This window comes from Micromonospora sp. DT228 (assembly GCF_049841595.1).
Classification (GTDB): domain Bacteria; phylum Actinomycetota; class Actinomycetes; order Mycobacteriales; family Micromonosporaceae; genus Micromonospora.
This window is the reverse complement of record NZ_JBNCKO010000002.1, coordinates 154,821-212,491: the sequence shown is the minus strand read 5'-3', so window position 1 is coordinate 212,491 and position 57,671 is coordinate 154,821. Positions and strand designations below refer to the sequence as shown.

Annotated in this window: 47 protein-coding genes and 1 pseudogene (1 of these 48 only partly in view); 24 read left to right on the top strand and 24 right to left on the bottom strand. The window is 70.9% G+C overall.

Annotation, left to right across the window (positions count from 1 at the left end; all coding sequences use genetic code 11):
- Positions 1-241: 241 nt before the first annotated feature.
- The 7 genes from ACLQ29_RS04205 (at position 242) to ACLQ29_RS04175 (ending at position 11,187) form a co-directional block, all read left to right on the top strand.
- Complete coding sequence (locus ACLQ29_RS04205) at positions 242-1,675, top strand: FAD-binding oxidoreductase (protein WP_425770287.1); 1,434 nt, start codon at positions 242-244, stop codon at positions 1,673-1,675.
- Between the two features lie 79 nt (positions 1,676-1,754).
- On the top strand, positions 1,755-3,281 hold the full coding sequence (locus ACLQ29_RS04200; RefSeq protein ID WP_425770286.1) for a DNA-3-methyladenine glycosylase 2 family protein: 1,527 nt from the start codon (positions 1,755-1,757) through the stop codon (positions 3,279-3,281).
- Positions 3,278-3,787 (top strand): methylated-DNA--[protein]-cysteine S-methyltransferase, encoded by a 510-nt coding sequence (locus ACLQ29_RS04195; protein WP_425770285.1) that lies wholly within the window; start codon positions 3,278-3,280, stop codon positions 3,785-3,787. The genes ACLQ29_RS04200 and ACLQ29_RS04195 overlap by 4 nt, the downstream gene beginning before the upstream one ends.
- Positions 3,788-3,823: 36 nt before the next feature.
- A complete protein-coding gene (locus ACLQ29_RS04190) occupies positions 3,824-5,680 on the top strand; it encodes an ABC transporter ATP-binding protein (RefSeq protein WP_425770284.1) in 1,857 nt (618 codons plus the stop codon).
- Positions 5,677-7,557: an ABC transporter ATP-binding protein gene (locus tag ACLQ29_RS04185; protein ID WP_425770283.1), complete on the top strand. Its 1,881-nt coding sequence runs from the start codon at positions 5,677-5,679 to the stop codon at positions 7,555-7,557. Before ACLQ29_RS04190 ends, ACLQ29_RS04185 begins: the two co-directional genes overlap by 4 nt.
- Before the next feature lie 56 nt (positions 7,558-7,613).
- Positions 7,614-10,178, top strand: coding sequence for a valine--tRNA ligase (gene valS, locus ACLQ29_RS04180; RefSeq protein ID WP_425770282.1), 2,565 nt, complete (start codon positions 7,614-7,616; stop codon positions 10,176-10,178).
- 79 nt (positions 10,179-10,257) lie between these two features.
- Positions 10,258-11,187 carry an endonuclease/exonuclease/phosphatase family protein gene (locus ACLQ29_RS04175; protein ID WP_425770281.1) on the top strand — a complete coding sequence of 310 codons (930 nt, stop codon included), beginning with the start codon at positions 10,258-10,260 and terminating at the stop codon, positions 11,185-11,187.
- 53 nt (positions 11,188-11,240) lie between these two features.
- Here the strand turns inward: ACLQ29_RS04175 and ACLQ29_RS04170 are convergent, their stop codons facing one another.
- The 5 genes from ACLQ29_RS04170 to ACLQ29_RS04150 form a co-directional block, all read right to left on the bottom strand.
- The gene (locus ACLQ29_RS04170) at positions 11,241-11,885 is read right to left on the bottom strand and encodes a hypothetical protein (protein WP_393372280.1); all 645 of its coding nucleotides are present in this window, start codon (positions 11,883-11,885) and stop codon (positions 11,241-11,243) included.
- A gap of 93 nt (positions 11,886-11,978) precedes the next feature.
- Positions 11,979-12,689 carry an ABC transporter permease subunit gene (locus ACLQ29_RS04165; RefSeq protein ID WP_393372283.1) on the bottom strand — a complete coding sequence of 237 codons (711 nt, stop codon included), beginning with the start codon at positions 12,687-12,689 and terminating at the stop codon, positions 11,979-11,981.
- A 1-nt stretch (position 12,690) separates the two neighbouring features.
- Positions 12,691-13,602: an ABC transporter ATP-binding protein gene (locus ACLQ29_RS04160; protein ID WP_393372285.1), complete on the bottom strand. Its 912-nt coding sequence runs from the start codon at positions 13,600-13,602 to the stop codon at positions 12,691-12,693.
- Positions 13,602-14,507: an ABC transporter permease gene (locus tag ACLQ29_RS04155; protein ID WP_425770280.1), complete on the bottom strand. Its 906-nt coding sequence runs from the start codon at positions 14,505-14,507 to the stop codon at positions 13,602-13,604. The genes ACLQ29_RS04160 and ACLQ29_RS04155 overlap by 1 nt, the downstream gene beginning before the upstream one ends.
- Positions 14,500-15,414 carry an ABC transporter ATP-binding protein gene (locus ACLQ29_RS04150; RefSeq protein WP_393372290.1) on the bottom strand — a complete coding sequence of 305 codons (915 nt, stop codon included), beginning with the start codon at positions 15,412-15,414 and terminating at the stop codon, positions 14,500-14,502. The genes ACLQ29_RS04155 and ACLQ29_RS04150 overlap by 8 nt, the downstream gene beginning before the upstream one ends.
- A gap of 394 nt (positions 15,415-15,808) precedes the next feature.
- Here ACLQ29_RS04150 and cysC point away from each other — a divergent pair, with 394 nt between their 5' ends.
- From cysC to galT, 3 genes are all read left to right on the top strand, one after another.
- The gene (gene cysC / locus ACLQ29_RS04145) at positions 15,809-17,338 is read left to right on the top strand and encodes an adenylyl-sulfate kinase (protein WP_425770279.1); all 1,530 of its coding nucleotides are present in this window, start codon (positions 15,809-15,811) and stop codon (positions 17,336-17,338) included.
- 111 nt (positions 17,339-17,449) lie between these two features.
- The gene (locus ACLQ29_RS04140) at positions 17,450-18,274 is read left to right on the top strand and encodes a DeoR/GlpR family DNA-binding transcription regulator (RefSeq protein ID WP_425770278.1); all 825 of its coding nucleotides are present in this window, start codon (positions 17,450-17,452) and stop codon (positions 18,272-18,274) included.
- A complete protein-coding gene (gene galT, locus ACLQ29_RS04135; protein WP_425770277.1) occupies positions 18,271-19,347 on the top strand; it encodes a galactose-1-phosphate uridylyltransferase in 1,077 nt (358 codons plus the stop codon). The genes ACLQ29_RS04140 and galT overlap by 4 nt, the downstream gene beginning before the upstream one ends.
- A 301-nt stretch (positions 19,348-19,648) precedes the next feature.
- On the opposite strand, the gene ACLQ29_RS04130 is transcribed toward galT, so the two are convergent.
- Positions 19,649-20,866, bottom strand: a complete 1,218-nt coding sequence (locus ACLQ29_RS04130) for an NADP-dependent isocitrate dehydrogenase (RefSeq protein WP_393372301.1) — start codon at positions 20,864-20,866, stop codon at positions 19,649-19,651.
- A gap of 136 nt (positions 20,867-21,002) precedes the next feature.
- On the opposite strand from ACLQ29_RS04130, the gene ACLQ29_RS04125 reads away from it, so the two are divergent.
- A complete protein-coding gene (locus ACLQ29_RS04125) occupies positions 21,003-21,809 on the top strand; it encodes an MBL fold metallo-hydrolase (protein WP_425770276.1) in 807 nt (268 codons plus the stop codon).
- Between the two features lie 140 nt (positions 21,810-21,949).
- Here the strand turns inward: ACLQ29_RS04125 and ACLQ29_RS04120 are convergent, their stop codons facing one another.
- Positions 21,950-22,900 carry a malate dehydrogenase gene (locus tag ACLQ29_RS04120; protein ID WP_393242971.1) on the bottom strand — a complete coding sequence of 317 codons (951 nt, stop codon included), beginning with the start codon at positions 22,898-22,900 and terminating at the stop codon, positions 21,950-21,952.
- A 138-nt stretch (positions 22,901-23,038) separates the two neighbouring features.
- Complete coding sequence (locus tag ACLQ29_RS04115) at positions 23,039-23,899, bottom strand: bifunctional methylenetetrahydrofolate dehydrogenase/methenyltetrahydrofolate cyclohydrolase (RefSeq protein ID WP_425770275.1); 861 nt, start codon at positions 23,897-23,899, stop codon at positions 23,039-23,041.
- A 451-nt stretch (positions 23,900-24,350) separates the two neighbouring features.
- Between ACLQ29_RS04115 and ACLQ29_RS04110 the strand changes: the two genes are divergently transcribed.
- The 5 genes from ACLQ29_RS04110 (at position 24,351) to ACLQ29_RS04090 (ending at position 30,197) form a co-directional block, all read left to right on the top strand.
- Positions 24,351-25,952 carry a peptide ABC transporter substrate-binding protein gene (locus tag ACLQ29_RS04110; protein ID WP_425770274.1) on the top strand — a complete coding sequence of 534 codons (1,602 nt, stop codon included), beginning with the start codon at positions 24,351-24,353 and terminating at the stop codon, positions 25,950-25,952.
- A gap of 192 nt (positions 25,953-26,144) precedes the next feature.
- Complete coding sequence (locus tag ACLQ29_RS04105) at positions 26,145-27,083, top strand: ABC transporter permease (RefSeq protein WP_393372313.1); 939 nt, start codon at positions 26,145-26,147, stop codon at positions 27,081-27,083.
- 72 nt (positions 27,084-27,155) lie between these two features.
- Positions 27,156-28,112 carry an ABC transporter permease gene (locus ACLQ29_RS04100; protein WP_425770273.1) on the top strand — a complete coding sequence of 319 codons (957 nt, stop codon included), beginning with the start codon at positions 27,156-27,158 and terminating at the stop codon, positions 28,110-28,112.
- Between the two features lie 5 nt (positions 28,113-28,117).
- On the top strand, positions 28,118-29,158 hold the full coding sequence (locus tag ACLQ29_RS04095; RefSeq protein ID WP_425770272.1) for an ABC transporter ATP-binding protein: 1,041 nt from the start codon (positions 28,118-28,120) through the stop codon (positions 29,156-29,158).
- On the top strand, positions 29,139-30,197 hold the full coding sequence (locus tag ACLQ29_RS04090; RefSeq protein ID WP_425770271.1) for an ABC transporter ATP-binding protein: 1,059 nt from the start codon (positions 29,139-29,141) through the stop codon (positions 30,195-30,197). Before ACLQ29_RS04095 ends, ACLQ29_RS04090 begins: the two co-directional genes overlap by 20 nt.
- 175 nt (positions 30,198-30,372) lie before the next feature.
- On the opposite strand, the gene purH is transcribed toward ACLQ29_RS04090, so the two are convergent.
- Positions 30,373-31,944 carry a bifunctional phosphoribosylaminoimidazolecarboxamide formyltransferase/IMP cyclohydrolase gene (gene purH, locus ACLQ29_RS04085; protein WP_425770270.1) on the bottom strand — a complete coding sequence of 524 codons (1,572 nt, stop codon included), beginning with the start codon at positions 31,942-31,944 and terminating at the stop codon, positions 30,373-30,375.
- A complete protein-coding gene (purN, locus tag ACLQ29_RS04080) occupies positions 31,941-32,561 on the bottom strand; it encodes a phosphoribosylglycinamide formyltransferase (RefSeq protein ID WP_425758956.1) in 621 nt (206 codons plus the stop codon). Before purN ends, purH begins: the two co-directional genes overlap by 4 nt.
- Positions 32,562-32,851: 290 nt before the next feature.
- Between purN and ACLQ29_RS04075 the strand changes: the two genes are divergently transcribed.
- A complete protein-coding gene (locus tag ACLQ29_RS04075) occupies positions 32,852-33,469 on the top strand; it encodes a DUF4190 domain-containing protein (protein WP_425770269.1) in 618 nt (205 codons plus the stop codon).
- 82 nt (positions 33,470-33,551) lie between these two features.
- Here ACLQ29_RS04075 and ACLQ29_RS04070 read toward each other — a convergent pair whose 3' ends face one another.
- On the bottom strand, positions 33,552-34,841 hold the full coding sequence (locus ACLQ29_RS04070; protein WP_425770268.1) for a DUF6350 family protein: 1,290 nt from the start codon (positions 34,839-34,841) through the stop codon (positions 33,552-33,554).
- Positions 34,842-35,039: 198 nt separating this feature from the next.
- Between ACLQ29_RS04070 and ACLQ29_RS04065 the strand changes: the two genes are divergently transcribed.
- Positions 35,040-35,312 (top strand): DUF4190 domain-containing protein, encoded by a 273-nt coding sequence (locus ACLQ29_RS04065; RefSeq protein ID WP_425770267.1) that lies wholly within the window; start codon positions 35,040-35,042, stop codon positions 35,310-35,312.
- Here the strand turns inward: ACLQ29_RS04065 and ACLQ29_RS04060 are convergent.
- The 4 genes from ACLQ29_RS04060 to ACLQ29_RS04045 form a co-directional block, all read right to left on the bottom strand.
- Positions 35,208-35,807 carry a GNAT family N-acetyltransferase gene (locus ACLQ29_RS04060; protein ID WP_425770266.1) on the bottom strand — a complete coding sequence of 200 codons (600 nt, stop codon included), beginning with the start codon at positions 35,805-35,807 and terminating at the stop codon, positions 35,208-35,210. The two genes, ACLQ29_RS04065 and ACLQ29_RS04060, sit on opposite strands and share 105 nt — an antisense overlap.
- Before the next feature lie 93 nt (positions 35,808-35,900).
- Complete coding sequence (sucD, locus tag ACLQ29_RS04055) at positions 35,901-36,788, bottom strand: succinate--CoA ligase subunit alpha (protein ID WP_425770265.1); 888 nt, start codon at positions 36,786-36,788, stop codon at positions 35,901-35,903.
- A 2-nt stretch (positions 36,789-36,790) separates the two neighbouring features.
- Positions 36,791-37,969, bottom strand: a complete 1,179-nt coding sequence (gene sucC / locus ACLQ29_RS04050; RefSeq protein WP_393372339.1) for an ADP-forming succinate--CoA ligase subunit beta — start codon at positions 37,967-37,969, stop codon at positions 36,791-36,793.
- 453 nt (positions 37,970-38,422) lie between these two features.
- On the bottom strand, positions 38,423-38,827 hold the full coding sequence (locus ACLQ29_RS04045; RefSeq protein WP_425770264.1) for a cobalamin B12-binding domain-containing protein: 405 nt from the start codon (positions 38,825-38,827) through the stop codon (positions 38,423-38,425).
- Positions 38,828-39,283: 456 nt separating this feature from the next.
- Between ACLQ29_RS04045 and ACLQ29_RS04040 the strand changes: the two genes are divergently transcribed.
- Together ACLQ29_RS04040 and ACLQ29_RS04035 are read left to right on the top strand one after the other, a co-directional pair.
- Positions 39,284-39,991: a M23 family metallopeptidase gene (locus ACLQ29_RS04040; protein ID WP_425770263.1), complete on the top strand. Its 708-nt coding sequence runs from the start codon at positions 39,284-39,286 to the stop codon at positions 39,989-39,991.
- A 263-nt stretch (positions 39,992-40,254) separates the two neighbouring features.
- Positions 40,255-41,025, top strand: a complete 771-nt coding sequence (locus ACLQ29_RS04035; RefSeq protein WP_425770262.1) for a M23 family metallopeptidase — start codon at positions 40,255-40,257, stop codon at positions 41,023-41,025.
- Between the two features lie 380 nt (positions 41,026-41,405).
- Here the strand turns inward: ACLQ29_RS04035 and pcrA are convergent, their stop codons facing one another.
- Positions 41,406-43,811, bottom strand: coding sequence for a DNA helicase PcrA (gene pcrA / locus ACLQ29_RS04030; protein ID WP_425770261.1), 2,406 nt, complete (start codon positions 43,809-43,811; stop codon positions 41,406-41,408).
- Positions 43,812-44,087: 276 nt separating this feature from the next.
- On the opposite strand from pcrA, the gene ACLQ29_RS04025 reads away from it, so the two are divergent.
- Positions 44,088-44,474 carry a chorismate mutase gene (locus ACLQ29_RS04025; protein ID WP_425770260.1) on the top strand — a complete coding sequence of 129 codons (387 nt, stop codon included), beginning with the start codon at positions 44,088-44,090 and terminating at the stop codon, positions 44,472-44,474.
- A 113-nt stretch (positions 44,475-44,587) separates the two neighbouring features.
- Here ACLQ29_RS04025 and ACLQ29_RS04020 read toward each other — a convergent pair whose 3' ends face one another.
- The 7 genes from ACLQ29_RS04020 to ACLQ29_RS03990 form a co-directional block, all read right to left on the bottom strand.
- On the bottom strand, positions 44,588-45,601 hold the full coding sequence (locus ACLQ29_RS04020; protein ID WP_425770259.1) for an ABC transporter ATP-binding protein: 1,014 nt from the start codon (positions 45,599-45,601) through the stop codon (positions 44,588-44,590).
- Positions 45,594-46,622: an ABC transporter ATP-binding protein gene (locus ACLQ29_RS04015; protein WP_425770752.1), complete on the bottom strand. Its 1,029-nt coding sequence runs from the start codon at positions 46,620-46,622 to the stop codon at positions 45,594-45,596. Before ACLQ29_RS04015 ends, ACLQ29_RS04020 begins: the two co-directional genes overlap by 8 nt.
- A gap of 25 nt (positions 46,623-46,647) precedes the next feature.
- Entirely contained in the window at positions 46,648-47,610 is a 963-nt protein-coding gene (locus tag ACLQ29_RS04010; protein WP_425770258.1) for an ABC transporter permease, read from the bottom strand.
- The gene (locus ACLQ29_RS04005) at positions 47,603-48,529 is read right to left on the bottom strand and encodes an ABC transporter permease (RefSeq protein WP_425770257.1); all 927 of its coding nucleotides are present in this window, start codon (positions 48,527-48,529) and stop codon (positions 47,603-47,605) included. The genes ACLQ29_RS04010 and ACLQ29_RS04005 overlap by 8 nt, the downstream gene beginning before the upstream one ends.
- Positions 48,530-48,677: 148 nt before the next feature.
- Entirely contained in the window at positions 48,678-50,315 is a 1,638-nt protein-coding gene (locus ACLQ29_RS04000; protein ID WP_425770256.1) for a peptide ABC transporter substrate-binding protein, read from the bottom strand.
- Between the two features lie 580 nt (positions 50,316-50,895).
- Positions 50,896-51,582 (bottom strand): response regulator, encoded by a 687-nt coding sequence (locus ACLQ29_RS03995; RefSeq protein WP_425770751.1) that lies wholly within the window; start codon positions 51,580-51,582, stop codon positions 50,896-50,898.
- Positions 51,583-51,584: 2 nt separating this feature from the next.
- Positions 51,585-52,850, bottom strand: coding sequence for a PspC domain-containing protein (locus ACLQ29_RS03990; protein WP_393372373.1), 1,266 nt, complete (start codon positions 52,848-52,850; stop codon positions 51,585-51,587).
- A gap of 156 nt (positions 52,851-53,006) precedes the next feature.
- Between ACLQ29_RS03990 and ACLQ29_RS03985 the strand changes: the two genes are divergently transcribed.
- From ACLQ29_RS03985 to ACLQ29_RS03975, 3 genes and pseudogenes are all read left to right on the top strand, one after another.
- The gene (locus tag ACLQ29_RS03985) at positions 53,007-54,821 is read left to right on the top strand and encodes a PspC domain-containing protein (RefSeq protein ID WP_425770255.1); all 1,815 of its coding nucleotides are present in this window, start codon (positions 53,007-53,009) and stop codon (positions 54,819-54,821) included.
- A pseudogene (locus ACLQ29_RS03980) lies at positions 54,818-55,045 on the top strand (hypothetical protein); the annotation flags it as partial. The gene ACLQ29_RS03985 and the pseudogene ACLQ29_RS03980, both read left to right, overlap by 4 nt.
- A 606-nt stretch (positions 55,046-55,651) precedes the next feature.
- Positions 55,652-56,905: a phosphatidylserine decarboxylase gene (locus ACLQ29_RS03975; protein ID WP_425770254.1), complete on the top strand. Its 1,254-nt coding sequence runs from the start codon at positions 55,652-55,654 to the stop codon at positions 56,903-56,905.
- Positions 56,906-56,966: 61 nt separating this feature from the next.
- Here ACLQ29_RS03975 and ACLQ29_RS03970 read toward each other — a convergent pair whose 3' ends face one another.
- A protein-coding gene (locus ACLQ29_RS03970; protein ID WP_425770253.1) for a CDP-alcohol phosphatidyltransferase family protein crosses the window boundary here: on the bottom strand, positions 56,967-57,671 show its 3' portion. 234 nt of this gene lie beyond the right edge of the window; only the last 705 of its 939 coding nucleotides appear in the window; the start codon falls outside the window, past its right edge; the stop codon is at positions 56,967-56,969.

The following is a 57,671-nucleotide window of genomic DNA, read 5'->3' as shown; positions in this document are numbered from 1 at the left end:
GGTCGGCGGCCTTCTCGCCCCGGCCTGACCGGCCCAGCCACGGCCGGCTCGGGCAGCAGCGCCAGGGCGATGAGGCGGGGTAGACCGGAGATATACGTCACGTCCCCGCACCGGTGAGCGCCGCGCCGCCCCCGCGAACGGCGGGCACCGGCCCACCGGGTTGGCCGAGGCCGGTGAGCCCGCCCATCCTTGGGCGCATGACCGATCCCGGACACCCGACGTGCCAGCCGCGGGGGCGACGATGAGCACCACGATGCCCCGGGTGCCCACCTCGCTCACCGGGCAGATCGTCACACCCGGCGACCGCCGGTACGCGCAGCTGCGCTCCACGTACACCACCGCGGCGTCGCCGGCCGCCGTCCTGCTGCCGAAGACCACCGCGCAGGTGATCGACGCGCTGCGCTATGCGCGGGAGCAGCGGCTGCCGATCTCCGTCCGTAGCGGCGGGCACGGCTTCTCCGGGACCTCCTCCAACAACGGTGGCGTGGTCATCGACCTGTCCATGCTCAACCGGGTGCAGGTGCTCGACGAGCGGGCCGGGCTGGTCCGGGTCGAGGCCGGGGCCCGCTGGGCGAACGTCGCGAAGGCGTTGGCGCCGTACGGCCTGGTGATCAGCTCGGGTGACTACGGCGGCGTCGGCGTCGGCGGCCTGACCACCGGCGGCGGTGTGGGCTGGCTGGTCCGCGCCCACGGTCTCACTCTCGACCGAGTCCGCGCGGTCGAGGTGGTGCTCGCCGACGGGACGCTGGTCCGCGCGGACGCCACACACGAACCGGACCTGTTCTGGCTGGTCCGGGGCGCCGGAGCCGGGGCCGGGATCGTGGTGGCCTTCGAGATCGAGGCGGTCGAGCAGCGCAATGTCGGCGTGACGCAACTGGTCGTCGAGGCGCATCCGGACGGGCGCACCATCCGGGAGTGGGTGGCGTACCTCGCGCAGGCCCCACGGGAGTTGTCCGCGGCGGCCGTGGTGTACGCCGAGGGGCGCTCGGCCCTCATGTCCATCACCGCCGTGGTGGCCGCCGAGAGCCTGCGCCGAGCCCGGCCCGTGGTGGAGCCGCTGCTCGCCATCGGCAAGGTGCTCGAACACCGCACCGACCTGCTGCCCTACCCGACCCTGGTGCCGACCGCGCACCTGAGCCCCAACGTCGGGCAGCAGCGCGGCACGACCACGAACGGTCTGTTCACCGGGCTGGACGACGCCGGTGCGCGGGCCGTGCAGCGGGCGGTGACCGGGCCGGGGCGGGCGGTGGTCCAGCTCCGCTCGCTGGGGGGCGCGGTGAACGACGTGGCACCCGACGCGACCGCGTACGCCCACCGCCACCAGGACACGCTTGTCATCGCCTCGGTGTTCCCGCCGCAGGGTGGGGCGGCGTTGGACACCGCCTGGCGGGCCGTCGGGGCGCGGGCCGACGGCGCGTACGTCAACTTCGAGGGCCGACCGGACCCGGCCGCGTTCGCCCGGATCTACCCGGGCGAGACCGGGATCCGGGTACGGCGGCTGTGGAAGCGGTACGACCCGGACGGCGTGTTCCGGTCGGCCCTGCTGACCGGTCAGCCCCACCGCGCCGCCCAGCCCAGCCGATCCGCCCAGCCCAGCCGATCCGCCCAGCCCAGCCGATCCGGCCAGCCCACCTCGGCCGGTCAACCGCATCGACGACGTCGCCGCCCCCGCTGACGGAGGCCCCTGCTCACCGGCACACCAAGGTCCGATTCCCGCCAGCCGATGGCGGGTCGAGCGGGGCATCATCAGTGACATGGAGCTGGACTTCGAGCGGTGTTACCGGGCCGTGGACAGTCGTGACCAGCGGTTTGACGGCTGGTTCTACACCGGCGTGACGTCCACCGGCATCTACTGCCGGCCGTCCTGCCCGGCGATCACCCCCAAGCGGCAGAACGTCCGTTTCTTTCCGTCCGCCGCCGCCGCACAGGGTGTCGGGCTGCGCGCCTGCCGCCGCTGCCGGCCGGACGCCGCGCCGGGCTCACCCCTGTGGGACGTCCGCGCGGACGTGGTCGGCCGGGCGATGCGGCTGATCGCCGACGGCGTGGTCGACCGGGACGGCGTACCCGGGTTGGCGTCCCGTCTGGGCTACACCGAGCGGCACCTGCACCGGATGCTCAGCGCCGAGATGGGCGCCGGGCCGCTCGCGCTGGCCCGCGCCCAGCGGGCACAGACCGCCCGGATCCTGATCGAGACCACCGACCTCGGGATGGCCGAGATCGCGTTCGCCGCCGGCTTCGGTAGCGTCCGGCAGTTCAACGACACGCTCCGCGAGGTGTACGCGAGTGCCCCGTCCGACCTGCGGACGGCGCGCGGCGGTCAGCGGACGCCGGCCGGTGCGGGGACCATCGCGCTGCGGCTGGCGTACCGTCCGCCGCTGCACGCCCAGGCGCTGCTGGACTTCTTCGCGACGCGGGCGCTGCCCGGCGTGGACGAGGTCCGCGACAGGACGTACCACAGGGGTCTGCGGTTGCCCCACGGCACCGGGGAGGTGGCGCTGACCCCGGCGGCCGGGCACGTGGCGGCGACGCTGCGGTTGACCGACCTGCGCGACCTGGCGCCAGCGGTGGCCCGGTGCCGCCGGCTGCTGGACCTGGACGCGGACCCGGCCGCCATCGACGCCACGCTAGCCGCCGACCCGGCGCTAGCCGCCGTAGTCGCCGCCGAACCAGGAATCCGCGTCCCCCGAGCGGTAGACGGCTTCGAAATGGCAGTCCGCGCCATAATCGGCCAACAGATCTCCCTAAAAGCCGCCCAAAAAACGATAACCCGCCTCCTCACCGCCCACGCCCCCGATCACGTCGATCATGAGGTTGACCTGGCGGTTGGAGATCGAACCCCAGGCCAACCTCATGATCAACGGGGCGCAGGGGGCGGGCGACGGGGCGACGCCGGGGACGGGGGGCTGCGGGGGTTCTTGGGCCCGGAGGAGTTGTTGGCGGTGCCGGATTCCGGGTTTGGGATGCCGGTCGGGCGGCGGGAGACCCTTCGGAGGTTGGCTCTCGCTGTTGTTGACGGGTCCCTTGACCTGGGGGCTTCGGTGGATCGGGGGGAGGCCACTCGGGGGTTGCTTGCGCTGCCTGGGGTTGGGCCGTGGACCGCCAACTATCTGGCCATGCGCGCCTTCGGCGACCCGGACATCCTGCTCGGCACCGACCTCGCGGTCCGGCGCGGTGCCACCGCGCTCGGCCTGCCCGACAAACCGACAACCCTCGACGGGTACGCCGACCGATGGCGTCCCTGGCGGTCCTACGCAACGATGAGACTCTGGAGAGCGGCATGAGCATCGACAGCACCGTACTGAGCACGCCGGCCGGCCCGTTGAGCATCCTCGCCGGCCCGGACGGCGACGTACGGGCGGCCGGCTTCACCCCGGACCCGGCGGCGCTGCTGCCCCTGATCCACCCGACCCTGCGGGCGCCGGTGCGTCAACGGGCCGACCTCGGCCCGGTCACCGCGGCGGTCCACTCCTACCTGGACGGTGACCTCGACGCGATCGACGCGGTGCCGGTCCGCCAACGCACCGGCGGGGAGTTCATGGCGCACGCCTGGCAGGTGCTGCGCGAGGTGCCGCCCGGCGCCCCGGTCACCTACACCGGGTACGCCGCGCTGGCCGGTCGGCCACCGGCGGTACGCGCCGCGGCGGCCGCCTGCGCCCGCAACGCGGCGGCACTGTTCGTGCCCTGCCACCGGGTGCTGCGCACCGACGGCACGCTCGGCGGATACCGCTGGGGGCTGGACGTGAAGACGTGGCTTCTCGGTCATGAGCGGCGCCTGACAGCAAGCTGACACCGGCGGCACCCGCCATTGACGCTACCGTCTGGTATGCCTCTGCGGAGCGACGGCGACCCGGCCACCCCGGTCGCCGCGCCCCGGCACCCGTTTCACAACCTCTGGCGGCTGCGCCCCTACCTGCGCCCGTACGCCGCCGAGTTCGCCTGGCTGCTCGTCGCGGGCCTCGCGGGCACGGCGGCCGGGATCGCCGTACCGCTCGTCGTGCAGCGGGTGGTGGACGGGCCGGTGGCCCGACACGAACCGGCCGGGCTGTTCCAGCTCGGCGGCCTGGCACTGCTGCTCGGTGTGGTCGAGGCGGTGCTCATCTTCATCCGCCGGTGGGTGCAGTCCTCCTCGGCGGTGGGCATGGAGGCGGCGCTGCGCGCCGACGTCTACGCCCACCTGCAACGGTTGGCGACAAGCTTCCACGACCGCTGGCAGTCCGGCCAGTTGCTGTCCAGGATCACCAGCGACCTGTCGGTGATCCGCCGGTTCCTCTCCTTCGGCGTGTTCTTCCTGGTGCTCAACCTGACCACCTACGTGGTCGTGGTCGTGCTCCTGGTCAACCTGCATCCGATGCTCGGTGCGCTGGTCGCGGCCAGCTCGGTGCCGCTGCTGCTGATCAGCCGCCGGTTCGGGCGGAACTACCACGCCGCGTCCCGGCGGATGCAGGACCAGCAGGGCGACGTGGCGACCCTGGTCGAGGAGACCGCGCAGGGCCTGCGCACCATGAAGGCGTACGGCCGGGGGCCGGAACTGGCCACCCGCTTCGGCGTCGGGGCACAGCGGCTGCACGACACGGGCGTCGGCAAGGCACGGCTGCTGGCCAACACCTCGGCGTTGCTCGACCTGGTGCCCAACGTGACACTGGGCGTGGTGCTGGTGGCCGGAGCGGCCGCCGCCGCGAAGGGCTCGCTCACCATCGGCGAGCTCGTCGCGTTCGTCAGCCTCCAACTGATGCTCATCTGGCCGGTGCAGTCGCTGGGTTGGATCATCGCCAACGGTCAGGAGGCCGCCACCGCCGCCGACCGGCTCCAGGAGGTGCTGGACACCCCACCCCAGATCGTGGACTCCCCCGGCGCGCTCGCGCTGCCCCGGGACGCGGTGCACGGCCGGCTCCGCATCGAGCGGGTCTCGTTCAGCTACCCGGGCGCCACCGCGCCGGTGCTGCGCGAGATCGACCTGGTCATCGAGCCGGGCGAGACGCTCGCCCTGGTCGGCGCCACCGGCTCCGGCAAGAGCACGCTGCTCTCGCTGGTGCCCCGGCTGCACGAGGTGACCGCGGGCCGGATCACCCTGGACGGTCACGACCTGCGCGAACTGCGGCTGGCCTCGCTGCGCCGACTGGTCGGGGTGGCGTTCGAGGAGCCCACGCTCTTCTCCATGTCGGTGCGGGAGAACCTCACCCTGGGGCATCCCGACGCCGGCGACGACGACGTCCGCGCGGCCCTCGCGCTGGCCCAGGCCGACTTCGCGTACGAGTTGCCGTGGGGGTTGGCCACCCGGGTCGGTGAGCAGGGGATCTCCCTCTCCGGCGGGCAGCGTCAGCGACTCGCGTTGGCACGGGCCGTGCTCGGCCGACCGGCGGTGCTGGTGCTCGACGACCCGCTGTCCGCTCTCGACGTGCACACCGAGGCGCTTGTCGAGGCGGCCCTGCGGCAGGTCCTGCGCAACAGCACCGCGCTGCTCGTGGTGCACCGGCCTTCGACGATCTCCCTGGCCGACCGGGTCGCGCTGCTCGAAGACGGGCGGATCACCGCCGTGGGCCGGCACTCCGACCTGCTGGCCACGGTTCCGGCGTACCGGGCGCTGCTGGCCGCCGACCCACCCAGCGGGCGCCCACCGGCGACGGAGACCGCCGGCCCGAGTCCGTTCCCCTCCGACGGTTGGGGGCTGGTGCGCTCGTGACAGTGCCGCAGCCCGCCGAACCACCGCCCGAGGAGCAATCGGAGCTGACCCGCTGGCGCGGGACCGCCACCGACCCGGAGGCGGACCGGAGCCGAGCCGAGGACGCCGCACCCGAGGCGGTGGCCCGGCTGCGCCGGCTCAGCCGGGCCCTGCTCGCCGACCAGCTCCGACCACACCGGAGACGACTCGCCGCAGCGGTCGGCCTGTTGCTGACCCAGAACGCCGCCGCGATGGCCGGCCCGTACCTGGTCATGATCGGCATCGACCGGGCCATCGCGCCGCTGCGCGCCGGCGACGCCGGCCCGCTGGTCGCCGTCGCCGGGGCGTTCGTGGTCGCCTCGCTCACCGAGTACGCGGCCCGGCGCGGGTTCCTCACCCTCTCCGCCCGGATCGGCCAGGCCGTCCTGCTCGACCTGCGGCAGCGGGTGTTCGGGCACTTCCTGCGGTTGTCCGTCGGCTTCCACGAGCGGTACACCTCCGGCCGGATGGTCTCCCGGCTCACAAGTGACCTGGACTCGATCGCCGAACTCGTCGACGGTGGCATCGACAACCTGGTGATGGCCGGGCTGTCGATGCTGTCGGTGGCCGCCATCCTGCTCTGGCTGGACCTGCCGCTGGCCGCCGTGACACTGCTCGCCTTTCCGTTCCTGTTCGTGCTCTCCCGCTGGTTCGCCAGGTCGTCGGCGAGCGCGTACCGGCGGACCCGGGACGCGGTAGCGCTCGTCATCGTGCACTTCGTCGAGTCGATGCGGGGCATCCGGGCGGTGCAGGCGTTCCGCCGGGAGCCGCGTAACCAACGGATCTTCGTGGCGCTCGGCGACGACTACCGACGGACCAGCCTGCACACGTTCCGACTGATCGCCACGTACTCCCCGGCGATCAAGCTGATCGGCAACATCACCGTGGCGGCGGTGCTCTGCTACGGCGGGTGGCGGGTGCTCGACGGCCAGACCGAGGTCGGTGTGCTCGCCGCGTTCCTGCTCTACCTGCGTCGTTTCTTCGAGCCGATGCAGGAGCTGAGCCAGTTCTACAACTCCCTGCAGTCGGCCACCGCGGCGCTGGAGAAGCTGGCCGGGGTGCTCGACGAGCGGCCGGCCGTCGCCGAGCCGGCCCGGCCCACACCGCTGCCGACCGGGCCCGGTCGCGGCGAGGTGACCTTCCGGGCGGTCTCCTTCGGATACCGGGCCGGCACCCCGATCCTCGGCGGGCTGGAGCTGACCGTGTCGGCCGGACAGACGGTGGCGCTGATCGGGCCGACCGGCGCGGGCAAGTCGACGATCGCCAAACTCGTCGCCCGTTTCCACGACCCCGACAGCGGCACGGTCCGGCTCGACGGGGTCGACCTGCGCGACGTCGGCGACGCCGACCTGCGCCGCGCCGTGGTGCTGGTGACGCAGGAGAACCACCTGTTCAGTGGGACCGTCGCGGAGAACATCAGGTTCGGCCGCCCGAGCGCGGACGACGAGACGGTCCAGGCCGCCGCGCGGGCGATCGGCGCGCACGACTTCATCGCCGCCCTGCCCGAGGGGTACGCCACCCAGGTGCACCGGCGCGGCGGCCGGCTCTCCGCCGGGCAGCGCCAACTCGTCGCGTTCGCGCGGGCGTTCCTGGCCGACCCGACCGTGCTGATCCTGGACGAGGCGACGTCGTCGCTCGACGTACCGACCGAACGGCTGGTGCAGCGCGCACTCGGCACCATCCTGCGCGACCGCACCGCCCTGGTGATCGCGCACCGACTCTCCACGGTGGAGACCGCCGACCGGGTGCTCGTCCTCGACGACGGGAAGATCGTCGAGGACGGCCCACCCGCCGTGCTGGCCGAGGCCGGCGGCCGGTACGCGGCCCTGCACCGACAGTGGCGCGACTCGCTGATCTGAACCAGCGATCCCACAACTGCGTGGCCCGACCCCCCGGCGGTGCCTACGATCGCAGCATGACCGATACGGCGAGGACGGCCCGCGCCGGCGTCCCCGAGCGTCCGACCCTGGACGGGCTCGAGGAGAGCTGGGCACGCCACTGGCAGGAGAAGGGCACGTACGCGTTCGACCGCGCCAAACAGCGCAAGGACGTGTACGCCATCGACACGCCACCGCCGACCGTATCGGGCGAGTTGCACATGGGGCACGTGTACTCGTACACGCACACCGACATCGTCGCGCGTTACCAACGGATGCGCGGCAAGGCCGTCTTCTACCCGATGGGCTGGGACGACAACGGCCTACCCACCGAGCGTCGCGTGCAGAACGTCTACGGGGTGCGCTGCGATCCGGCACTGGCGTACGACCCGGTGTGGCGGCCACCGGCGACTCCTGTCGACGACGCGGCCCGCCGCGACCCCACCCCGCTCTCCCGACGCAACTTCATCGAGCTGTGCGAACGGCTGACGGTCACCGACGAGCAGGCCTTCGAGTCGCTGTGGCGACGGCTCGGGCTATCGGTGGACTGGTCGTTGACCTACACGACGATCGGTCGGATCGCCCGGACCACGAGTCAGCGGGCGTTCGTGCGTAACCTGCTGCGCGGCGAGGCGTACCAGTCGGAGGCGCCGACGCTCTGGGACGTCGGCTTCGCCACCGCCGTCGCCCAGGCCGAGTTGGAGGACCGGGAGCGCCCGGGCGCCTACCACCGGCTGCGGTTCGCCGGGCCGGGCGGGCGGGAGGTGCAGATCGACACCACCCGGCCGGAGCTGTTGCCCGCCTGCGTGGCGCTGGTCTGTCACCCCGACGACGAGCGGTACGCCGACCTGGTGGGCGCGACCGTGCGCAGCCCGCTGTTCGGCGTCGAGGTGCCGGTGCGCGCCCACCCGCTCGCCGAACCGGGCAAGGGCACCGGCATCGCGATGGTCTGCACGTTCGGCGACCTGAGCGACGTGACCTGGTGGCGGGATCTCGACCTCGACACCCGGGTGGTCATCGGCCGCGACGGCCGGTTGCTTGCGGAGCCGCCGGCCGGCGTGCCGGCACCGCCGTACGCGGCGTTGGCCGGGCAGACCGTCAACGGCGCCCGCCGGGAGATCGTCGGAATGCTGGCCGACGCGGGCGACCTGGTCGGCGAGCCCCGTCCGATCACCCATCCGGTCAAGTTCTACGAGCGCGGCGACCGCCCACTGGAGATCGTCTCGACTCGACAGTGGTATCTGCGCAACGGCGGCCGGGACGCCGACCTGCGGGCCACACTGCTGACCCGGGGTGCGGAGCTGCACTGGGTGCCGGCGCACATGAAGCACCGCTACGACAACTGGGTGGGCGGCCTGACCGGCGACTGGCTGGTCAGTCGGCAGCGCTTCTTCGGGGTGCCGGTGCCGGTGTGGTACCGGCTCGACAACACTGGCGAGCCGGACTGGTCCCACCCTCTCACGCCGGACGAGTCCGCGCTGCCGGTCGACCCATCCAGTGATCCGGCGCCCGGCTACGACGAGTCGCAGCGCGGCCGACCCGGCGGTTTCATCGGTGATCCGGACGTGCTGGACACCTGGGCCACCTCGTCGCTGACCCCGCAGATCGTCGGTGGCTGGGAGACCGACCCGGAGCTGTTCGCGCAGGTCTTTCCGATGGACCTCCGCCCGCAGGGGCAGGAGATCATCCGGACCTGGCTCTTCGACACCGTGGTCCGTTCGCACTTCGAGCACGGGGTGCTGCCCTGGCGGGACACCGTGCTGTCGGGCTGGATCCTCGACCCGGACCGCAAGAAGATGGCCAAGTCCAAGGGCAACGTGGTCACCCCACTGGCCCTGTTGGAGCAGCACGGCTCGGACGCGGTGCGCTACTGGGCTGCCAGTGGCAAGCCCGGCACGGACCTGGCCTTCGACCCGGCGCAGATCAAGATCGGCCGGCGGCTGGCCACCAAGCTGCTGAACGCGTCCAAGTTCGCGCTCGGGCTGGGGGCGGCGGACGCGCTGCGCGCCCCCGTGACCACGCCACTGGACCGGGCCATGCTCGCCGAGCTGACCACCGTGGTCAGCGCCGCGAGCACCGCCCTCGACGCGTACGACCACACGGCCTCGTTGCAGGCGGCCGAGGCGTTCTTCTGGCGGTTCTGCGACGACTACATCGAGCTGGTCAAGGAGCGGGCGTACGCCACCGGCGCGGCCGGCGACTCGGCGCGGGCGGCGCTGGCCTCGGCGCTCTCGGTGCAGCTACGACTGTTCGCCCCGGTGCTGCCCTACGTGACCGAGGAGGTCTGGTCGTGGTGGCGGTACGGTTCGGTGCACCGCGCGACGTGGCCCACCACCTACGAGGTGGCCCGGTCGATCGAGGGGTCGGGTGACCCGGCGCTGCTGCGGCTCGCCGGCGACGCGTTGAGCCAGGTGCGGCGGGCCAAGTCGGAGCGGAAGCTGTCGATGAAGGCCGAGGTGCCGCTGGCCGAGGCGCTCGGCCCGGCGGCCCTTCTGGAGCAGCTCACCCTGGTCGCCGACGACCTCCGGGCGGCCGGCCGGATCGACAAACTCGACCTGCTCCCCGACCGCACCCCGGAGCTGGTCATCGCCTGCGCCTTCTGACCCGTTACGGGTCCTGGACGGTCGCCCTGACCGATGCGATGATCATGGCCCATCATCCAGCACAGTGAATACGGGGATCATGCGCATTCGTACACTCGTCGCCGGGCTCACGGCCGGGCTACTCCTCACCGTCGGCCTGGCCGGACCCGCCCAGGCGGCGACGGTCACCGCCACCTACACCGGTTGGACGTGGAACGTCGCCGGCTGGACCATCCACCGAGGCGCCACCGGCACCGGCCTCATCCCGGCCCTCTCGGATTCCATCCGCAACCGGGCCGCCAACTTCGCCGCCCTCAACGAGCTCTGTTGGGGCCAGTACAAGGCCGTCCAGGCGAACCTGCTCGCGTCCGGTTGGCCGCAGGACGACACCAACTTCTCCCGGTTCGAGGCACACAGCGAGACCGCGTGTGGCGGTGAACCGTTCGGGGTGGCCCTCTTCAGCCGGGCACCCCTCGGGGCGGCCAACCGCTACGCGTTGGCCGCGGACGGCACCAGCGAGCGACGCAAGCTGCTCTGCGCCCCGCTCGAAGCGCGCCCACACCTGCGGTTCTGCACCACCCACATCACGCCGTCGAATGCGGTGATCAACGGCAAGAACATCAACGTGACCCAGTTGGACGAGGTACGCGGCAGGATCGACAGTTTCGCCGCCAACGGTGACACCGTCCTGATCGCGGGTGACTTCAACGCCCAGCCGCACTACGGACGGCTCGACTCCTGGTACTCGACCACTCTGAACACGCCGAACAACAGCGCCAACACCGGCGCCTACCGGGAGCTCGACGACACCGACAGCCGCTGCCCCGGGTACGGCGAGACCACCGTCTACGACGGCAACACCGAGGGTCTCTGCGGCCAGGGCAAGAAGATCGACCTGATCTTCGTTCGCAAGGACCGGATCGCCGGGTCGTACAGCGGCGACTCACTCGCCATCTCGACCACCTGCGGCGGCCCCTGTTCGGATCACCGGATCGTCATCGGCACTGTCACCGTCTCCGTGACCGCCTGATCAGGTAGCCGGTCCGCCGCCGCTCACCCCCCCGGGCGGCGGCGGACCGGCCGTCACCAGCCGCGCAGGAAGCGCAGCCCGAGCAGGAACGCGACAACTGCGGGACCGACGAGCAGGGTGATCGCCTGCAGGCGGTACGGCATCCGGTGTCGGGTCAGCTCACCCGCGTTGCCCAGCACGATGGCCCCGGCCAGCATCAGGAACGCCCCCCACCAGCCGGTCTCCAACTCGATCAGGTCAACCCGGATCAGTTGCAGCGTCACCCCGAGCAGCGCGCCGGTGAGCGCGAGCAGGGCCACCGCCCGGTGCAGGCCCCGGGCCAGCGGGTGGGCCGCCCGCCAACCGTAGGTGCCGGCGACCGCCAGGCAGGGCAGCACCACCATCAGCGGCCAACCCCGCCCCATGACGCCGAACATCAGCAGCGCGCCCACCGCGAACACCAGGGTGCCGACGCAGGCGAGCATGTAACCGCCGAAGGCCCGGCCACCGCCCCGAGCCAGCAACGGGCCGCCGCTGGCCGCGATCAACGCGGCCGGGATCAGGATGAACACGGCCCACCAGTGGAACTGGCCGCTGCCCTGGGCAGCCGTGGCGACCGTGGCGCAGGCCAGCCCGGCAACAGCCAGGCTGGTCAGCCACGGCCGACTGCTCCGGGAGTACGGCTCAGCCAACGACGTCCGCTCCGCTTCGACGCTCACACCCAACAGCCTGGCCCGACGGGGCCCAGCCGGTCCATCCGGCCAGCCCTACCGCCGAGGGGTGGCTGGCCGGAACACCCCCGCGCACCGCTGTCAGCTCGTCTCGCCGGCCACGCTGAACGAACGCAGGCGATCGATGGCCAGCACGGTGAAGCCGACGCTTACCAGCGCGGTCATCACCGAGGCCACCGGCACCGACACGGTGGTCTCCAACAGCCCGGTCGGGGCGATCCGGTCGGCGAGGGCGATCACGTACTGCTGGATCGAGAGCACCTTGGTGCCGCTGACGAAGTTGCCCAGCAGCCCCTCCCAGATCAGCACGTAGACCAGGCCGAGCAGCACCGGCCGCCTGGTGACCAGGCTGAGGGCGAGGAACAACGCCGAGTACGCCAGCGCGCCGAGCGCCGCCGCGACGGCCAATGCCAGTCCGAGGCGTACCGAGTCGGCGAGCACGCCCGCGACGTAGAGCGGCAGCGCGACGGTGGCCGCGCTGACCCCGGCGGCCACCGCGAGCTTCGGCAGCACGATCTGCCAGCGGGGCAGCGGCTTGGTCAGGATGTGCACGACGGTGCCGTCGTCGATCTCGGCGCCCAACACGCCCGTGCCGATGATCAGCGCGACCACCGGCAGCACCACGGCCAGCCCCAGGCCGACGAGCACCGGCGGCCCCCACTCGCCCGGGTCCACCCCCAGCGACCGGCAGAGAACGGCCAACCCGAGCAACACCAGTGGCAGCGGAAGCAGCAGCAGGAACCGACGCCGGCCGAACAGCCCGCGCGCGGTGATCCAGGTAATTGTCGACATGTCAGGCCTCCACCAGGTAGGAGAAGACGCTCTCCAGAGACTCGTCGGACGGCACCAGTTGGCGCACCCGGATGCCGTGCTTGAGCGCGATCCGGGGCAGTGCCCGGGTGAAGGCGCCGTAGTCACCGGCCCGCACGGTCAGACCGGTGGGGTCCAGCTCGACACCGCTGACGGACGGCTCGGCGATCAGCGCGACGGCAAGCGCCCGGTCGTCCGTCGACCGCACCGCGAACACGTGCGGGCGGTTGGTCATCAACCGGCGGATGGTCCGGAAGTCGCCGGAGGCCGCCAACCGCCCGGCCACCATCACCTGCACCGTCCCGGAGACCTGCTCGACCTCCTCGAGGATGTGCGAGCTGAACAGGATGGTCCGGCCGGCGTCGCCCAGGCTGTGCAGCAGTTGCATCATGTGCAGCCGCTGGCGCGGGTCCATCCCGTTGAACGGCTCGTCGAGAAGCAGCACCTGCGGGTCGTGCACCAACGCGGCGGCCACCCGGGCCCGCTGCCGCATGCCCTTGGAGTACGTGCCGATCCGGCGGCTCTGCGCCGACTCCAGCTCCACCAGGTCGATTGCCCGCCGGGCGGCCTCCGCCGGATCGGCCAGCCGGTGCAGCTTGGCGCTGGCCAGCACGAACTCGTACGCGGTGAGGAAGCCCTGCACGGCCTCCCGTTCACTGACCAGCCCCAACCGTCGGTAGACGTCGGGGTTTCGCCAGGTCGGCTGGTCGTCGAGGGTGACCGTGCCGCGCGACGGGGCGAGGAACCCGGCCATCATGTGCAGCAGGGTGGTCTTGCCGGCGCCGTTCGGGCCGAGCAGCCCGGTCACGCCCGGCCCCAGGGCCATGCTGATGTCGTTGACGGCGACCACGTTGCCGTACCACCGGGACACCCCGGTCAGGCTCAGCGTGCTCATCAGGAGGCGACCTTCCGGTAGCGGACCAGCAGGAGGGCGGTCGCGCCGGCGACCAACAGCACCGCGGCCAGGGCGTAGACCGGGCCGAACCCGCCGATCATCATCTCGCCCGGATCGCCCTCGACCAGCAGGTCACCAAGCGACCAGATGCCCACACCCTGCACCAGCGTGGAGGGGGAGGCGAGCCCGGCCAGCTCGTTGGCGGCGCGCGACGGCAGGATGCTCAGCACCCCGACGATCGGGGTGGTCATCAGGAAGACCGCGACCACCCCACCGGCGGCGAAGGCGCGCTTGCCGGTCAGCGAGGCGACCAGCAGCCCGACCGAGGCGAAGACCACCGCCCACAGCCCGGCGTAGAGCAGCCCGGGCAGCAGGTCGAGCAGCTCGTTCCAGACGCCGCGCATGCCCTGCTTGGTGGTGAAGGCGGCACCCAGGAACATCAGCAACTGCGGTCCGCCGAGCAGCAGCCAGAGTGCGGTGACCAGCGCCAGCAGCTTGGCCAGCGCGTAGTCGCTGCGGGGCAGCGGTCGGGAGAAATACAGTGGCAGGACGCCGCTGCGCAGGTCCCGAGAGACAAGCTCCGGAGCGACGACCGCGACGAAGAAGATGACGAGCCAGCTCATCGCGTCGGCGAACTGGGCGTACGTGGCGACCGGCTCGCCGATCTGGCTGCGGATGGCCGCGAGGGCCACCGCGACCAGGGAGACGATGCCGACCACGAGCCACGGGAAGATCTTGGCCTTGGCGCTGCGCCCGAACCCGAACGCGGTGCGCAGCCCGTGCCCGTAGAGGGCGCCGAAGACCTGGCGGCGGCCCAGCCTCGGGCCCTCGTAGCGCTGGTAGCCGATGTCGTGGATGACGCCTGTCGGCACCTGGCGCACGGCGGCGGCGGTCGGCTCAGGCATGGGAAAGCTCCCTCGTGGCGAAGAGTTCGGCCACCCGGTGCCGGCGCTGGTCCAGTCGGTGCAGTGGCAGGTCCAGTTCGGCGACCGCGCCGAGGATCAGGTCGTAGGTGCCGTCGTCGGCGAGTGGCACGAGCAGCAGTCGCCCGTCGCGCGCGACCGGCAGCTTCAGCTCGGCGAGCCGGGCGGCGAGCTCCTCGGTACCCTCGCTGACCTCGACGGCGAGCACGTCGGTGGCCGTGGTCATCGCGGAGATGTGGTCGGCGCGCAACAGTTTGCCGCCGTCGATGGCGATGAGCGTGTCGCAGATCCGCTCCACCTCGCCGAGCAGGTGCGAGCAGACAAGCACGGAGATGCCGAACTCGGTGCCGATCCGGTGCACAAGCGCCAGCATGGCGTCGCGGCCGGCCGGGTCCAGACCGTTTGTCGGCTCGTCCAGCAGCAGCAGGTCGGGGTCGTGCACCAGCGCCTGGGCCAGCTTGACGCGCTGCTTCATGCCTGTGGAGTAGCCGCCCACCGGGCGGTAGCGCTCCTCGTAGAGCCCCACGTGCCGCAGGGCCTCCGAGGCTCGCTCGCGGGCGGCGGTGCGGGGCAGGCCGCTGATCCGGCCGAGGTGGGTGACCAGCTCGGCGGCGGACAGGTCGGGTGGGAGGCAGTCGTGCTCGGGCATGTAGCCGACGCGGGCACGGACCGCCGCCGGGTCGGCCGACGGGTCGATGCCGAGCACCGAGACCTGACCGCTGGTCGGTGCGATCAGGCCGAGCAGAATCTTGATCAACGTGGATTTTCCGGCGCCGTTCGCGCCCACCAGGCCGATGATCCCGGGCTCGACGGCGACGGTGAGGTCGGCCAGCGCGGTGACCCGACCTCCGTACGTCTTGGTGAGCGACTGGGTCGCGATCAGTGTCACGCTGCCAGCGTAGGGAGTCGACGCCCACCGCGGGCACCGGCGCGCCCCCGGCGCTTCCCTGATCCTTGCCCCGACCGACCCTTAAGGTCCCTGCCGAGGGTGGTGGAACCGTTGCCGCCGGTAGCGCGTCCGGCGCGACCCCGCCTCGGGAAACGCCGATCCGGGGTGACACCATTCATCTCCCGGCCCGTCGGGAGTCGTGCCCGCGTCACCTGGATGTCGAGCGAGCCCGTCCTCCACGCCGACCACAACCGGTCCGGGGTGCAGTCGGCTGCGGTCGGCGACGGCCGGGGAATCCGCCGCTGATCCGCCCGACCGGGTCGTGGAGTGGCGGCCTCGACCGATCGGCGGTCGGCTGCGAAACTGTGTGCCGGTCAGCGAGTGGGGGGCGTGGATGAGCAACGGCTGGGTGCTGCCCGACGAGGTGCTGCAAGACGCACCGGCGTACACGCCGCGTCCCGGTGAGCTCGCTGATCTGGAGCTGCTGCTGACCGGCGCGTACGCCCCCCTGATCGGTTTCATGACCCGTGCCGACCTGGTGTCGGTCAGCCGGCGCGGCCAACTGGCCGACGGCACTCCCTGGCAGGTCGCGGTGACCCTCCAGGTGCCGGCCGCGCTGGCCCAGGGCTTCGATCCGCGCGACCCGGCCCGCCGGGCGCTGGTGCTGACCGACGGCGAGGGCGCGCCGGTGGCCGCCCTGGACGTGGCGGACGTCTGGCCGGTCCGCGAGGGCGTGGCCGGGGTGGGCGGCCAGGTCCGGCGCTTGGGCGACGGCGGCCACGGCCCGTTCCAGCGACTGCGCCGCAGCCCGGAGGAGGTCCGCGCGCTGCTGCCCCCGGGCCGGGTGCTCGGTGTGATCGCCGACCGGCCCCTGCACCGTCCCCAGCTCGCTCAGATCGCCCACGCCGCCCGCACCCTGGCCGCGCACCTGCTCGTGATGATCCCGGTCGGTGAGGGTGGCGTCGGTGGGCTTCCGCCGGAGGCGCTGGTACGCATCATCTTCGCCGCCCGGGACCGGATGCCGCCCGCCACCGTGATCGCGGTGCCGCTGTCGCATCGACGGGAGGAGATCAGCGACGCGCTGCTGCGCGCCCGGGTCTCCGCCGCGTACGGGGTCACCCACCTGCTCTCCACCGGGGAGATGCTCTCCGGCGCCGGGTTGCGGGTGCTGGTGCCGCGCGAGCTGGCCTACGACAACAGGGACGGGCAGTGGCGCTGGCGGGAGGACATCCCACCCCGTAACCGCCGGCTCGCGCTGACCCAGCAGGAGATCGACGACCTGCTGGATCGTGGCTTCCCCCTGCCGGAGTGGCACACCCCGCCGGCCGTGGCGAGGGAGCTGGCCCGGGCCCGGCCACCGCGTCGGCACCGGGGGCTCGTGGTCTTCCTGACCGGCCTCTCCGGCTCCGGCAAGTCGACGATCGCGCGCGGGCTGGCGGACGCGTTGCGGGAGGGCGGGGACCGCACGGTGACCCTGCTCGACGGGGACGTGGTGCGCCGGGAGCTCTCCGCCGGGCTGGGCTTCAGCAAGGCCGACCGGGACATGAACGTCCGGCGGATCGGGTGGGTGGCCGCCGAGATCGCCCGGCACCGGGGGGTGAGCGTCTGCTGCCCGATCGCCCCGTACGCGGCGGGCCGTGCCACCGCCCGCGAGATGGCGCTCGCGGCGGGGGCGGGTTTCGTGCTTGTGCACGTCGCCACTCCGCTCGAGGTGTGCGAGCGCCGGGACCGCAAGGGCCTGTACGCGCGGGCGCGGGCCGGCCTGCTCACCGGGATGACAGGCATCGACGACCCGTACGAGGAGCCGATCGACGCCGACCTGGTGCTGGACACGACCGATCTCAGCGTGGCGGACGCGGTTCAGGCCCTGCTGCACCAGCTCACCGAGACGGGTTGGGTGGAGTTGAAGATCGCTTCTGCCTGAGGCGTTTTCCGGATCCGCTGTCCGGCCATCGTCCGCTCCGCGCTAGTGTTCGTCTTTGTTGGAACACGTTTGACCGCGTGAGAGTACGGGGACCACCGGGAGGCACGCCGAATGCTCGCTCAGCAGCGGCAGGCGGCCATCCTGGAGCGGGTCCGGTCCACCGGCGGTGTCCGGGTGAGTGAGCTGGCGGGCGAGTTCGGCGTCTCCGACATGACGATCCGCCGTGACCTGGAGACGCTGCACGAACGTGGCCTGCTGGCCAAGGTGCACGGCGGCGCCACGGCAGCCGGGCCGAGTTCGACCGACGAGCCGGGCTTCCACGCCAAGTCGGTCCGCCAACTGGCGGAGAAGGCCGCCATGGCGGATCGGGCGGCCCAACTGGTCCGGCCGGGCGCGGCGGTCGCGCTCTCCGCCGGCACCACCACCGCCGAACTGGCCCGCAAGCTTGTGGACGTGCCCGGCCTGACCGTGGTGACCAACTCGCTGCCGGTGGCCGAGATCCTGCACGCCGCTGGTCGGCCGGACCAGACGGTGGTGCTCACCGGGGGCGAACGCACGCCGTCGGACGCGCTTGTCGGCCCGCTCGCGGTCGGGGCCATCCGGGCACTGCACCTGGATCTGCTCTTCCTGGGCGTGCACGGCATCACCGAGCGGGCCGGCTTCACCACCCCGAACCTCATGGAGGCGGAGACCGACCGGGCCCTCGTGGCCGCGGCGGACCGCTTGGTGGTGCTGGCCGACCACACCAAGTGGGGCACGGTGGGCATCTCCTCGATCGTCGAGCTGGCGGCAGCACACGTACTGGTCAGCGACGACCGGTTGCCAGCGGCCGCACGACGGGTACTCGGCGAACGAGTGGGCGAATTGATCATGGTAGAAGCGACCGGGGCGGGCCGCGCGACGCGCACGCCGACGAGTGAGGGGGCGGCGCAGTGAAACGCACCGCGATCGACCTGGCCGACGGCCGGGAACTGATTTACTTCGACGAGCGCGACGACGCGGTCCGCGACCAGCCGGACCGCCGCGACCTGCCGCCGCCGCCCCCCGCGTCCCAACTGCGCTACGACCCGCTCACCGACGAGTGGGTGGCGGTGGCCGTTCATCGGCAGACCCGCACCTTCCTCCCACCGGCGAACGAGTGCCCGCTCGACCCGTCGGTGGGTGACCGGTTGACCGAGGTCCCCGCGCCCGACTACGACGTGGTGGTCTTCGAGAACCGGTTCCCGTCGCTCAGTGGCCGGGTCGCCGAGGAGCCCGGGGAGATCACCCCGTTCACGCCTGTTCGACCGGGAGTCGGCCGATGCGAGGTGGTCTGCTTCACCTCGGACCACAACGCCTCCTTCGCCAGCCTGCCGCCGAGCCGGGTCCGCACCGTCCTGGACGCCCTCGCCGACCGCACCGAGGTGCTCGGCGAACTGCCCGGCGTGGAGCAGATCTTCTGCTTCGAGAACCGGGGCGTCGAGATCGGTGTCACGCTGCACCACCCGCACGGGCAGATCTACGCGTACCCCTTCGTGACGCCGCGCACCCGCGCGCTGCTGGCCGCGGCACGCCGGCACGCGGAGCGGACCGGTGGGGGCAACCTGTACGCGGACGTACTGGCGGCCGAGCGCGCGACCGGCGACCGGGTGGTCGCGGAGAACGAACACTGGACGGCGTTCGTCCCGGCGGCCGCCCGCTGGCCGTTCGAGGTGCACGTCGCGCCACACCGGGTGCTACCCGACATTCCGGCGCTCAGCGACAGTGAGCGGGATGCTTTCGGGCCGCTCTACCTGGATCTGCTGCGCCGCTTCGACGGCCTGTTCGACATGCCGATGCCGTACATCTCGGCCTGGCACCAGGCGCCGGTGCGGATCGACCGCGAGTTGGGCCACCTGCACCTACAGCTGTTCAGCATCCGGCGGGCCAAGGACAAGCTGAAGTATCTGGCGGGCTCCGAGTCCGGGATGGGCGTCTTCATCAACGACATCTCGCCCGAGCGCGCCGCCGACCTGCTGCGCGCCGTCTGAGCAGCCCCGCTGTGCGCGTGGCCTGAGTTTGGCGGGAAACAGGGCGCGGGGGGCCCGGGACAGGGCCCCCCGCAGGGAAGGGACGGCTGGCTGTGCACGGCACAGCCGGGAAGGCTGGCTGATCGGCGCACGGGTGCCGCGGGTCGACCGTGGTCAACCTTCCTCGGACGCGACTGGCATCTCGTCCATCCTGGTCAACGAGGCGCGCCGACGGCGGTGACGCCGACCGGCGCGTCCGCGCCGGACACGCCGAAGCCCGCCGGCTGGTGCCGGCGGGCTCCGATGACGCGGTACGCCTGGATCAGGCGGCGATCTTGCGGGCCAGGTTCTCGTCGAGCGCGTTCATGAACTCGTCGGTGGTCAGCCACGGGGCGTCCCGCGAGATGAGCAGCGAGAGGTCCTTGGTCATCTGGCCACCCTCGACGGTGTCGACGATGACCTGCTCCAGCGTGTTGGCGAACTCGGTGACCGCCGGGGTGCCGTCCAGCTTGCCCCGGTGGGCCAGACCCCGCGTCCAGGCGTAGATGGACGCGATCGGGTTCGTCGACGTCTTCTCGCCCTTCTGCCACTGCCGGTAGTGCCGGGTGACAGTGCCGTGCGCGGCCTCGGCCTCGACGGTCCGGCCGTCCGGGGAGAGCAGGACGGAGGTCATCAGACCCAGCGAGCCGAAGCCCTGCGCGACGGTGTCGGACTGCACGTCACCGTCGTAGTTCTTGCAGGCCCAGACGTAGCCGCCCTCCCACTTGAGCGCGGCGGCGACCATGTCGTCGATGAGCCGGTGCTCGTAGGTGATGCCGGCGGCGGCGAACTCGTCCTTGAACTCGGTCTCGAACACCTCGGCGAAGATGTCCTTGAACCGGCCGTCGTACGCCTTGAGGATGGTGTTCTTGGTGGACAGGTAGACCGGGTAGTTGCGGTCCAGCCCGTACCGGAACGAGGCCCGGGCGAAGTCCCGGATCGACTCGTCGTAGTTGTACATGCCCATGGCGATGCCGCCGCCGGGGAAGTTGGCGACCTCCATCTCCATGGGGGCGCCGCCGTCGGCCGGGGTGTAGGTGATGGTCACCGTGCCCGGGCCGGGGACGACGAAGTCGGTGGCCTTGTACTGGTCACCGTGGGCGTGCCGGCCGATGATGATCGGCTTGGTCCAGCCGGGGACCAGCCGCGGCACGTTGGACATGATGATCGGCTCGCGGAAGACGACGCCGCCGAGGATGTTGCGGATCGTGCCGTTGGGCGACCGCCACATCTTCTTCAGGCCGAACTCCTCCACCCGGGCCTCGTCCGGGGTGATGGTCGCGCACTTGACGCCGACGCCGTGCTCCTTGATGGCGTTGGCGGCGTCAACGGTGACCTGGTCGTCGGTCTCGTCGCGGTGCTGGATCGACAGGTCGTAGTAGTGCAGGTCGACGTCGAGGTAGGGCAGGATCAGCTGCTCCCGGATCTGCTTCCAGATGATCCGGGTCATCTCGTCGCCGTCGAGCTCCACGACCGGGTTGTTTACCTTGATCTTCGCCATCGGCCGGCGCTCCTCTCGGGGGACACGTGCTCAAGCAGTACGAGCGTACTGCAATTGGACCGGCAGCCCCCACCCGGCCTCGGTCGGCCGACGGAAGCGGACTGCACGGCACAGAATTCCCTGGCACCATCGCCCGATGCCACTGAGCCGCACCCTCGGGTCTATCACGGTCACCGCGCTCACCGACTCCGAGGGAGCTTTCTTCCAACCTCGCAGCGAGGCGTTTCCGCACGCCACGGCGGCCCACTGGCGGGAGGCCGACCGCCGCGACCCGGGTGCGGTGACCGCCGACGGGCAGTGGTGGCTGCCGTTTCGCAGCTTCGCGATCCGATCCGGGGACGGGCCGGTCACACTTGTCGACGCCGGCATCGGCCCGGCCGACTCACTTGCCGCGAGCTGGGCACCCGTACCGGGACGACTGCCCGCCGAACTGGCCGCCGCCGGCATCGACCCCGCGGACGTCGACACCGTCGTGCTCACCCACCTGCACACCGACCACATCGGCTGGGCCGTGACCGGCACGCCGGGCCGGCCGTACTTCCCGAACGCGAGCTACCTGCTGCAGCGCGCCGAACTCGACGCGGCGGAGACCCTCAATCCGGCACTGCCGGCCGGCCTGGTCGCGCCGTTGCGCGCCGCCGGCCAGCTCCGGGTGGTCGACGGCGAGACCACCCTCACCCCTGCGGTACGTCTGCTGCCCACTCCCGGCCACACGCCCGGCCACCAGTCGGTGCTGGTGACCTCGACCGAGGAACGCGTACTGGTCACCGGCGACCTGCTGGTGCACATGGTGCAGCTGGTCGACCCCGACCTGGCGTACGCCCACGAGGTGAACCCGGAACAGGCCCGCACCTCCCGCCAGTCGGCCCTACAAACCCACAACCCCACAGTCCTAGCCACCCCCCACCTGTCCCACCCCTTCACCCCCCTTTTGAGCGGTTGATCATGAGGTTGACGGGGCCGTTGATCTCCATCACCCCCGTTAACCCCATGATCAACCCTGGGTAGGCGAACAGGTGGGGGTTGGGGGACGCGGAAGGGCCCGCCGGCTTGGCCGGCGGGCCCTTCGGTGCTCAGGGTGCGCTACATGCTGGAGATGTCGCCCTGCTTGGCGCGGACGGCTTCGGCGGCCTCCAGGAGGCTGGCGCGCTCGTCGGCGTCCAGGTCGGTCTCGACGACCCGCTTGACGCCCTCGGCGCCGATCTCGGCCTCGACACCGAGGTAGACACCGGAGATGCCGTACTCACCGTCGACCCAGGCGCAGACCGGCATGACCTCGCCGGAGTCCTCGGCGACGGCCTTCGCCATCCGGGCGGCGGCGGCGGACGGGGCGTAGTACGCCGAACCGGTCTTGAGCAGCGCGACCACCTCGGCGCCACCGTTGCGGGTCTTGACGACCAGCTCCTCGATCTGCTCGGCCGGCATCGCGTCACGCAGCGGCTTGCCGTTGACGGTGCTCTTCGACGGGACCGGGACCATTGTGTCGCCGTGCGAGCCCAGGGTCAGGGTGCGTACCGACGCGACCGGCACGTTCAGCGCCTCGGCGACGAAGTTGCTGAACCGGGCGGTGTCGAGCATGCCGGCCTGGCCGAGCACCCGGTTCTTGGGGAACTGGGTGGCGAGCTGCGCCAGCGCGGTCATCTCGTCAAGCGGGTTGGAGACCACGATGACGACGGCGCTCGGCGCGTACTTGGCGACGTTCTCGGCGACCTGCCGGACGATCTTGGCGTTGGTCTCCAGCAGGTCCATCCGGCTCATGCCGGGCTTACGCGGCAGACCAGCGGTGATCACGACGACGTCGGAGCCCTCGATGGCCTCGTAACCCTCGCCGTTGGCGCCGGTGGTGACACCTACCACCTTGGTCTCGAAGCCCTCGATGGCCCTGGACTGGTTGAGGTCGAGCGCGAGACCCGCGGGCTTGCCCTCCACGATGTCGGTGATCACTACGGTGTCGAAGACGTCGTACTCGGCCAGGCGCTGTGCGGTGGTGGAGCCGTAGAAGCCAGCCCCGACGACAGTGACCTTCTTACCCATGGTCGTCCCACTCCCTGATACCAGTCGGTTTTCCGGACCGTATCAGTCATCCTGGCACCGATCGGGCCAGGGGCGGCGGCCATCGCCGGGATGGGGCGAACGTCACGACCGTCATGGTTTGGGGTGCCGAGGAGTGGGTCAGCCGCGCTCCGCACGCTCCACGACGTTCGTGAGCAGCATGGCCCGGGTCATCGGACCCACGCCGCCCGGCATGGGGACCAACGCGCCGGCGGCCTCGGCCACCTCCGGGTCCACGTCACCGGTGTAGCGGCCCTTGCCGTCCGCGCCGATCACACGCGTGATGCCGACGTCGACCACGACCGCGCCCGGGTTGATCATGTCGGCGGTGAGCAGACCCGGTACGCCGGCCGCGACGATGACGATGTCGGCGGCCCGGGTGTGCGAGGCGAGGTCGAGGGTGCCGGTGTGGCAGAGGGTGACCGTGGCGTTCTCGCTGCGGCGGGTGAGCAGCAGACCGAGCGGCCGGCCGACGGTGTTGCCCCGACCGACCACGGCCACGGTGGCGCCGCGCAGGGCCACGTCGTGGCGGCGGAGCAACTCGACGATGCCGCGCGGGGTGCAGGGCAGCGGGCCGTCGTAGCCGAGCACGAGCCGGCCCAGGTTGACCGGGTGCAGGCCGTCGGCGTCCTTGTCCGGGTCGATCAACTCCAGCACGCGCTGGGTGTCGAGGTGGGCCGGCAGCGGCAGTTGGACGATGTAGCCGTGGCACGCCGGGTCGGCGTTCAGCTCGGCCAGCACGTCGTCGACCTGCTGCTGGGTGGCGTCGGCGGGCAACTCCCGCCGGATCGAGGCGATGCCGACCTCGGCGCAGTCGCGGTGCTTGCCGTTGACGTACGCCTGACTGCCCGGATCCGCCCCGACCAGGACCGTGCCCAGCCCGGGGATGATGCCGCGTTCCGCGAGTGCCTTCACCCGTATCCGCAGCTCGTCCTTGATCTCCGCCGCGGTTGCCTTGCCGTCCAGAAGCGTCGCCGTCACCACCAGATCGTCTCACGGCCGCCACCTGAGCGTTCGGACGACCTCAGGTGGGCGGGCCCCCGCCACCGGTTGGCCACCCTCGACGGCAGGTGACGGTGCGTTACGTGGCGCTAGTCACTCTCAGTCACAAATCGTGGATTAGGTCACCGCCGAAGCGGACGGGACGGCGGAGTGCGACAGGGACCGGACGGGGGCCCGAGAGTGCGCCAGACTGGCCGAGGCCGGCCCAGCGGGCGCTTCAATTGGCCGAATTTCTTCAGGTGAAAGACGTTTGAGCCCAATTCTGCTAGCAGATCTGGCGACCCTCGGCAAGCCCACACGTGCCGGACCGTTACCCACCCGCAACCGCCTCGTTGCCGACGGCCGGTCGCCGACCTACCGTTGCCGCTTGTTGCGCAGCGTAACCCAGCGTCGGGCCTGACTGCGCAGCGTGAGGAGATGAGGAGGCTCAATGCGAGTTCGTAGACTCGCCGCCTGGACCGCCCTCCCGCTCGCGGTGACGCTGGGCCTCGCGGCCTGCGGCAGCGGCGGAGACGGTGGATCCGGCGGCAGCGGCACGTCGGCGGTCAGCATTCAGATCGCCGAGCCGAAGCACCTGGTTCCCACGAACACCACCGAGACGTCCGGGTCGCAGGTGCTCGCCGGCCTGTTCAGCCCGCTCGTCGACTACGACGCCCAGAACAAGCCGTACGAGGTCGCCGCGCAGTCGATCACCTCGTCCGACAACAAGGTCTGGACGATCAAGCTCAAGGACGGCTTCACCTTCCACAACGGCGAGAAGGTCACGTCCGAGGACTACATCAACGCCTGGAACTACGGCGCGTACGCCCCCAACGGTCAGGACGCCAACGCCTTCTTCGACAAGATCGCTGGCTACGCGGACCTGCAGGGCAAGGCGCCGAAGGCCAAGGAGATGTCCGGCCTGAAGAAGGTCGACGACGCCACGTTCACCGTGACGCTGTCCGACCCGTACATCGACTTCAAGACCACGCTCGGCTACAACGCGTTCTTCCCGCTGCCGAAGGCCGCGTTCTCGGCCCCGGGCGTGCTCAAGGACGGCTTCGAGCAGGCGCCGATCGGGCAGGGCCCCTTCAAGATGAAGGGCACCTGGCAGCACGACAGCAAGATCGACGTCGAGCGCTTCGACGCGTACCCGGGTGAGAAGCCCAAGGTCAAGGACATTGAGTTCCGGATCTACCAGCAGCTCACCGCGGCCTACGCGGACGTCCAGGCGGACAACCTGGACGTGCTGCCGACGATCCCGACCGAGAGCCTGAGCACCGCGCCGAGCGACCTGGGCGACAGGTACCAGACCAGCCCGATGTCGTCGTTCCAGTTCCTCGCGTTCCCGACGTTCGACAAGGACTACAGCAACCCGGACGTGCGCAAGGCCATCTCGATGGCGATCGACCGTGACGAGATCACCAAGTCGGTCTTCAAGGGCTCGCAGACGTCGGCACGCTCCTTCGTCTCGCCGGTCCTGCCGGGCTACCGGGACAACACCACGGGCAAGGCGGGCGAGTTCAACCCGACCGAGGCCAAGAAGCTCTACCAGGCCGCCGGCGGCCCGTCGAAGATCGTCATCTCGTACAACGGCGATGGCGGGCACAAGGACTGGGTCGACGCCACGGTCAACCAGCTCAAGGCCAACCTGGGTGTGGACGCCGTCGGCTCGGCCGAGCCGAAGTTCGCCGACCTGCTCACCAAGGTCGAGAAGAAGCAGCCGGTGGGTGCGTTCCGGATGGGTTGGGTCATGGACTACCCGACCATGGAGGACTACCTCGGCCCGCTGTACAGCACCAACGGCTCGTCGAACTACTACGGCTACAGCAACAAGGAGTTCGACAAGCTGGTCAAGGAGGGTTCCGCCGCCAAGACGCAGGACGAGGCGATCGCCAAGTACCAGCAGGCGGAGGACATCCTGGCCAAGGACATGCCGGTGATCCCGCTCCGCTTCGGCGAGAACGTGTTCGGCCACTCGTCCAAGGTCAAGAACGTGCAGATGGACCTGTTCCAGCGGGTCAACCTCGTCAAGATCGAAGCGGCCAGCTGAGCTGACCATGGCGCGGGCCACCCGGGCGACGCCCGGGTGGCCCGACCGCACCACCGGGCCGGGTCGCAACAGCGGACCCGGCGTCGGTGGTGCCGGCTTCCCCGGGCCGGACGGCACGTCTCGGATATTTCGGGTACGACCAGAGATGCCGTCCTGCGACCCTTTCGCACATTTCCGGAGAGACTGCTAAGCATGTTCCGCTACATCTTGCGGCGCCTACTGCAGATGGTCCTGGCGTTCTTCGGGACCACCCTGATCGTCTACGCGCTGACATTCGCCGGGCAGGGCGACCCCATCCAGGCGCTCGCCGGTGAGCGGCCGGTGACGCCTGCCCAACGGGCCTACCTGACCGAGAGGTACCACCTGGACGCGACAGGCGTCGGTGGCTTCTTCTACCGCTACTTCGACTACGTGAAGAACCTGCTCCAGGGCAACCTGGGCGAGTCGCTCACCGGTCGGAACATCGGCGACATCCTCCAGCAGGCCTGGCCGGTCACCGTCCAGCTCGCGCTCATCGCGCTCGCCGTGGCGATCATCTTCGGTGTCACCGCCGGTGTGCTCGCCGGCATCCGCCGGGCCAGCATCTTCGACAACTCGACGCTGGTGCTGACCCTGCTGGTGCTGGGCATCCCGACAATCGTGCTGGCGCCGCTGGCGCAGTACTTCCTGGGCGTCAGGTGGCAGCTCTTCCCACCCACCGCCGGCTCCGACCCGACGTTCTACGCACTCCTCCTGCCCGGCATCGTGCTCGGCTCGCTGTCGCTGGCCACCGCGCTGCGGCTCACCCGAGCCTCGGTGGCGGAGAACCTGCGCGCGGACTACGTCCGGACCGCCCGCTCCAAGGGCCTGGTCAAGCGCCGCATCGTCGTCGTCCACGTGCTGCGCAACTCGCTCATCCCGGTGGTCACCTTCCTCGGCGTGGAACTGGGCAACCTGATGAGCGGCGCGATCATCACCGAGGGCGTCTTCAACATCCCCGGCGTGGGCTTCAACCTCTTCCGCGGCATCCGCACCGAGGACGGCCCCCTGGTGGTCGGCATCGTCAGCGTGCTCGTCGTGGTCTACCTGGTCTCGAACCTGGTGGTGGATGTCCTGTACGCCGTACTCGACCCGAGGATCCGCTATGAGTGAGCGCAGCGAACGAATCATCAGCGCAGCGTGCCTGGGCTCTCATGCCGGCGCCGAGCGCAGCGAGGTGCGGGCATGAGTGATTTTGAAACTGTGGCGGCCAGCGAGAACCAGGCCGCCCGCCGTGGCCCCTCGGGCGAGCCGGGCACACCCAACCAGGTCGGCGCCGCGAACAAGCCCCGCAGCCTGGCCGGCGACGCCTGGCGCGACCTGCGCCGCAACCCGATCTTCTGGATCTCGCTGGCGCTTGTCGTCATCTTCACCCTGATGGCGCTGCTCCCCGGGGTGTTCACCGCCAACAACCCGAACGACTGCCTGCTCTCCCGGCAACACGCCGGGCCGTCCGGCGGGGCCATCTTCGGGTACGACTTCCAGGGCTGCGACACGTACTCCCGGGCGGTCTACGGCACCCGCGCCTCGCTGCTGGTCGGCGCGCTCGCCGCGCTCGGCACCGGGATCATCGCGCTGGTGATCGGCATGCTGGCCGGCTACTTCGGCCGCTGGATCGACGCGGTGCTCTCCCGGGTGATCGACGTGGTGCTCGGCATCCCGCTGCTGCTGGCCGCGATCGTGCTGCTCAAGCGGGTGTCCAGCGACAGCCAGTGGGCCCGGATCGGCGCGGTCGTCTTCGTGCTGGCCCTGCTCGGCTGGACCACCGCCGCCCGCGTGGTCCGCTCCTCGGTGATCACCGCCAAGGAGCAGGACTACGTCTCGGCGGCCCGGATGCTCGGCGCCGGCAACAGCCGGATCATGTGGCGGCACATCCTGCCGAACTCGCTGGCCCCGGTCATCGTCGTGCTGACCATCGCGCTCGGCTCGTTCATCGCGGCCGAGGCGACGCTCTCCTTCCTGGGCATCGGTCTGAAGGCGCCGACCATCTCGTGGGGTCAGGACATCGACACCGGACGCATCCACATGCGGGAAGCCGCCACACCGCTGATCGTCCCGTCGGCGTTCCTCGCGCTGACCGTGTTGGCGTTCATCATGCTCGGCGACGCGATCCGTGACGCCTTCGACCCGAAGCTGCGGTGACTCTGATGACCCACTCCACAGTCGAACCCACACCCGCCTCCGCGACGCCCGAGGGCGGCCACCTGCTGGAGCTGCGGGACCTGCACGTCGAGTTCCGCACCAACGAGGGCGTAGCCCGGGTGATCAACGGCGTGTCCTACCACCTGGACGCCGGCGAGACGCTCGCCGTGCTCGGCGAGTCCGGCTCGGGCAAGTCGGTCACCGCCCAGGCGATCATGGGCATCCTGGACACCCCACCGGCGTTCGTCCGCTCCGGCCAGATCCTCTACCAGGGTCAGGACGTGCTCACCCGCTCCGAGGAGCAGCGCCGGCAGGTACGCGGCACGGAGATCGCGATGATCTTCCAGGACGCGCTCTCCGCCCTGAACCCGGTCTTTCCGGTCGGCTGGCAGATCGGCGAGACGCTGCGCCAGCGCGCCGGCATGTCCCGGGCCGACGCCCGACGTCGCGCCATCGAGCTGATGGACCTGGTCAAGATCCCGGGAGCCGCCAAGCGGATCGGCGACTACCCGCACCAGTTCTCCGGCGGCATGCGGCAGCGCGTCATGATCGCGATGGCGTTGGCGCTGGACCCGAAGGTGCTGATCGCCGACGAGCCCACCACCGCGCTCGACGTGACGGTCCAGGCCCAGATCATGGACCTGCTGGCCGACCTGCGTCGGGAACGCAACATGGCGATGATCCTGATCACCCACGACCTGGGTGTGGTCGCCGGTGTCGCCGACCGGATCGCGGTCATGTACGCCGGCCGGATCGTCGAGCACGCCGACGTCCGCTCGCTCTACAAGGCGCCCGCCCACCCGTACACGAAGGGTTTGTTGGAGTCGATCCCGCGCCTGGACGTCCGCGGCGCGGAACTGTCGACGATCAAGGGGTTGCCGCCGAACCTGATGCGCATCCCGTCCGGCTGCCCGTTCCATCCCCGATGCCCGTACGTCCAGCAGGTCTGCGTGGACGTCGTACCGCACGACCTGGTCCTCGGCGACGGCCGGACCAGCGCTTGCCACTTCGCGCAGGAGGTCCGTGATGACAGCGTCGCCCGCTAACCCCACGAAGGTCCGCGGCGAGACGATCCTCTCCGTCGACAACCTGGTGAAGCACTTCCCGATCACGCAGGGCGTCCTGTTCCAGCGGCAGATCGGCGCGGTCAAGGCCGTCGACGGGGTGAGCTTCGAGCTGCGTCGCGGCGAGACGCTGGGCGTGGTCGGCGAGTCCGGGTGCGGCAAGTCCACCCTCGCCCGACTGCTGATGCGGCTGGAGACGCCCACCTCCGGCCGGGCCACCCTGGAAGGTCGGGACCTGTTCAAGGCCTCCGGGGGCGAACTGCGTCGGGTACGCCGCAACATGCAGATGGTGATGCAGGACCCGTACACCTCGCTGAACCCGCGGATGACCGTCGGCGACATCATCGGCGAGCCGTTCGAGATCCACTCGGATGCCGCCCCGAAGGGCAGCAAGCAGAAGCGGGTCCAGGAACTGCTCGACCTGGTCGGGCTCAACCCGGAGCACATCAACAGGTACCCGCACCAGTTCTCCGGCGGTCAGCGGCAGCGCATCGGCATCGCCCGCGCGCTCGCCCTGCGACCCGAGGTGATCGTCTGCGACGAGCCGGTGTCGGCCCTCGACGTCTCCATCCAGGCCCAGGTGATCAACCTGCTGAAGCAGCTCCAGGACGAGCTGGGGCTCTCGTACATCTTCATCGCCCACGACCTGTCCGTGGTGCGGCACATCGCCGACCGGGTGGCGGTGATGTACCTCGGGCGGATCGTGGAGATCGGCACCGAGGACGAGATCTACGAGCGAGCCACCCACCCGTACACCCAGGCTCTGCTCTCCGCGGTGCCGGTGCCGGACCCGGAGGCCCGCGATCAGCGCAACATGATCCGGTTGGTCGGCGACGTGCCGAGCCCGGCCGACCCGCCGAGCGGGTGCCACTTCCGCACCCGCTGCTGGAAGGCCCAGGACATCTGCGCGGTAGAGGACCCGAACACGGTCCCCAGAGCAGCGGACCCCCACCCGTCCGCCTGCCACTTCGCCGAACTCCGCCCGGCAACCCCGGCCCCGCCCCAACCCGGCCCGGCCTAACCTCGACCCCGACCCCGACCCCGACCCCGACCCCGGTCCGACCCCGGCCCGGCCCCGGCCCGGCCCCGGCCCGGCCCCGGCCCGGGTGATCATGAGGTTGACGGGCGACAAACCGGACGAAACGGCCCGTCAACCTCATGATCAACCCTGCCCTGGGTGGGGGTGGGGGTGGGGGCTAGTGGTAGAAGTGGCGGGTTCCTGTTAGGTACATCGTTACGTTTGCCTTTTTGGCTGCTTCGATTACCTCTTCGTCGCGGATCGAGCCGCCCGGTTGCACGATGGCGCGGACGCCGGCGTCGATGAGGATCTGCGGGCCGTCGGCGAACGGGAAGAACGCGTCCGAGGCGGCGACCGAGCCGCGGGCCCGGTCGTCGCCGGCGCGGCTGACCGCGAGCTGCGCCGAGTCGACCCGGTTGACCTGCCCCATGCCGACGCCGACCGTGGCGCCGTCCTTGGCGAGCAGGATCGCGTTGCTCTTCACCGCGCGGACGGCCCGCCAGGCGAACGCGAGGTCCCGCAGCAGCTCCTCGTCGGCGGCCTCGCCGGTCGCCAACCGCCAACTGGCCGGGTCGTCGCCGGGGGCGTTCACCCGGTCGGCGACCTGGGCCAGCACGCCACCGGTCACCGGCCGCAACTCCACGAGCGCGGGCGTCCAGGCCGGCGCCCGCAGCAGCCGGATGTTCTTCTTGCCCTGCAACACCTCGACCGCGCCCTCGTCGAAGCCGGGGGCGACCACGACCTCGGTGAAGATCTCGGCGACCTGCTGGGCCAGCTCGACCGAGACCGACCGGTTGACGGCGATGACGCCGCCGTACGCCGACACCGGGTCGCAGGCGTGCGCCAGACGGTGCGCCTCGGCCACGTCCGCGCCGACGGCGATGCCGCACGGGTTGGCGTGCTTGATGATCGCCACCGCCGGCTGGTCGGCGAAGTCGTTCGCGGCCCGCCAGGCGGCGTCGGCGTCGACGTAGTTGTTGTACGACATCTCCTTGCCGTGCAGCTGCTCGGCCTGGGCCAGCCCGGCGGGAGCGTCCGGGTCGGTGTAGAGCGCGGCGGGCTGGTGCGGGTTCTCGCCGTAGCGCAGCGCTGTCGACTTGCGCAGCGTCAGCCCCGCGAACTGCGGCCACGAGTCGTCGGCGGGCGCCAGCTCCTGGGCGCACCACTGGGCCACCGCGACGTCGTACTCGGCGATGTCGGCGAACGCCCGGGCGGCCAGCGCGCGACGCTGGGCCAGGGTGAACCCACCCTCGTCGAGCGCGCCGAGCAGGGCCGGGTAACCGGCCGGGTCGGTGAGCACGGCGACCGAGGCGTGGTTCTTGGCGGCGGCCCGCACCATGGCCGGGCCACCGATGTCGATCTGCTCCACGCACTCCTCGACGCCGGCGCCGGACGCGACGGTCGCCTGGAACGGGTAGAGGTTGGAGACCAGCAGGTCGAACGCCGCCACCCCCAGCTCGTCGAGCTGCGCCACGTGGGTGTCCTTGCGTCTGTCGGCGAGGAGACCCGCGTGCACCTTCGGGTGCAGGGTCTTCACCCGGCCGTCGAGCACCTCGGGGAAACCGGTCACCGTCTCCACCGGCGTCACCGGCACCCCGGCGGCGGCGATGGTGCCCGCGGTGCTGCCGGTGGACACGATCTCCACACCGGCCGCGTGCAGGGCCTGGGCCAGCTCGACCAGCCCGGTCTTGTCGTAGACGCTGACCAGCGCCCGCCTGATCGGGCGGCGCCCGTCCTGAGTGGGACTCACGGAACCGTGACCTTCCTTCCGGTGATGGTCCAGCCTTCGCGGACCAGGCGACCGACCTGCTCGACGAGCTGGCGCCGCTCGGCTTCCTTGATGCGCTCGGTGAGCGTGTCGACGTCGTCGTCGTCGAGCACCGGCACCGCGACCTGCGCGACGATCGGCCCGGTGTCCATGCCGGCGTCGACGAAGAAGAGGGTGGCCCCGGTGAGCTTCACGCCGTAGGCGAGGGCATCCCGTGGACCGTGGATGCCGGGGAACGCCGGCAGCAGGGTGTTGTGGGTGTTCAGGTAGCGGTCGCCGAAGGCGGCGAGGAAGTGCGGGCCGACCAGCTTGAGGAAGCCGGCGGAGATGACCAGGTCGGGTTGGTGCTTCGCGACGTGCGCGGTGAGCGCGACGTCCCAGTCCTCCCGGGTGTCGTGGTCGCGGACCCGCTCGACGAAGGTCGGCACCCCGGCCGCCTCGGCCCGGTCCAGGCCCGCGATTCCGTCGCGGTCCGCGCCGACCGCGACGACCTGCGCGCCGTACGCGGGGTCGGTGGCGGCATCCAGCAACGACTGGAGGTTGCTTCCGGAGCCGGAGATGAGGACGACGATGCGGGCGACAGGCGCGGGCTCGGTCACCGGGCCACCCTATCGGGCAGGTCAGGATGCCCTTCCGCTGGGCGGTGCGCCGATCTTCGACAGCGTCGACGTGCATCGACCCGGTACGCTGCCGCTCGCTCGGGGCTTACGTCCCGCCCACCCGCGCCACGGCGCTGGCCCGACCCGCGGAGTTGAGCAAGAACTGCCTTTTCCTGCGCTTCGGGAAGAATGTCTACCGGTTGCCGCACTGGGCATCGGGAGGACTGAACGCGATCATGGATGGAAACACACAGCAGTAACTGACGGAACCAGTCCAAGGAGCTTTTCGAATGCAGCCCGGTAACCCCGGTCAGGACCCGTACGGCCAGCAGCCCAACCAGGACCCGACCGCCCCTCCGCCGCCAGCCGCCCCGTACGGCCAGCAGCCCACCTCCGGCCAGCCCTACGGTCAGCAGGACCCGTACGCGGCACCGCAGCCCCCGTACGGCCAGCAGCCCACCTCGGGCCAGCCCTACGGTCAGCAGGACCCGTACGGCGCACCGCAGGCCCCGTACGGCCAGCAGCCCACCTCGGGTCAGCCCTACGGCCAGCCGCCGGCGTACCAGGACCCGTACGGCCAGCAGCAGCCCCAGTACGGCAGCGCCCCCGGGTACCCGAACGCCGGGTACCCGCAGGCGCAGGGGCAGAACAACACCCTCGGCCTGGTGTCGATGATCCTCGGTATCGCGTCGATCCCGCTGCTCTGCTGCTTCTACCTGGGCATCCCGGTCGGCATCGCGGCAGTGATCACCGGTTACCTCGCCCGGCAGAAGGTCGCCCAGGGCCAGGCCAACAACGCCGGGCAGGTCAAGGCCGGCCTGATCTGCGGCGCGGTCGGCATCGGGCTCGGCATCGTGTTGATCATCGTGTCCGTCGTGGCGCAGGTCACGTTGCCCGGCCAGCCCTGACCAGGCTCGCTGTCGACGGGGCGCTCCGGATTCGTCCGGGGCGCCCCGCGCTCGTTCACCCGCGGGGAAGACCGGCCAGGGCCTACTGGGCCGGGGTGCGGGTGAGCGCTCGGGTGGCCGCGGCGCCGAGCAGCGCGCCGACCCCGATCACACCTGTCGCCACCGCCCCGACCTGCCAGCCCACCGGCCCGACCTGCGCCAGCCGACCGGCGCCGAGCGACCCGCCGGACACCGCGGCGGCCACGCCCAGCAGCACTCCGGCCACCGGCCCGGCCAGTGCCGCCGGCACCAGCACCTCGGCCCAGCGCTGCGGGGCCCGCTCCGCCCCGGCGAGTCGAGCCACCCGGCGGGCGAGCAACCAGCCGGCGACCATCCCGGCCAGCACCGGCACCGCGAGCAGGAGAGCGCCGAGACCGTCCACCGGACCTCGCGGCAGGCCGGCGAGCAGTGGCACGGCCGGCAACGCGCCGACCGACACCTCGCTGGTACGGACCGCGGTGTCGGTGCCGACCGCGAAACCCGGCCCGAGCAGGTAACTGGCTGACCAGACCGCCGCGTTCGGCGCGTACGCGGCGCTGACCAGCGTGATCCCGGCCTGCCCGGCGACCCCGGTCCGATACGCGCCGATCATGTCGGCCGCGTCGCCGCCGCCGGTGGCCACCGCCAGGCCAGCCGCGCCGGCACCCGCGCCGAGCAGCAGGAGTCCGGCCACCAGACCACTGCGCACGCCGTCGCGCAGCGGGCCCGGCAGCCGGGTGACGAGCAGCCGGGTCACGGCGGTGACGCGGGTCGCGCCGACGAGCGCGGCGAGCATGCCGACCACCGCGAACGTCGCTCCGGCCCGGATCACCGACACGTCCGTCGCGCCAGCGCCGATCAGCACCGCCGCGAGCGCGCCGAGCAGCGCGTACGCGATGCCGACCGCGCCCGCGGCGAGCAGCGCCCGACGCGGCGAGCGGGTGTCACGGGCGCCGATCGCGCGACTGACATGCACGCCGGCCCGGGTCAGTCGCCACAGCGCGAGCACTGTCAGCGCCAGCGGAGCGAGCCCGAGCGGACCGGACGCGGTGTGCAGCGGCACACCGTGCCCGAGCAACCAGCCGGCCAGCGCGGTGCGCAGGGTGTTGGTCAGGGTGCCGGAATCCGCGCCGAGCTGCACCAGGCCGAGCACGATGGCGACCGGCAGGTAGGAGGTGAGCGCGGCCCAGCAGGCGGCCACCCCGGCGGCGACGGGCAACGGCGCGCGCCCGCGTGGCGACCCGCCCGCGCGGGGCGCGGGCACCCGTCGGGCCGGCGCGGCACGACCGACCGGCCGGTCATCGGCGCGCACACCGCCGGGACGGCTGGGACGGTCAGGGGTGACGGGGGACATCCGCTCTACTCTGGCACGTCGCGAAGGCGGTGGCAGTCCGTTAACCCGTCCGAAGGGCGACGAGTTGACCGAACCGGGGATCCGGCGACCCGCTCCGGTCTAGCCTCGGCCAGAGGGGGCGCGACCCGCCGCCGCCCGGGTCGGGTCCGCCGGTCGCGGTCCGGCCGGCTCGCCGCCCACGACCGCCCGGAGGACGCCGTGACGACGCCATACCCGCCACCACCGCCACCACCGGCCCGGGGACGGGGACGGGACCGGACCACGCTCTGGGGTGTGCTGGGCATCGTGCTGGGGCTGATCTGCTGCGGCATCCTGGGCATCATCTTCGGCTACCTGTCCATCCGGGACGCCCGCCGGTACGGGCAGTCACCGTTGCTGGGCTACCTCGCCATCGTGTTCGGCGTGATCAACATCATCGGCGGGGCGATCCTGCGCGCGACCGGCAACTACCCGTTCTGGAACAACGACTGAGCGGGCCGGTCGACCAGCGAGCTGACGCTGGTAGAGCAGAGCGGGGCGGCCGCCGATGCTGGTCTCACCGGTCACGGTGAACCCAGTGCGTGCCAGCACCGCCTGGGACGCCGGGTTGTCGAGGGTGGCCAGCGCGGTGAGACCGGCGAGCCGGTAGTCGTCGGCGGCCAGGTGGCACACCTGCTCGACAGCCGCGGTGGCGACGCCCTTGCCGGCGGCCCGCTCACCGACCCGGTAGCCGAGTTCGGCGAACCCGGCCGCGACATCCACGAGGTTGACCCGGCCGACCAGGTCACCCTGCTCGGTCAGGACGACGTGGAAGTGACACAGGCCCTCCTCCTGCTCGGCCAACAACGCGCGGTGCCGATCGGCGAACCTGGAAAAGTACGCGTCGCCACGATCCGGCACCGAGCGCGCGAAGTACGCCCGGTTCTCCCGTTCGAACGCCAGCAGAGCGTCCGCGTGGTCGGCCCTCAGCCGCTGCACTGTCAGCACGCCGGCAGCCTACGGTCCGTTCGGCGGCCCGGTGGTACGCCGGAGGGGGCCGACCAAGCTGCGGTCGACCCCCTCCGGTGTTGCCTGGCCGGCTCAGTTGCCGGACATGATCTCTCGCATCAGGTTCGCGGTCTCGGTCGGCGTCTTGCCGACCTTGACCCCGACCGCCTCCAGCGCCGCCTGCTTGCCCTCGGCGGTGCCGGCCGAGCCGGAGATGATCGCCCCGGCGTGACCCATGGTCTTGCCGGGCGGGGCCGTGAAGCCGGCGATGTAGCCGACCACCGGCTTGGTGACGTTCGCCTTGATGAACTCGGCGGCCCGCTCCTCGGCGTCGCCACCGATCTCACCGATCATCACGATGGCGTCGGTCTCCGGGTCGGCCTCGAACGCCGCCAGGGCGTCGATGTGGGTGGTCCCGATGATCGGGTCGCCACCGATGCCGACGCAGGTGGAGAAGCCGATGTCGCGCAGCTCGTACATCATCTGGTAGGTCAGCGTGCCGCTCTTGCTGACCAGGCCGATCCGGCCGGAGCCGGTGATGTCGGCCGGAATGATGCCGGCGTTGGACGCGCCGGGCGAGGCGATGCCGGGGCAGTTCGGCCCGATGATCCGGGTCTGCTCACCCTTCGCCACGTTGTACGCCCAGAACGACGCGGTGTCGTGCACCGGGACGCCCTCGGTGATCACCACGGCCAGGCCGATCGCGGCGTCGATCGCCTCGACCACGGCGGCCTTGGTGAACTGCGGCGGCACGAAGATGACGGTGACGTCGGCCCCGGTCTCGGCCATCGCGTCCGCGACGGACGCGAAGACCGGCAGCTCGGTGCCGTCGAAGTCGACCTTCTGGCCCGCCTTGCGCGGGTTGACGCCGCCCACCACGTTGGTGCCGGCGGCGAGCATCCGCCGGGTGTGCTTGGAACCCTCGGAACCGGTCATCCCCTGAACGATGACCTTCGAGTCCTTGGTCAGCCAGATAGCCATGATCAGACCCCCGCAGCTGCCAGCTCGGCGGCCCGCTCGGCCGCACCGTCCATGGTGTCCACCCGCTGCACGAGCGGGTTGTTCGCGCCGTCCAGGATCGCCCGGCCGGCCTCGGCGTTGTTGCCGTCGAGACGGACGACGAGCGGCTTGGTGACCTGCTCGCCGCGCTGCTCCAGCAGGGCCAGCGCCTGGATGATGCCGTTGGCGACCTCGTCGCAGGCGGTGATGCCGCCGAAGACGTTGACGAAGACGCTCTTCACGGCCGGGTCGGAGAGCACGATCTCCAGCCCGTTCGCCATCACCGCGGCGCTCGCGCCGCCGCCGATGTCGAGGAAGTTCGCCGGCTTGACGTTGCCGTGCCGCTCACCGGCGTACGCGACGACGTCGAGGGTCGACATGACCAGACCCGCGCCGTTGCCGATGATGCCGACCTCGCCGTCGAGCTTGACGTAGTTGAGGTCCTTGGCCTTGGCGGCCTGCTCCAGCGGGTCCACGGCGGCCTGGTCGACAAGCGCCTCGTGGTCCGGGTGCCGGAACGCGGCGTTCTCGTCCAGGCTGATCTTGGCGTCGAGCAGCAGCATCCGGCCGTCGCCGTTCTTGGCCAGCGGGTTGACCTCGACCAGCGTGGCGTCCTCGGCGACGAACGCCTGCCATAGGCCGACCGCGATCTCGACCACCTGGTCGGCGACCTCGGCCGGGAAGCCGGCGGCGGTCACGATCTCGCGGGCCTTGGCCTCGTCCACGCCCTTGACGGCGTCGATCGGGGCCTTCACCACCTTGTCGGGGGTGTCGGCGGCGACCTGCTCGATGTCCATGCCGCCGGCCACGCTGGCGATGCAGAGGAAGGTGCGGTTCGCTCGGTCGAGCAGGTACGAGAAGTAGTACTCCTCGGCCACGTCCGCGGTCACCGTGATCATGACCTTGTGGACGGTGTGGCCCTTGATGTCCATGCCGAGGATGTCGGTGGCGCGGGCCACCGTCTCCTCGGCGCCCTCGGCCAGCTTGACGCCGCCGGCCTTACCTCGGCCACCGACCTTCACCTGCGCCTTGACGACCACGCGACCGCCGAGGCGGTCGGCGATCGCACGGGCCTCTTCGGGGGTAGTGGCGACGCCGCCGGCCAACACGGGCAAGCCGTGCCGCTCGAACAGGTCCCGCCCCTGGTACTCGTACAGGTCCACGATTGCGCGTCCCGTCCCGTCTCCGCGGCGCGCCGTCGCGCCGCCACCAGCGTTCAAAAAACAGTTTGACGCCTGTCATCAGTTGAAACAGGCCATTGGCCGCAGCCTAGCGAGGTCGGCACCGCCGGCAACCGAGCGGGTGCGTGGTGTGCGGTAATGCACAACCGGACATCGGGAGCAGCCGGTTTCCGGCCACGACTCCGGCCGCATCCACCGTCCGGGCGATGTTGCCCTGGTGGCGTAACCCGGCCGTGGGGGCGTCGTTGAGTCAGATGTCGGAGCGCTTCACAGCGCGATGACGGGAGACGGCCGATGCCCTGTCGGTCGAGGGGTGGCGGCGGGGCATCGTGCATAGAGGGGCCGGACGTGTGAGGGGTGCGTCCGGCCCCTCCCCCGTGCCCAAATCCGGTCGCCGAGCAAACCCGGTCGCCGAACAACCCGTCGCGACGAGCCTCAGGAAACCGGCTGCGCGACGTTCTGTCGGACCCACTCGACGATTGCCTGAGTGGTGGCGCCCGGCGTGAAGATCTTTGCGACGCCCAACTCCTCCAACTCGGGAATGTCGCCGTTCGGAATGATGCCGCCACCGAACACGACGATGTCGCGGGCATCCCGCTCACCGAGCAGTTCCAGCACCCGCCGGAAGAGCGTCATGTGCGCGCCGGAGAGAACGGACAGGCCGACCGCGTCGGCGTCCTCCTGGATGGCCGTCTCCACGATCTGCTCGGGGGTCTGGTGCAGGCCGGTGTAGACGACCTCCATCCCGGCGTCCCGCAGGGCGCGCGCGACGACCTTCGCTCCCCGGTCGTGGCCGTCCAGACCGGGCTTGGCGACGACGACCCGAATACGAGAGCTCATCAGCGCACACCTTTCACCGGCTTCAGGGCCTTCACCTTAACGAACGGTAACGCGGCGGACCCGCCCCGGGAAATCCGGGCTCCGCGCCCCGGCCACTGCCGGCCCCGACCACGGCCCGCCGGCAGCAGCGCACCGAGGCGATCCGCGCCCGTCCCGGCGCGGGACGGCACCGCCCGCAGTCAAGCCGGACGACTCCGCCGGACCGGTCACGCTCGGCGACGAACGGGCAGCAACAGGGGCACCGTTCGGCGTCGCGATGCATGACAATCATGGACGCAAACGGACAGATCGACACGCCAATTTTCCGCTCTAGCTTGTGACTCGCCTGGTGGTTGGCTAACGTGTCCACGGTTGTCATCAGGTCCATGGACGGGTGACGACGCGGTCAGCGGACGTTCACCGGAGCTTCACGAACGCCCACCGGCCGCTTCGGAACCCCGACAACGGAGGGTGTGCGTGCGCCAGCGCCTGTCGTCTGAGCCCGATCGATATCGCGGTCGTCGCCGCGTACCCACCCCACCGCGGAGCCGTTACGCCGCTGTCGTCACCACCGCCTTCGTCGGAGCCGGCATCGTCGCGCTCGGCGCGAGCGCGCTGCCGGACGCCAAGGACGTCAGCCCGAAGGTGCTCGACGAGCTCAAGCAGGCGTCGGTCACCAGCCAGGACGTGGCGGCCCGTGCGGACAACGCCGACCGCGCCTCGCGGGACAGCCGCAGCAAGGTCAGCGCCGAACCCGAGGTGTGGCTGCTGCCGCTCCAGGGCTACGACTTCAACTCCCCCTACGGGATGCGCTGGGGCAAGATGCACACCGGCGTGGACCTGGTCGCCGGCGAGGGCACGCCCTATGTGGCGATCCACGACGGCCTGGTCACCAAGGCCGGCTGGTTCGGCGGGTACGGCAACGCCGTGATCGTTCAGCACGCCGACGGCAGCGAGGCCATCTACGGCCACTCCTCCGCGGTGAGCGTCAAGGAAGGCCAGCAGATCAAGGCGGGCGACCAGCTCGGCCTGGTCGGCCAGACCGGTCACGCCTACGGCACCCACCTGCACCTTGAGATCCATGTCAAGGGCAAGCCGATCGACCCGGTGCCGTTCCTGCAGGACCGCGGAGTGGACATCAAGCTGCAAGTCGAGGCAATTTACAGCGAGGTAGCCGGCTCCTGACGCTGCGTGCCGACCGTTGACCGCCCGGATCTGTCGATCCGGGCGGTTTTCCGTGAGCACATGTCTGCCAGGTCACAGTGGAGATTGTGAGCGGCGACACCGTACCGCATGATCACTTTTCCGGTCGTAGCGCCGCAGAGTGGTTCATATTCGGGCAGGTGAGCCGCTTCCCCTCGCCCGGCCACCCGGTCCCCGTCCCGCCCCCCGCTCGGCGCGATACCAGTATTTCGAGGTCAAGTGCCCCTCGACCGTGAAGGTTCGCCGTGCAGGAAGACAGCCCCGTCCAGAACGAGAACACCCACGACACCGCCCCGACCGAGCAGCCACGGCACCCCCGTCGGCGCAACCGGCTCATCGTGCTCGGCGCCGCCGCGCTGCTCGCCCTCGGCCTCGGTGGCGTCGTCGTCGCCACCACCGGCAACGACCACCCGGCACCCGCCGCCGTCTCCCTCGACGCGCAGTCCCGCAACGAGGCCGCCAGCCGGGCCGACCGCTCCGTTCGCGAGTCGAGTACGCCGGCCACCCCCTCGGTCAGCCCGACGCCGAGCCCGTCCGCGACAAGCGCCAGCCCCGCACCCACGAAGACGGCCGCCGCGAAGGCCAAGCCCAAGCCGAAGAAGACCACGAAGCCCACGCCCGCCTGGGTCGATCCGATGCCGGGCGCCGCGGTCACCTCCTGCTACGGGCAGCGCTGGGGAACCCTGCACGCCGGCATCGACCTGGCGCTGCCCTCCGGTACGCCGATCCGCGCCGCCGCCGCCGGCACCGTGACCCAGGCCGGTGACGCCGCCGACGGGTACGGCAACTCGGTCTTCATCGACCACGGCAACGGGTACCTGACCCACTACGCCCACCAGAGCCGCATCGCGGTCACCGTGGGGCAGGCGGTCAAGGCCGGCCAGGTCATCGGCTACGAGGGCGCCACCGGCGACGCCACCGGCCCGCACCTGCACTTCGAGGTACACCAGGGCATGTGGAACCAGATCGACCCGGCCCCGTTCATGCGGGCGCGCGGCGTGGACCTGGGCTGCTGACGCACTATGCGCCGTGCGGGGCGACTCCGGGCCGCCCCACCCCTCAATCGCTGGCAATCTTGGACAGTTTCCGTTAGCCGCCCTAGGAACGGGAACTGTCCAAGATTTAGCGTGCCGACTCTCCGCCGCGCCCCAACTGCTCCGTCAGCCGATCCAGGCCGCTCTTGATCAGCCGCGCGTACTCGTCATCTCCAAGAGCGCCGATCCCCGTCTCCGCACGCTGAACGTGTTCGCGGGCACGACTCAGTCCGGTCCGCGGGGAACAACGAGGATCGCGCCGATCTTGCGGTTTCTGTCGCCGAGATGGGTGGGATTGCCCCCTCCTGTCGGGACAGAAAGTGCAAGATCACGGGAGCATGGGGCTCACCGACCGGGCCAGGTCAGAGCTTGTCGACCGGGGCGTGCCGGAGCACCAGCCACATCGTCTGGTCGCCGAAGTCGATCTGCGCCCGGGCACCCGGGCCGTGCCCCTCGACGGCGAGCACCCGCCCCAGCCCGTACCGCTGGTGGTTGACCCGGTCGCCGGCCGACACCTTCGGCCCCTGCGGCAGCTCACTGGCCGTGGTCAGCCGGCTGGCGTCCACGCCGAGCCGCTGCGCCAACTGGGCCGCCTTCGGCGTGCCCCCGGTGAAGGTGCCACGCACGCCGGGCACGCGGTCCGCACGACCGCCGACGCCGCCGCCCCCGCCGGCCCACGAGGTGTACGACCCCTCGGTGCGCTCCCAGTGCACCAGCTCGGTCGGCAGCTCCTCCAGGAACCGCGACGGCGGGTTGTAGGACGGCTGCCCCCAGGCCGAGCGGGTCACCGCGCGGGAGAGGTAGAGCCGCTGTCGGGCGCGGGTGATCCCGACGTACGCCAGCCGGCGCTCCTCCTCCAACTCGCGGGTGTCGCCGAGCGAACGCAGGTGCGGGAAGACGCCGTCCTCCAGCCCGGTCAGGAAGACCACCGGGAATTCCAGGCCCTTGGCGGTGTGCAACGTCATCAGGGTGACCACGCCCTGGTGGTCGGGATCGTCGGAGGGGATCTGGTCGGCGTCGGCGACGAGCGCCACCTGCTCCAGGAAGCCGGCCAGGGTGGCCCGCTCCCCCTCCTCGCCCAGCGCCTCGATCCGCTCGGTGTACTCCCGGGCGACGCTCACCAGCTCCTGGAGGTTGTCCACCCGGCCGGCGTCCTGCGGGTCCAGGCTCTCCTCCAGCTCGGTGAGGTAGCCCGAGCGGGTCAGCAGCGCCTCCAGCACCTCCTCCGGGGTGCCGGTCTCGGACAGCTCCCGGGCGCCGTCGAGCAGCGCCACGAAGTCGGCGATGCCATTGGCCGCCCGGCTGGAGATGCCCGGTGCCTCCCGGGCCCTGCGCAACGCCGCGCCGAACGAGATCCGGTCCCGGCTGGAGAGCGCCTCGACACACGCCTCGGCGCGGTCGCCGATGCCCCGGCGGGGGGTGTTGAGGACCCGCCGCAGGCTCACCGTGTCGTCGTCGTTGACCACCGAACGCAGGTACGCCAGAGCGTCACGGACCTCCTTGCGCTCGTAGAAGCGCACCCCGCCGACCACCTTGTAGGGCAGGCCGACGCGGATGAACACCTCTTCGAACACGCGGGACTGGGCGTTTGTGCGGTAGAAGACAGCGACGTCGCCGGGTCGGGTCTCGTCGGCGTCGACCAGCCGGTCGATCTCCCGAGCCACCCAGTCGGCCTCGGCGTGCTCGGTGTCGGCCACGTAGCCGACGATCCGCTCGCCGGCGCCGGCCTCGCTCCACAGCCGCTTGGGCTTGCGGGAGGTGTTGCGGTCGATCACCGCGTTGGCCGCGTTGAGGATGGTCTGGGTGGAGCGGTAGTTCTGCTCCAGCAGGATCGTCCGGGCGTTTGTGAAGTCCCGTTCGAACTCCAGGATGTTGCGGATCGTCGCACCCCGGAAGGCGTAGATCGACTGGTCGGCGTCACCCACCACGCACAGCTCCGCGGGCTCCAGCCCGTCGGTGCCGGACACCAACTCCTTGATCAGCACGTACTGGGCGTGGTTGGTGTCCTGGTATTCGTCCACAAGCACGTGCCGGAACCGCCGACGGTAGCTCTCCGCGACGTGCGGGTGGGACTGGAGCAGGTGCACCGTGGTCATGATCAGGTCGTCGAAGTCCAGCGCGTGCGCCTCACGCAGCCGCCGCTGGTAGAGCGTGTACGCCTCGGCCAACGCCCGCTCGTTGGGCCCGGTGGCCCGCGCCGCGAACTGCTCCGGGTCGACCAGCTCGTTCTTGAGGTTGGAGACCTGGGCGGCCAGCCCGCGCGCCGGGTAGCGCTTCGGGTCGAGATCGAGCTCGCGGGTGACGAGCTGCATCAGCCGGCGGGAGTCGTCCGCGTCGTAGATCGAGAACGTCGACTTGAGGCCGGCGTGCTCGTGCTCGGCGCGCAGGATCCGGACGCACGCGGAATGGAACGTCGACACCCACATCAGGCGGGCCCGGGGGCCCACCAGCGCGGCGACGCGCTCCTTCATCTCGCCGGCCGCCTTGTTGGTGAACGTGATCGCGATGATCTCCCCGGGATGGACGTCCCGTGCGGCGAGCAGGTAGGCGATCCGGTGCGTGAGCACCCGGGTCTTGCCGGATCCGGCGCCGGCGACGATCAGCAGCGGCGAGCCGGCGTGGCTCACGGCGTCGCCCTGTGGGCCGTTGAGCCCGGCGAGGAGCTGCTGCGGATCGAGGCGCACGGGGGCCGGCCCGGGTCGGTGCGGGCGGGCCGGCGCGGACTCCGGCGCAGGCGGGGACGCGGGAATGTCGAAGAGAGGATGCATCGCCCGACAAGTCTATGCCGCCGGTCGGACACTCTCCCGCCCGCTGCGCCGAGGCGCGAGGATGGGCCGCTTGATGCTTGCGCAGCCGGTGCCGACGTGGGCATACTCGTCAACGTGATCGCTGCGCGCTACCACTTTTACTATGGCACCGGGAGTCCGGCTGCCGTAGGTCGCGCCTGATCGATTCAGACCTGCAAAAGCCCCGGGCTCCTGGAGTCCGGGGCTTTTTCCGTCCCGGGTTCCGGGCACCGGGCACCACAGTGCGAGAGGTACCCGATGATGACAGACGTGATGGAGCAGAGCGGCAGCCCGACCCGGCCCGAGGCGGAGCAGCCGGTGCCGAACGGGACCGAGGCGACGCCGGCAGCGGTCGACAACGCCGGGCCGGTCGAGGCACGGACCGGCACCGAGGAACCCACCGCCTCGGCACGGATCGTGCAGATCAGGGAACGGATCGACGAGATCGACAACGCGATGATCGCGCTCTGGCAGGAGCGCGCCGCGTTGTCCCAGGAGGTCGGCGCGACCCGGATGGCGTCCGGCGGAACGCGCCTGGTGCTCGCTCGGGAACGCAAGATCCTGGAGCGGTTCCGGGTCGCGCTCGGCACCGACGGCACCCAGTTGGCCCTGCTGCTGCTCCGCGCGGGCCGCGGCCCGCTCTGAGCCGGGTGGCGGGCAGTCGGCCCGAGCCGGCCCGAGAGCGGCCCGGCCGGGTCACCGACAGACGAAACCGCCTGCCGTCGTCGTGGTGACGTCGGCAGGCGGTCTCGGGTGACTCAGGCCTCGTGGGTGGCGACGATCTCGCGCCGCTCCGCGAAGTGGCAGGCGCTCGGGTGGTCCGAGTCCCGCCGGATCTCCAGCAGTGGGACCTGCTCGGCGCAGATGTCCTGCGCCTTCCAGCAACGGGTCCGGAACCGGCAGCCCGAGGGCGGGCTGATCGGCGACGGCACGTCACCCGTGAGCCGGATGATCGTCTTGTTGTTCCGCTGCGTCGGGTCCGGAACCGGCACCGCCGACAGCAGAGCCTGGGTGTACGGGTGGGTCGGCCGCTCGTAGATCTCGTCCTCGGTGCCGATCTCGACGACCTTGCCGAGGTACATCACCGCGACCCGGTCCGAGAGGTGGCGGACCACCGACAGGTCGTGCGCGATGAAGACGTACGAGAGCCCGAACTCGCTCTGGAGCTTTTCCAGCAGGTTCATCACCTGGGCCTGGATGGAGACGTCAAGGGCCGACACCGGCTCGTCGCAGACGATGATCTCGGGCCGCAGGGCGAGCGCGCGGGCGATGCCGATGCGCTGCCGCTGACCGCCGGAGAACTGGTGCGGGTACCTGTTGATGTGCTCCGGGTTGAGCCCGACCAGGTCCAGCAACTCCCGGACCTTGGCCCGACGGCTGCCCTTCGGCGCCACCTCCGGGTGGATCTCGAACGGCTCACCGAGCAGGTCGCCGACGGTCATCCGGGGGTTGAGCGAGGTGTACGGGTCCTGCATGACCAGCTGGATCTGCCGACGGAGGCGTCGCAGCGCCCCACCGGACAGCTTGGAGGTGTCCTGGCCCTTGTAGATCACGCTGCCGGCGGTCGGCTTCTCCAGGTTCATCAGCACCCGGGCGAGGGTCGACTTGCCGCAGCCGGACTCGCCGACCACGCCGAGCGTCTCACCGGCGCGCAGACCGAACGAGACGCCGTCCACCGCCTTGACCTGACCGACCGTCTTCTTGAACACCACACCCTGCGTGACGGGGTAGTGCTTGACCAGGTCACGGACCTCGAGGATGTTCTCAGACACGGTTCACCAGCTCCTCGGCGAAGTGGCAGGCGCTGGCCCGGGCGGGGCCCACCTGCAGCAGCGGCGGGACCTTCTCCCGGCACACCGGCTGAGCCATCGGGCAGCGCGGGTTGAACGGGCAGCCCGGCGGGATGTTCATCAGGTTCGGCGGGAGGCCCTTGATCGTCCGGAGCTGCTGCCCCTTCTCATCCAGGCGCGGGATCGAGTCGATCAGGCCCAACGTGTACGGGTGCGCCGGCTTGGCGTACAGGTCGTACACGTCGGCTTGCTCGACGATCCGGCCCGCGTACATGACCGCGATCCGGTCCGCGACGTCGGCGACCACGCCGAGGTCGTGGGTGATCAGGATCATGCCCATTTGCCGCTCACGCTGGAGCTCGGCGAGCAGGTCCATGATCTGGGCCTGCACGGTCACGTCGAGCGCGGTGGTCGGCTCGTCCGCGATCAGCACCTCCGGGTCGAGCGCCAGCGACATCGCGATCATCGCGCGCTGCCGCATACCGCCGGAGAACTGGTGTGGGTAGTTGTTGAACCGGCCCTTGGCGTTCGGGATCTTGACCTGGTCGAGCATGTCGATCGCGCGCTTCTTGGCCTCGGCGCGACCCAAGCCCCGCCGGACCCGGAACTGCTCGGCGATCTGGAACCCGACCGTGAACACCGGGTTCAGCGCGGAGAGCGCGTCCTGGAAGATCATCGCGATGCCCTCGCCGCGGATGCGACGGCGCTCCTCGTCGGACATGCGGAGCATGTCCTTGCCGTGGAAGCGGACCTGCCCTCCGGTGACGAAGCCGGGAGGCGTGTCGAGGATGCCCATGATGGTCTGCGCGGTGACGCTCTTGCCGGAGCCGGACTCGCCGAGCACGGCGAGGGTCTCCCCCGCGTCGACGTGGTAGGTGACCCCGTTGATGACCTTTGCGACGCCGTCCCGGGTGCGGAACTCCACCCGCAGGTCGTCGACCTCGAGCAGCCGGCCGGAGGGACGTCCGGACCCGCCGGATCCCGGCGCGGACTGCTCGGACACGAGAATGTCGGACACTGGATCTCCCCTAGCGGAGTTTCGGATCGAGGGCCTCGCGGACCGCCTCGCCGAGCATCACGAAGCTCAGCACTGCGGTGACGAGGAACGCGGCGGGGAAGAAGACAAGCCCCGGTGCGACCCGGATGAAATCCTTACCCTCGCTGATCATGATGCCCCAGGACACCACCGGCGACTTCAGGCCGACACCCAGGAACGACAGGGTGGCCTCGGCGCCGATGAACGAGCCGACCATGATCGTGCCGTAGACCAGCAGCGGAGCCAGGCAGTTCGGCAGCAGGTGCTTGAGGATGATCCGGCCGGTGCCGGCGCCCAGCGCGCGGGCCGCCACGATGTAGTCGGCCTCCCTGGTGGCGAGCACCGAGGACCGCATCAGGCGCATCACGACCGGCCAGCTCAGCACGATCAGTGAAGCGATCACCAGGCCCATGATCTCGGCCTTGCTGTTGTTGGTGCCCGAGCCGTTGAACGTGGTCAGGATGACGATCGCACCCAGCACGAACGGCACGCCGAAGAACACGTCGCCGATCCGGCTGAGCAACCCGTCCACCCAGCCGCCGCGGTAGCCCGCGATGATGCCCATGAAGCCACCGACCAGCAGGGTGCCGATCACGGACAGGACGGCGACGATGATGGAGGCTCGCGCGCCGTAGATGACCCGGGCGTAGACGTCGCGACCCTGCAGGTCGTACCCGAACCAGTGCGCTCCGCTGGGCTTGACGAGGCTGCGGGACAGCGCGCCGGTCTCCGGGTCGCCGCCCGGAGCGAACAGCCCCGGGAAGGTCGCCATCAACAGGAAGATCACGATGAACGTCGCCGAGATCCAGAACAGCGGCTTGCGGCGCAGGTCCCGCCAGGCGTCACCGAGCAGACCACGTGGCTTGTCGTTGGACTGCCCCGCGGCGGGGGCGACCGGATCGGTCGGCTGCGCGGATGGGGTGCTGACAATCGATGCGGTACTCGGGTCACTCATAACGGATCCTCGGGTCCAGTGCGGCGTAGAGCAGGTCAACCAGCAGGTTCATCACGAGATAGACGACCACCAGGACGATCACGATCCCGACTACGGTGGCGCTCTCCTTGGTGATGATCGCGCGGTAGACCTCTCGGCCGATTCCGTTGATGCCGAAGATGCCCTCGGTGATGATCGCACCGCCCATCAGGGCGCCGAGGTCGGTGCCGAGCAGGGTGACCACCGGAATGAGCGAGTTGCGCAGCAGGTGCACGCCCACGACCCGCCGCATGGGCAGGCCCTTGGCGATAGCGGTGCGCACGTAGTCGGCGCGGCGGTTCTCCGCGATGCTCGTCCGTGCCACCCGGGCGATGTACGCCACGGACGCGCTACCGAGGACGAAGCCCGGCACGATCAGCTCGGACCACCGCATCTCGGAGGAGACGGTCGGCTTGATGATGCCCCACTGCACGCCCAGCAGCCACTGCAGCACGAAGCCGACCACGAAAACCGGCAGCGCGAGCAGGAAGAGGGTGGAGACCAGGACCAGGTTGTCCAGGAAACCGTTGCGGCGCAGGCCGGTCAGGACGCCGGCGCCGAGGCCGATGACGGCCTCGATGGCGAGCGCGACCAGGGCCAGCTTCAGCGTGTTGGGGTACGCCGTGGCGATGATGCCGCCGATGTCGCGCTGCGAGAACGTCTGACCGAAGTCACCCTGGAGCAGGTTCTTCATGTAGTTGGCGTACTGCACGAAGACGTTCTGGTCCAGGTGGTACTTCTCGGTCATGAAGGCGATGTACTGGTCCGGGCAGCGGCGCTCGCCGCACTTGCCGGCGAAGGGGTCGCCCGGCACGGCCCAGACGAGCCAGTAGATCAGGAACGTCGAACCGATGAAGACCGGCACGAGTTGGAGCAGCCGTCTCAACAGATAACGGCCCATGGGGTGGTCCTCCAGACAGGGGGCGCGTCGGACGGCCGACACGGTGGTGACAACGTGCGAGTGGCGTGTTGTAACACCCACTCGCGGAACGGCCCCGGGTCGGGCTCACCGGATGTGGCGAGCCCGACCCGGGGTCAGACCGAACGGATCAGAGCTCGACCGAGGTGATGTCGAGTTCGCCGACGTTGTTCAGCTCGAGCTTCTTGATCTTCTCCGAGTGGCCGGACTGCTGGCCGTAGAAGTAGACCGGAATGCTCGGGACGTCCTGGTCGATCTTCTCGACGGCCTTGGTGAACGCCTCGTGCGAGGCCTCCAGGCTCGGCGCGGCGCTGGCCTGCTTGGCCAGAGCGTCGACCTCGGAGTTGCTGTACAGGCCGTCGTTCGAGGAGCCGCCCGTGACGTACAGCGGGTTGATCCAGTTCTCGACGTCCGGGTAGTCCTGCTGCCAGGCAGCGCGGTACGGGCCCTTCATGGCGTGGGCGTTGACGTTCTGGCGGAAGACCGCGAAGGTCGGCACGCCCTCGGCCCGAGCGTTGATGCCCAGGTTGGTCTTGATCTGCTGCGCAACCGCGTCCATCCAGTCCTTGTGGCTGGAGTCCGAGTTGTAGTAGAAGACCATCTCACCGGTGAAGCCACCGGCCTCGGTCAGCAGCGTCTTGGCCGTGGCCACGTCGAACTTGCAGGCGGTGCAGTTGCCCGGCTTGGCGCCCGGGGTCAGCGGGTTCGCCCAGCTGTCGGCCGGCTTACGGGTGCCGAAGAAGATCTTGTCCGAGATTTCCTGCCGGTTGATCGACAGCGACACGGCACGACGCAGCTTCGGGTTCGCGAAGCGCTTGTCGTAGATCGGGAACGCGATGAGCGCGGTCGTCGGCGTGACGGTGTTCCGGCCCCGCTCACCGAGGTCGGCCTTCCACTTGTCACCGGCGAGCGCCGAGGTGGGGACAACCTCCATGAAGTCGAGGTTGTTGGCCAGCAGGTCGGCGTAGGCGGCCGTCTCGTCCTGGTACAGCTTGACGTCGACGTCCTTGACCTTCATCTTGTCGCGAAGGTTGTAGTCGTCGAAGCGCGTCAGCTTGATGAGGGTGTTGTCAGACCACGACACGAACTTGACCGGGCCGTTGCCGATCGGGTTCTTGCCGAACTCCTCGGGCTTCTTGGTGAAGAAGACGTCCGGCAGCGGCATGAAGGCGCTGTAGCCGAGCTTGGTCGGGAAGACCGCGGTCGGCGCCGACAGGGTGACCTCGAAGGTCTGCTCGTCGATGACCTTCAGGCCGGACATCGTCTTGGCGGCCGGCGCCGGGGCCTTCTTCGGGCCGTCCGCGCCATCCGGGTCGCTGGTGTAGGTCTGCTCGAAACCCTGGATGTCAGAGAAGAAGCTGCCGTTCTGGGCGCCGTTCGGCGAGTAGGCGGCCCAGTTCCAGGCGTCAACGAAGTTCTTCGACTTCACCTCGGTGCTGTCGTGGAACTTGGTGCCCTTCTTGATCTTGATCGTGAAGACCTTGGAGTCCGTGGTGGTGATGGACTCCGCAAGCGCGTTACGCGGGGCCCCACCGTCGTTCGGGTACTCGACCAGGCCGGTCCACAGCCAGTCGATGATCTTGCCGCCACCGGTCTCTGTGGTGTTCGACGGGACCAGCGGGTTCTCCGGCTGGACACCGTGGATGACAATCGCGCCGTCGCCGGTGGCGGCGGTCTCGCCGCCACCACCGCTCGAGCAACCGCTCGCGACTAGCGCGGCAGCCGCGCTGAGCGCGATCGCGCTCGTCGCCCGCTTCGAGACTCTCATTCCGAGGGGCCTCCTCTTTCTAACCAGGTTCCGTCGTGGGTTTCACGCACGTTTGGGGGTGACACCGCCCGACCACCCCGGGGCGCGGGTCGCCGGGACCACAGGGAAGTTGGGGACACCCCTGATGTTCCGATCCGCCGGGCTCCCCGCCAACGAGGCGCGACACGACGCAGGAGGCACGGCCACGAACCGCCGCGAGGGGCGGGGACATGGTCATGGGCCGTACGGAGTGCCACACACCGATGGTGAGGTGCTGCCACTGTGACACCAACTGGCCTCTTCCGTGAAGGTGCCGTTATCAAGCCGTTAGTTGCCCGCCACGTTGCCGATACTTGAAAAATGATCATAAAACGGTCGGCACAGGCAGCACTGAGCAGGAAATACGTTGCGCCGCCCGCGAACGCGGTCTTGGCCCCCACTCAGGCCCGGGGCGCACCTCTGCCCGTTAGGACGTCCGCCACCGCATGCATTTCGACCCGTCCGGACAGGTCGGTTACGGCTGCACGGGCACGATCACCACCTGGGTGGACGAGGGCGCGGAGATCGTTTGTCTGATCAGCGGCCACGGCCGACGCGGCTGTCACACCAGCCGGCGATCCGCCGCCCAGCGGGAGAGTTCGTAGCGGTTGGACATCTGCAGCTTGCGGAGCACGTTCGACACGTGCGTCTCCACCGTCTTGATGGAGATGAACAGCTCCTTGGCGATCTCCTTGTACGCGTACCCCCGGGCCAACAGCCGCAGCACCTCCCGCTCACGGTTGGTGAGCTGGTCCAGCTCGGGGTCGGCCACCGGGGCATCCGGTCGGGCCGCGAAGGCGTCCAGCACGAACCCGGCCAGCCGTGGGCTGAACACCGCGTCCCCGTCCGCCACCCGACGGATCGCCGCGGCCAGCTCATCCGGGGAGATGGTCTTGGTCACGTACCCGCGCGCACCGGCACGGATCAGCCCGATCACGTCCTCCGCCGCGTCGGAGACGCTCAGCGCCAGGAACTTGACCTGCGGGTGGCTGCGTCGCATCGCCTCCAGCACCGCGCGCCCGCCGCCGTCGGGCATGTGCACGTCGAGCAGCACCACGTCCGGTCCGACAGCCGCGATCCGGGTGACCGCCTCGGTCACGGTGCTCGCCTCGCCCACCACCTCGACGTGGGCGCCCAGCTCCGCGCGTACCCCGGCCCGGAACATGGCGTGGTCGTCCACCAGGAAGACCCGGAGCCGCTCGGGGCGGGCATCCGCCGGGTCGAGGTGCTCGGTCGACTGCTCGGCCATGGTCATCTGTTCCTCTCCGCTGCGGACGAGTCCCGGGAGATCGGCAGTATCAACCGGACCTCGGTCCCCTCCCCCGGGCCGGACCGGATCTCGGCCCGTCCGCCGTGCCGCTTCATCCGCCCGATGATCGAGCCGCTCACGCCGTGCCGGTGGTCCTCCACCGTATCCGGATCGAAGCCCTTGCCCCGGTCCCGGATGAAGACGCTGACCTGATCGGGCTCCACCTCGGCGTAGAGCGACACGGTCTGCACGCCGGCGTGCCGGGCCGCGTTCACAAGCGCCTCCCGCGCGGCTGCGACAAGCGCCCCGACCTTCTCGTCGGTCTCCCGGTCCCCCACCACGACCGCCTCCACGGTGATCGCGTAGGTGTCCTCGACCTCGGCGGCGGCCTGCTCCAGCGCGGCGGCGAAGCGCTCGCTCGGCGACGCGGTCGGCTTGTACAGCCAGTTGCGCAGGGAACGCTCCTGCCCTCTGGCCAGCCGCTGCACCATCTTGACGTCGCTGGCGTTGCGCTGGATCAGAGCCAACGTGTGCAGCACCTGATCGTGCACCATGGCGGCCAGCTCGGCCCGCTCCTGTTCACGGATGCGGCCCTCGCGCTCCGAGCGAAGCTGGCTGTACGTCCGCCAGAGCACGGGCGCGGCGACCACGCCGACCCCCGCCAGCCCGACCAGCGCGAAGATCACACCGTTGATCACGGCGTCGAAGTTCTGCGCCGGCGAGTAGACCGCCGCGACGCCGATGATGCCGACCGCGACAAGCACTCCCCCGCCGATGAACCGGAGCACGAACGCCCGGCGGTCACTCTCCTCGACGACCGCGCCGAGCCAGGGCACCGGCATCGCGTTGCCCCACTGCCGGCGCCGTTCGGGCGCCGACTGGTGCCAGATGACCCCGGCGCCGACCGCGATGATGGCCACCAGCCAACCGGCGGTGCCGGCCGCGCCGACCGAGTCGAAGACCATCACCTGGATCAACAGGACACCGAGCCCGATCCCCACGAACGGCAGGAGCTGGGCGACGTCGCGCCGGGGCGGCACGGCGGTGTCGCCGGGCCGCAGCGGCACCACCGCCCAGAAGGCCGCGTAGAGCAGCAGGCCGAGCCCACTCAGGCCGAGCAGCACCATGAACGCGACACGCACCCGCAGCACCGAGATGCCGAGATGGTCGGCGATACCGGCGGCGACGCCGGCGGCCATCCGGTGCTCGGGGGCGCGGTAGAGGCGCGGGGGCGGAATCACGGTGCTGATCGCGGGCTCCCTGGTCACGGTGGCGGATCTGGTGGAGGTCGGTGATCTGATCGTCACACGCTGCGGCGTCGACGACCACGGGGACGCCCCCGACATTCCGGCCGCCGGATCTCAGGGTGGGGTCAGGGTCGGGTCCTGAGGTCGCTCGGGCTCACCTGGCAGCAGGATCGAGGCATGACCGAGGAAGCTGCCCCGCCACCCCGACCCGGGTCGGCGGAGCCGGGTGGTTCAGCACCGCCCCCACCAGCCACGACGCCCACCGAATGGACCGCGCCCCGCACGTTCGGTCCGCCCACCGGCTACGGCCCGGAGACCGGCGGCACCCCCGCCGATCCGGGCGGCGGCTACCCGCCGCCCACCGCCGGACACGGGCCGGAGTTCGCGGCCGGCACCGGCTACGGGGCCGCGGGCATGCCACCCGGACCGGGCGGGCCGGGTCCGTCCGCGCCGCCACCGCCGTTCGCCGGCACCGGGTTCACCTCGCGGTACGGGTTGGTCCGACCACGCGAGGGGCGGTACCTGGCCGGGGTCTGCGCGGCGATCGGGCGAGCCACGAACACCGACCCGGTGCTCTGGCGGGTGCTGCTCGCGGTGCTCGGGTTCTTCGGTGGCATCGGCATCCTGGTGTACGTCGCCGCCTGGTTGATCATTCCGAACGAGGGCGACACCGCATCCCCGATCGAGTCCATGCTCGGCCGCGGCCGCTCCAGCATGTCGCCGGTCACCGTCATCATCCTGGGCATCCTCGTCGCGGCCAGCTTCGGCTACATCGTCACCGACGCCTTCCGCGCGGTGCTGCTCGGCGCGGCCATCCTGGTCGCCGGCGCGCTGCTGCTCAACCGGGACAGCCGCACCCCACAGCCGGGCACCCCGGCCGGGCCGGCACCGTCCGGCAATCCGCCCGGCCCGGTCCCACCGGTGACCTGGCCCGCGCCGTCGTACGGTGGGGCGCCGCCAACCGGCCCACCGGCGACGGCACCCATGGCCGGCGGCGCTCCGGCGTACGCCAACGCCACCGCGGGGGGACCGCCCGCCGCCACCACCGGGGGGTACGACCTGCCGCCGGTCGGCGTTGCGCAGTCGACCGGCACGGCGCAGCCGGCCTCCGGGACGGGCCCGGTGTCCGGACAACCGGCCGACCCGACGACCGTCGGAGCGGGCTGGCCGGCAGCCGCCACGGGCTGGCCGGGCACCAACCCGCCCACGGTCGAGTGGCCGTCGGCGCCGGTGACCGCCGCACCCGCCGGTCCGTCCGGCTATCCGACCGCCGCCCCGGTGTCCGGATACCGCCCCCCGTTCGCGCCGCACGGCCCGTACGCCTCGCCGGCCCCGACCCCGTCCCGCCCCGCGAAGCCACCGAAGCCGCCGAAGCGCCCCAAGGAGCGTTCGCCGCTCGGCGCGGTGACCTTCTCCCTGATCTTCCTGGTCCTCGGTGTGGTCGCCCTGCTCGACCTGCTCGACGTCTTCGCCATCAGCGCCTCGGCGTACTTCGCGGCCGCGCTGGCCACGATCGGGCTGGGGCTGCTGGTCGGCACCTGGTTCGGGCGGGCCCGCTGGCTCATCGCGCTGGGTCTGGTGACCGCGGCGGCGCTGGGTACGGGGACGGTCGCCGAGTCCTACGACCGGATCCGCGGGGTCGACGGCGCGGTGACCTGGGCACCGACGGACTACCGCGATCTGGCCGACCGGTACGAGAACAGCTTCGGTGACGCCGTGCTCGACCTGCGGGGGATCGACTTCGCGAAACGGGACAGCCAGGTGACGGTTGCGATCAACTTCGGCAAGGCGACAGTGGTCGTCCCGCCGAACGTGGACGTCACCACTGTGGCCGACGTCAACGCCGGCGACGCCACCATCTTCGGCAACCGTTCCGGCGGGCTGGACGGTCGCCTACAGGAGACCACCGACCTCGGTGTCGACGGTGCCGGCGGCGGCAAGCTGCGCCTGTACATCCATGTCAACGCTGGCAACCTGGAGGTGACCCGGTGAAGGCTCACCGCACGGATCTGGTGTCGTTCGCCTTCGGGCTCGTGTTCCTGGCGCTGTCGGCCTGGTGGCTGCTCGCCCAACTGCTCGGGTTCGCGCTGCCGGCGGTCGGATGGTTCCTAGCCAGTGCCCTCATCCTGATCGGCGTCTTCGGGCTGGTCGGCGCACTGCGCTCGGGCCGCTCGGCGCAGCCCGAGCAGACCGCCGAGGCCGGTGCCACAGTCGCCGCCGCGCCCGTCTCCGGCGCGTCCGCTCCGGTTTCCGGCGTGCCGACCTCCGGTGCGGCACTGCCGGTCTGGGAGGCCGACCGCTCCACCTGGGACGCTCCCCCACCGGAAGCGACCCCGGAGGCGGCCACCACCGAGGTACGAGCACCGCAGGCGCCGCCCACCGATGTGATCCACCCGGCCTGGCTGGCTCACCCGCCGGCGGAGCCACAGACCGCTCCGATCCCCGGCCAGCCCGACGAGCCGACCCTCCCGATCGTCGGCCGAGCGCCGGACGGGGACGAGCCGACCCGGCACGACCAGCCGGCCGAGGCCGTCGGCGACCAGCCGGCCGAGGCCGTCGGCGACCAGCCAGGTGAGGTGGTCGGCGACCAGCCGGCCGAGGCCGTCGGAGAGCAGCCGGGGGACGAGCGGAAGGGCCGACGGGGAGAGGCCTGACCTTGGGCGCAAACCGGTCTCGGCCTGCCCGACCACCACGGCGGTGCCGCTGGCCCGGACGGACGCATATGCTGGCCGGTGGAGATCTCGCCTCCGCCGGCCGGCCCGTCCCGCCATGGCGGTCCCGCCGCGATTCCCGTCTCTACCCCCGTCAGGAGCCCGCCCGACATGACGCAGTCCCCCGCCGTGCGTACGACCGGCCGGTCCGGTCCGGTCCGCATCGGCGAGCGAGCCGCCCGCACGCTCGTCGCCGAGCTGGCCCGGATCAACGACCCCAAGGCCGCCCTGCTGGTCGGGGTGGGCCCGGAGTCCGCGGTGCTGGCCGCGGCGATCGAGGCGCTGCTCCCCGGTGACCGGCTCACCGTGGTGCCCGCCGAGCCGTTCGGCGCTGCCGCCCTCCGCGAGCACGTCAACGCCCAGGGCCGTTGGGTCGCCGACCGGGTGGGGGTCGTCGACTCCCTGGCCGAAGCCGAAGCCGCCGGGGTCGTCATCGCCGGCGAGGTGTTCAGCGGCACCGCCGAGGAGACCCGAAGTGGCATCGAGGGCCTGACCAAATATCTGTCCGACGGTGCGGTGCTGAGTGTGGCGACCACCGCCACGCCCGGCCGGACCACCGGGGCCGCCGCCGAGTTGGCCCGCCAGGACGCCCTCTACGGCGTCGGCGCCGACCTGGTGCTGCGCAACTCGCCGCCGGTACGGGTCTACCGACTGCGCTTCACCCCGGCCAGCCCCGCCACGGCCGAGAGGCTCGCGCCCGCGCACCGGCCGTCGAGCGTGCCGCTGACCCGCGGCATGCACATCGACTCCAACGGAGTGGCCGCCGCCGGCATCACGCTGGGCCTCGCGGCACTGGCCCGGGTGGCGCGCCCGTCGTCGAAGCTCTGGCTGCTGCCGGCGCTGGCCGCCGGGCCGGTCGCCGCGTTCTTCCGGGACCCGGAGCGCGACGTGCCGGAAGACCCGACCGCGGTGGTCGCCAGCGCGGACGGAAAGGTCCTGTCGGTGCAGCGACTGCACGACGAGCGCTTCGGCGACGGCGAGTGGCTGCGGGTCGCGGTGTTCCTGTCGGTGCTGGACGTGCACGTCAACCGTGCCCCGGTCGCGGGCAAGGTGGTGGACTACTTCGTCGCCGACGGCGGCTTCGTCAACGCGATGAAGCCGGACGCCGAACACAACGTCGCCGCGTACACCGTGCTGGACACCGCCCGTGGCACAGTGGTGGTCGCGCAGCGTACCGGGCTGATCGCCCGTCGGATCGTGCAGCGCGCGCCGATCGGCGCACTGCTGGCCAAGGGCGAGCGGTTCGGCCTGATCCGTTTCGGCTCACGGACCGACGTCTACCTGCCGGCCGACGCCGCGGACCCGCTGGTCGGGCCGGGCGACAAGGTGGTGGGCGGGTCCACGGTCATCGCCCGCTGGCGCTGACCCACGAACGTGCGAACGGGGCGCCGCTGACCAGCGGCGCCCCGTTCTCGTTGCGAAAAAATCAGGCGGTACGACGTTGCCGCAGCCAGAGCACCGGCCCGCTGACCAGGTAGCCCACCACGATCAGCGCGAACGTGAGCCGGATGTCGATGAGTGCGCCGATCACCGGGGCCAGCCACAGCCACGGCGGCAGCTTCACCAGGCGGGCGAGCTTGGCGTACGGGAAGCTCGACACCATCGCGAAGGCGAGCAGCGCGACCCCCGCGACAAGCACGGCACCGGGCACGGGCAGGCCGATCGCCACCGTCACGGCGAGCACCGCGGCCGCCATCGTGGTGGGAACGCCGCAGAAAAACCGGCCGTCCTTCGGCGAGACGTTGAAGCGGGCCAGTCGAATCGCGGCGCACGCCGCGACAAGCGCACACGCCACCGCCGCCGCGGCCGTGGAGACGGAGCCGGCGAGCGAGGCGTAGACCACCACAGGTGCGGCGAGGCCGAACGAGCACATGTCGGCCAGGGAGTCCATCTGCGCGCCGAACGGGCTGGCCACGCCCAGCCGACGGGCCAGGGCGCCGTCCAGACCGTCGAAGCCGACGCAGGCGATCAGGCAGAGCGCGGCGATCCGCACCTCACCCTGCATGGCCAGGAAGATGGCCAGCATGCCGAGCATCAGGCTGGCCAGCGTGCAGGCGTTGACCAGGCCGAACTTCATCCGGCGAGCGACGGTGCGCTCGCCGGGGAGCAGGGGGATCGACCGCGCCGAGGC

What these genes read in the sequence shown, in the direction of transcription:
- ACLQ29_RS04205 (WP_425770287.1), top strand. Translation starts at nt 242, where the DNA reads ATGAGCACCACGATGCCCCGGGTGCCCACCTCGCTCACCGGGCAGATC.
- ACLQ29_RS04200 (WP_425770286.1), top strand. Translation starts at nt 1,755, where the DNA reads ATGGAGCTGGACTTCGAGCGGTGTTACCGGGCCGTGGACAGTCGTGAC.
- ACLQ29_RS04195 (WP_425770285.1), top strand. Translation starts at nt 3,278, where the DNA reads ATGAGCATCGACAGCACCGTACTGAGCACGCCGGCCGGCCCGTTGAGC.
- ACLQ29_RS04190 (WP_425770284.1), top strand. Translation starts at nt 3,824, where the DNA reads ATGCCTCTGCGGAGCGACGGCGACCCGGCCACCCCGGTCGCCGCGCCC.
- valS (WP_425770282.1), top strand. Translation starts at nt 7,614, where the DNA reads ATGACCGATACGGCGAGGACGGCCCGCGCCGGCGTCCCCGAGCGTCCG.
- ACLQ29_RS04175 (WP_425770281.1), top strand. Translation starts at nt 10,258, where the DNA reads ATGCGCATTCGTACACTCGTCGCCGGGCTCACGGCCGGGCTACTCCTC.
- ACLQ29_RS04165 (WP_393372283.1), bottom strand. Translation starts at nt 12,689, where the DNA reads ATGTCGACAATTACCTGGATCACCGCGCGCGGGCTGTTCGGCCGGCGT.
- ACLQ29_RS04160 (WP_393372285.1), bottom strand. Translation starts at nt 13,602, where the DNA reads ATGAGCACGCTGAGCCTGACCGGGGTGTCCCGGTGGTACGGCAACGTG.
- ACLQ29_RS04155 (WP_425770280.1), bottom strand. Translation starts at nt 14,507, where the DNA reads ATGCCTGAGCCGACCGCCGCCGCCGTGCGCCAGGTGCCGACAGGCGTC.
- cysC (WP_425770279.1), top strand. Translation starts at nt 15,809, where the DNA reads ATGAGCAACGGCTGGGTGCTGCCCGACGAGGTGCTGCAAGACGCACCG.
- ACLQ29_RS04140 (WP_425770278.1), top strand. Translation starts at nt 17,450, where the DNA reads ATGCTCGCTCAGCAGCGGCAGGCGGCCATCCTGGAGCGGGTCCGGTCC.
- ACLQ29_RS04130 (WP_393372301.1), bottom strand. Translation starts at nt 20,866, where the DNA reads ATGGCGAAGATCAAGGTAAACAACCCGGTCGTGGAGCTCGACGGCGAC.
- ACLQ29_RS04125 (WP_425770276.1), top strand. Translation starts at nt 21,003, where the DNA reads ATGCCACTGAGCCGCACCCTCGGGTCTATCACGGTCACCGCGCTCACC.
- ACLQ29_RS04120 (WP_393242971.1), bottom strand. Translation starts at nt 22,900, where the DNA reads ATGGGTAAGAAGGTCACTGTCGTCGGGGCTGGCTTCTACGGCTCCACC.
- ACLQ29_RS04110 (WP_425770274.1), top strand. Translation starts at nt 24,351, where the DNA reads ATGCGAGTTCGTAGACTCGCCGCCTGGACCGCCCTCCCGCTCGCGGTG.
- ACLQ29_RS04105 (WP_393372313.1), top strand. Translation starts at nt 26,145, where the DNA reads ATGTTCCGCTACATCTTGCGGCGCCTACTGCAGATGGTCCTGGCGTTC.
- ACLQ29_RS04100 (WP_425770273.1), top strand. Translation starts at nt 27,156, where the DNA reads ATGAGTGATTTTGAAACTGTGGCGGCCAGCGAGAACCAGGCCGCCCGC.
- ACLQ29_RS04095 (WP_425770272.1), top strand. Translation starts at nt 28,118, where the DNA reads ATGACCCACTCCACAGTCGAACCCACACCCGCCTCCGCGACGCCCGAG.
- ACLQ29_RS04090 (WP_425770271.1), top strand. Translation starts at nt 29,139, where the DNA reads ATGACAGCGTCGCCCGCTAACCCCACGAAGGTCCGCGGCGAGACGATC.
- ACLQ29_RS04075 (WP_425770269.1), top strand. Translation starts at nt 32,852, where the DNA reads ATGCAGCCCGGTAACCCCGGTCAGGACCCGTACGGCCAGCAGCCCAAC.
- ACLQ29_RS04070 (WP_425770268.1), bottom strand. Translation starts at nt 34,841, where the DNA reads ATGTCCCCCGTCACCCCTGACCGTCCCAGCCGTCCCGGCGGTGTGCGC.
- sucD (WP_425770265.1), bottom strand. Translation starts at nt 36,788, where the DNA reads ATGGCTATCTGGCTGACCAAGGACTCGAAGGTCATCGTTCAGGGGATG.
- ACLQ29_RS04045 (WP_425770264.1), bottom strand. Translation starts at nt 38,827, where the DNA reads ATGAGCTCTCGTATTCGGGTCGTCGTCGCCAAGCCCGGTCTGGACGGC.
- pcrA (WP_425770261.1), bottom strand. Translation starts at nt 43,811, where the DNA reads ATGCATCCTCTCTTCGACATTCCCGCGTCCCCGCCTGCGCCGGAGTCC.
- ACLQ29_RS04025 (WP_425770260.1), top strand. Translation starts at nt 44,088, where the DNA reads ATGATGACAGACGTGATGGAGCAGAGCGGCAGCCCGACCCGGCCCGAG.
- ACLQ29_RS04010 (WP_425770258.1), bottom strand. Translation starts at nt 47,610, where the DNA reads ATGAGTGACCCGAGTACCGCATCGATTGTCAGCACCCCATCCGCGCAG.
- ACLQ29_RS04005 (WP_425770257.1), bottom strand. Translation starts at nt 48,529, where the DNA reads ATGGGCCGTTATCTGTTGAGACGGCTGCTCCAACTCGTGCCGGTCTTC.
- ACLQ29_RS04000 (WP_425770256.1), bottom strand. Translation starts at nt 50,315, where the DNA reads ATGAGAGTCTCGAAGCGGGCGACGAGCGCGATCGCGCTCAGCGCGGCT.
- ACLQ29_RS03995 (WP_425770751.1), bottom strand. Translation starts at nt 51,582, where the DNA reads ATGGCCGAGCAGTCGACCGAGCACCTCGACCCGGCGGATGCCCGCCCC.
- ACLQ29_RS03985 (WP_425770255.1), top strand. Translation starts at nt 53,007, where the DNA reads ATGACCGAGGAAGCTGCCCCGCCACCCCGACCCGGGTCGGCGGAGCCG.
- ACLQ29_RS03975 (WP_425770254.1), top strand. Translation starts at nt 55,652, where the DNA reads ATGACGCAGTCCCCCGCCGTGCGTACGACCGGCCGGTCCGGTCCGGTC.